At 66.8% G+C, this 57671-nt stretch carries 43 protein-coding genes (1 of these 43 running past the window's edge); 28 read left to right on the top strand and 15 right to left on the bottom strand.

Features of this window, described 5'->3' with window-relative positions; all coding sequences use genetic code 11:
- From dnaA to C1922_RS00085, 17 genes are all read left to right on the top strand, one after another.
- Complete coding sequence (gene dnaA, locus C1922_RS00005) at positions 1 to 1332, top strand: chromosomal replication initiator protein DnaA (protein WP_108747903.1); 1332 nt, start codon at positions 1 to 3, stop codon at positions 1330 to 1332.
- A 276-nt stretch (positions 1333 to 1608) separates the two neighbouring features.
- On the top strand, positions 1609 to 2709 hold the full coding sequence (dnaN, locus tag C1922_RS00010) for a DNA polymerase III subunit beta (RefSeq protein WP_005411731.1): 1101 nt from the start codon (positions 1609 to 1611) through the stop codon (positions 2707 to 2709).
- A gap of 876 nt (positions 2710 to 3585) precedes the next feature.
- On the top strand, positions 3586 to 4680 hold the full coding sequence (recF, locus tag C1922_RS00015; RefSeq protein WP_108747904.1) for a DNA replication/repair protein RecF: 1095 nt from the start codon (positions 3586 to 3588) through the stop codon (positions 4678 to 4680).
- A gap of 111 nt (positions 4681 to 4791) precedes the next feature.
- Positions 4792 to 7251: a DNA topoisomerase (ATP-hydrolyzing) subunit B gene (gyrB, locus tag C1922_RS00020; protein WP_108747905.1), complete on the top strand. Its 2460-nt coding sequence runs from the start codon at positions 4792 to 4794 to the stop codon at positions 7249 to 7251.
- Between the two features lie 67 nt (positions 7252 to 7318).
- Positions 7319 to 8164: a CPBP family intramembrane glutamic endopeptidase gene (locus tag C1922_RS00025; protein ID WP_108747906.1), complete on the top strand. Its 846-nt coding sequence runs from the start codon at positions 7319 to 7321 to the stop codon at positions 8162 to 8164.
- A gap of 69 nt (positions 8165 to 8233) precedes the next feature.
- On the top strand, positions 8234 to 9040 hold the full coding sequence (locus C1922_RS00030) for a M48 family metallopeptidase (protein WP_108747907.1): 807 nt from the start codon (positions 8234 to 8236) through the stop codon (positions 9038 to 9040).
- A gap of 131 nt (positions 9041 to 9171) precedes the next feature.
- Positions 9172 to 10359 carry a DUF4032 domain-containing protein gene (locus tag C1922_RS00035; protein ID WP_108747908.1) on the top strand — a complete coding sequence of 396 codons (1188 nt, stop codon included), beginning with the start codon at positions 9172 to 9174 and terminating at the stop codon, positions 10357 to 10359.
- A 255-nt stretch (positions 10360 to 10614) separates the two neighbouring features.
- Complete coding sequence (locus C1922_RS00040; RefSeq protein WP_199912020.1) at positions 10615 to 11172, top strand: energy transducer TonB; 558 nt, start codon at positions 10615 to 10617, stop codon at positions 11170 to 11172.
- A gap of 92 nt (positions 11173 to 11264) precedes the next feature.
- Complete coding sequence (exbB, locus tag C1922_RS00045; RefSeq protein ID WP_108747910.1) at positions 11265 to 12026, top strand: TonB-system energizer ExbB; 762 nt, start codon at positions 11265 to 11267, stop codon at positions 12024 to 12026.
- Positions 12027 to 12083: 57 nt separating this feature from the next.
- On the top strand, positions 12084 to 12509 hold the full coding sequence (locus C1922_RS00050; protein WP_025875550.1) for a biopolymer transporter ExbD: 426 nt from the start codon (positions 12084 to 12086) through the stop codon (positions 12507 to 12509).
- 3 nt (positions 12510 to 12512) lie between these two features.
- On the top strand, positions 12513 to 12926 hold the full coding sequence (locus C1922_RS00055; RefSeq protein ID WP_065200109.1) for a biopolymer transporter ExbD: 414 nt from the start codon (positions 12513 to 12515) through the stop codon (positions 12924 to 12926).
- 168 nt (positions 12927 to 13094) lie between these two features.
- Positions 13095 to 14555: a cardiolipin synthase gene (cls, locus tag C1922_RS00060; RefSeq protein WP_108747911.1), complete on the top strand. Its 1461-nt coding sequence runs from the start codon at positions 13095 to 13097 to the stop codon at positions 14553 to 14555.
- Between the two features lie 40 nt (positions 14556 to 14595).
- Positions 14596 to 14847 (top strand): hypothetical protein, encoded by a 252-nt coding sequence (locus C1922_RS00065; RefSeq protein ID WP_108747912.1) that lies wholly within the window; start codon positions 14596 to 14598, stop codon positions 14845 to 14847.
- A 9-nt stretch (positions 14848 to 14856) separates the two neighbouring features.
- Positions 14857 to 15600 carry a pyridoxine 5'-phosphate synthase gene (locus C1922_RS00070; protein WP_108747913.1) on the top strand — a complete coding sequence of 248 codons (744 nt, stop codon included), beginning with the start codon at positions 14857 to 14859 and terminating at the stop codon, positions 15598 to 15600.
- A 210-nt stretch (positions 15601 to 15810) separates the two neighbouring features.
- Complete coding sequence (locus C1922_RS00075) at positions 15811 to 16923, top strand: PA0069 family radical SAM protein (protein WP_108747914.1); 1113 nt, start codon at positions 15811 to 15813, stop codon at positions 16921 to 16923.
- Between the two features lie 154 nt (positions 16924 to 17077).
- Positions 17078 to 17446 carry a hypothetical protein gene (locus tag C1922_RS00080; protein WP_108747915.1) on the top strand — a complete coding sequence of 123 codons (369 nt, stop codon included), beginning with the start codon at positions 17078 to 17080 and terminating at the stop codon, positions 17444 to 17446.
- 173 nt (positions 17447 to 17619) lie between these two features.
- Positions 17620 to 18237, top strand: a complete 618-nt coding sequence (locus C1922_RS00085) for a hypothetical protein (protein WP_108747916.1) — start codon at positions 17620 to 17622, stop codon at positions 18235 to 18237.
- Between the two features lie 28 nt (positions 18238 to 18265).
- Here the strand turns inward: C1922_RS00085 and C1922_RS00090 are convergent, their stop codons facing one another.
- From C1922_RS00090 to C1922_RS00100, 3 genes are all read right to left on the bottom strand, one after another.
- Entirely contained in the window at positions 18266 to 18973 is a 708-nt protein-coding gene (locus C1922_RS00090) for a 2OG-Fe(II) oxygenase (protein ID WP_108747917.1), read from the bottom strand.
- Positions 18974 to 19081: 108 nt separating this feature from the next.
- The gene (locus C1922_RS00095) at positions 19082 to 20098 is read right to left on the bottom strand and encodes a class 1 fructose-bisphosphatase (RefSeq protein ID WP_108747918.1); all 1017 of its coding nucleotides are present in this window, start codon (positions 20096 to 20098) and stop codon (positions 19082 to 19084) included.
- A gap of 344 nt (positions 20099 to 20442) precedes the next feature.
- Positions 20443 to 21645, bottom strand: a complete 1203-nt coding sequence (locus C1922_RS00100) for an amino acid aminotransferase (RefSeq protein WP_108747919.1) — start codon at positions 21643 to 21645, stop codon at positions 20443 to 20445.
- 168 nt (positions 21646 to 21813) lie between these two features.
- Between C1922_RS00100 and C1922_RS00105 the strand changes: the two genes are divergently transcribed.
- The 4 genes from C1922_RS00105 (at position 21814) to C1922_RS00120 (ending at position 28530) form a co-directional block, all read left to right on the top strand.
- Positions 21814 to 23928: a TonB-dependent receptor gene (locus C1922_RS00105; protein WP_108747920.1), complete on the top strand. Its 2115-nt coding sequence runs from the start codon at positions 21814 to 21816 to the stop codon at positions 23926 to 23928.
- A gap of 120 nt (positions 23929 to 24048) precedes the next feature.
- A complete protein-coding gene (locus C1922_RS00110; protein ID WP_199912208.1) occupies positions 24049 to 26367 on the top strand; it encodes a TonB-dependent siderophore receptor in 2319 nt (772 codons plus the stop codon).
- Positions 26368 to 26426: 59 nt separating this feature from the next.
- A complete protein-coding gene (locus C1922_RS00115; RefSeq protein WP_108747921.1) occupies positions 26427 to 27143 on the top strand; it encodes a response regulator transcription factor in 717 nt (238 codons plus the stop codon).
- Positions 27136 to 28530 carry an ATP-binding protein gene (locus C1922_RS00120; RefSeq protein ID WP_108747922.1) on the top strand — a complete coding sequence of 465 codons (1395 nt, stop codon included), beginning with the start codon at positions 27136 to 27138 and terminating at the stop codon, positions 28528 to 28530. The genes C1922_RS00115 and C1922_RS00120 overlap by 8 nt, the downstream gene beginning before the upstream one ends.
- A 40-nt stretch (positions 28531 to 28570) precedes the next feature.
- Here the strand turns inward: C1922_RS00120 and C1922_RS00125 are convergent, their stop codons facing one another.
- Entirely contained in the window at positions 28571 to 28894 is a 324-nt protein-coding gene (locus tag C1922_RS00125) for a hypothetical protein (protein WP_108747923.1), read from the bottom strand.
- A 143-nt stretch (positions 28895 to 29037) separates the two neighbouring features.
- Between C1922_RS00125 and C1922_RS00130 the strand changes: the two genes are divergently transcribed.
- From C1922_RS00130 to ligD, 3 genes are all read left to right on the top strand, one after another.
- A complete protein-coding gene (locus C1922_RS00130) occupies positions 29038 to 29436 on the top strand; it encodes a hypothetical protein (protein WP_108747924.1) in 399 nt (132 codons plus the stop codon).
- A gap of 112 nt (positions 29437 to 29548) precedes the next feature.
- Positions 29549 to 30484: a Ku protein gene (locus tag C1922_RS00135; protein WP_108751430.1), complete on the top strand. Its 936-nt coding sequence runs from the start codon at positions 29549 to 29551 to the stop codon at positions 30482 to 30484.
- A gap of 3 nt (positions 30485 to 30487) precedes the next feature.
- Complete coding sequence (gene ligD, locus C1922_RS00140; RefSeq protein WP_108747925.1) at positions 30488 to 32950, top strand: DNA ligase D; 2463 nt, start codon at positions 30488 to 30490, stop codon at positions 32948 to 32950.
- 42 nt (positions 32951 to 32992) lie between these two features.
- Here the strand turns inward: ligD and C1922_RS00145 are convergent, their stop codons facing one another.
- The 5 genes from C1922_RS00145 to adh form a co-directional block, all read right to left on the bottom strand.
- Positions 32993 to 35797, bottom strand: a complete 2805-nt coding sequence (locus C1922_RS00145; protein ID WP_108747926.1) for a TonB-dependent receptor — start codon at positions 35795 to 35797, stop codon at positions 32993 to 32995.
- 118 nt (positions 35798 to 35915) lie between these two features.
- Positions 35916 to 36311: a hypothetical protein gene (locus C1922_RS00150; protein ID WP_108747927.1), complete on the bottom strand. Its 396-nt coding sequence runs from the start codon at positions 36309 to 36311 to the stop codon at positions 35916 to 35918.
- Positions 36312 to 36335: 24 nt separating this feature from the next.
- On the bottom strand, positions 36336 to 36713 hold the full coding sequence (locus C1922_RS00155) for a DUF779 domain-containing protein (protein ID WP_108747928.1): 378 nt from the start codon (positions 36711 to 36713) through the stop codon (positions 36336 to 36338).
- 114 nt (positions 36714 to 36827) lie between these two features.
- Positions 36828 to 37856, bottom strand: a complete 1029-nt coding sequence (adhP, locus tag C1922_RS00160) for an alcohol dehydrogenase AdhP (RefSeq protein ID WP_108747929.1) — start codon at positions 37854 to 37856, stop codon at positions 36828 to 36830.
- Positions 37857 to 37930: 74 nt separating this feature from the next.
- Positions 37931 to 39460, bottom strand: coding sequence for an aldehyde dehydrogenase (gene adh / locus C1922_RS00165; protein ID WP_108747930.1), 1530 nt, complete (start codon positions 39458 to 39460; stop codon positions 37931 to 37933).
- A 225-nt stretch (positions 39461 to 39685) separates the two neighbouring features.
- Between adh and C1922_RS00170 the strand changes: the two genes are divergently transcribed.
- Positions 39686 to 41560 carry a sigma-54-dependent Fis family transcriptional regulator gene (locus C1922_RS00170; protein ID WP_234413405.1) on the top strand — a complete coding sequence of 625 codons (1875 nt, stop codon included), beginning with the start codon at positions 39686 to 39688 and terminating at the stop codon, positions 41558 to 41560.
- Between the two features lie 74 nt (positions 41561 to 41634).
- On the opposite strand, the gene eda is transcribed toward C1922_RS00170, so the two are convergent.
- Entirely contained in the window at positions 41635 to 42273 is a 639-nt protein-coding gene (eda, locus tag C1922_RS00175; protein ID WP_108747932.1) for a bifunctional 4-hydroxy-2-oxoglutarate aldolase/2-dehydro-3-deoxy-phosphogluconate aldolase, read from the bottom strand.
- The gene (locus C1922_RS00180) at positions 42260 to 43279 is read right to left on the bottom strand and encodes a sugar kinase (RefSeq protein WP_108747933.1); all 1020 of its coding nucleotides are present in this window, start codon (positions 43277 to 43279) and stop codon (positions 42260 to 42262) included. Before C1922_RS00180 ends, eda begins: the two co-directional genes overlap by 14 nt.
- Before the next feature lie 285 nt (positions 43280 to 43564).
- Here C1922_RS00180 and C1922_RS00185 point away from each other — a divergent pair, with 285 nt between their 5' ends.
- The 3 genes from C1922_RS00185 to C1922_RS00195 all read left to right on the top strand — a co-directional run bounded on the left by C1922_RS00185 (position 43565) and on the right by C1922_RS00195 (position 53629).
- On the top strand, positions 43565 to 46345 hold the full coding sequence (locus C1922_RS00185) for a TonB-dependent receptor (protein ID WP_108747934.1): 2781 nt from the start codon (positions 43565 to 43567) through the stop codon (positions 46343 to 46345).
- Between the two features lie 224 nt (positions 46346 to 46569).
- Positions 46570 to 49752, top strand: coding sequence for a TonB-dependent receptor (locus C1922_RS00190; protein WP_108747935.1), 3183 nt, complete (start codon positions 46570 to 46572; stop codon positions 49750 to 49752).
- A 58-nt stretch (positions 49753 to 49810) separates the two neighbouring features.
- Positions 49811 to 53629 carry a LamG-like jellyroll fold domain-containing protein gene (locus C1922_RS00195; RefSeq protein ID WP_108747936.1) on the top strand — a complete coding sequence of 1273 codons (3819 nt, stop codon included), beginning with the start codon at positions 49811 to 49813 and terminating at the stop codon, positions 53627 to 53629.
- Positions 53630 to 53699: 70 nt separating this feature from the next.
- Here C1922_RS00195 and C1922_RS00200 read toward each other — a convergent pair whose 3' ends face one another.
- From C1922_RS00200 to C1922_RS00215, 4 genes are all read right to left on the bottom strand, one after another.
- Positions 53700 to 54287, bottom strand: a complete 588-nt coding sequence (locus tag C1922_RS00200) for a cysteine dioxygenase family protein (RefSeq protein ID WP_108747937.1) — start codon at positions 54285 to 54287, stop codon at positions 53700 to 53702.
- A 121-nt stretch (positions 54288 to 54408) separates the two neighbouring features.
- The gene (locus C1922_RS00205; RefSeq protein WP_234413528.1) at positions 54409 to 55209 is read right to left on the bottom strand and encodes a rhamnogalacturonan acetylesterase; all 801 of its coding nucleotides are present in this window, start codon (positions 55207 to 55209) and stop codon (positions 54409 to 54411) included.
- 58 nt (positions 55210 to 55267) lie between these two features.
- Entirely contained in the window at positions 55268 to 56893 is a 1626-nt protein-coding gene (locus tag C1922_RS00210) for a carboxylesterase family protein (protein WP_108747939.1), read from the bottom strand.
- A protein-coding gene (locus tag C1922_RS00215; RefSeq protein WP_108747940.1) for an alpha/beta hydrolase crosses the window boundary here: on the bottom strand, positions 56890 to 57671 show its 3' portion. 253 nt of this gene lie beyond the right edge of the window; only the last 782 of its 1035 coding nucleotides appear in the window; its start codon lies off the right edge, out of view; the stop codon is at positions 56890 to 56892. Before C1922_RS00215 ends, C1922_RS00210 begins: the two co-directional genes overlap by 4 nt.

The raw sequence follows: 57671 nt of genomic DNA on the forward strand, positions 1-57671 counted from the left end.
ATGGATGCCTGGACCCGAAGTCTCGAACGCCTCGAAGCGGAGTTTCCGCCGGAAGACGTTCACACCTGGTTGAAGCCACTGCAGGCCGATCTGCGCGTGGACAGCCTGGTGCTGTATGCACCGAACGCCTTCATCGTCGACCAGGTGCGCGAGCTGTACCTGCCGCGCATCCGCGAACTGCTGGCCCATTTCGCCGGTTTCAGCGACGTTTTTCTTGAAATCGGCTCGCGCCCGCGGCCCTCGGACACGCAGAACGCGCCGGTTTCAAGCCCGGCAGCGGCGGTGGCTGCAGAACCGCAGGTGCCGTTTGCCGGCAACCTGGACAACCACTACACGTTTGCCAACTTCGTGGAAGGCCGCAGCAACCAGCTGGGTCTGGCCGCGGCGTTCCAGGCGGCGCAGAAGCCGGGCGACCGCGCGCACAATCCGCTGCTGCTGTACGGGGGCACCGGCCTGGGCAAGACCCACCTGATGTTTGCCGCCGGCAATGCCATGCGCCAGGCCAATCCGGGTGCGAAGGTGCTCTACCTGCGTTCGGAACAGTTCTTCAGCGCGATGATCCGGGCCCTGCAGGAAAAGACCATGGATCAGTTCAAGCGCCAGTTCCAGCAGGTGGACGCGCTGCTGATCGATGACATCCAGTTCTTCGCCGGCAAGGACCGCACCCAGGAAGAGTTCTTCCACACCTTCAACGCGCTGTTCGACGGCAAGCAGCAGATCATCCTGACCTGCGACCGGTACCCGCGCGAAGTGGAAGGCCTGGAAGCGCGCCTGAAGTCGCGGCTTGCCTGGGGCCTGTCCGTCGCGATCGAACCGCCGGACTTCGAGACGCGCGCAGCGATCGTGCTGGCCAAGGCACGCGAGCGCGGCGCGGAGATTCCCGACGATGTTGCGTTCCTGATTGCCAAGAAGATGCGCTCCAACGTGCGCGACCTGGAAGGTGCGCTCAATACCCTGACCGCCCGCGCCAATTTCACCGGCCGCGCGATCACCACCGAATTCGCCCAGGAAACCCTGCGCGATCTGCTGCGCGCCCAGCAGCAGGCGATCAGCATTCCCAACATCCAGAAAACCGTGGCCGACTACTACGGGCTGCAGATCAAGGATCTGCTGTCCAAGCGCCGGACCCGTTCGCTGGCCCGCCCGCGTCAGGTCGCCATGGCCCTGACCAAGGAGCTGACCGAACACAGCCTGCCCGAGATCGGCGACGCCTTCGCCGGTCGCGATCACACCACGGTGCTGCACGCCTGCCGTCAGATCCGCACCCTGATGGAAACCGACGGCAAGCTCCGCGAGGACTGGGACAAGCTGATCCGGAAGCTGAGCGAATGATGCACCGACGCCGATAAGGCGTCATCGCACAAAACGGTGCAGAATCCGGTAGCAAGCGCGGGATGAGTTGTGGATAAAAAAGCGGTTTGAAATCGCTGCAGATTTATCCACAGCTTTCCCCACCCCTTGGGGGTCGGTAATGCAGAGGGTTTCGCGGTCTGAAAACTCTTTTATTACAAAGACTTAGGGTTGTTTTCCAGCAATTCTGTCTCTACCAGCACCACCAAGCTTTTGATTTATTCCACATTTTTTTAAAGCATAGGGGCACGGAACCACATGCGTTTCACACTGCAGCGCGAAGCCTTTCTCAAGCCGTTGGCACAGGTCGTCAACGTGGTCGAACGCCGCCAGACCCTTCCGGTTCTGGCCAATTTCCTGGTCCAGGTGCAGAACGGCCAGCTGTCGCTGACCGGTACCGACCTGGAAGTGGAGATGGTGTCGCGGATCGCGGTTGAAGATGCCCAGGACGGCGAAACCACCATTCCCGCCCGCAAGCTGTTCGAGATCATCCGCGCCCTGCCAGACGGCAGCCGGATCACCGTCTCGCAGACCGGTGACAAGATCACCGTGCAGGCCGGCCGCAGCCGCTTCACCCTGGCGACCCTGCCCTCCAATGACTTCCCGTCGGTGGACGAAGTGGAAGCCACCGAGCGCGTGGCCATTGGCGAAGCGACCCTGAAGGAACTGATCGAACGCACCGCGTTCGCGATGGCCCAGCAGGACGTGCGCTACTACCTCAACGGCCTGCTGTTCGATCTGCGCGGCGATGCCCTGCGGACCGTGGCCACCGACGGCCACCGCCTGGCCCTGTGTGAAACCGATCTGGCCAAGCCCAGCGGTTCCAAGCGCCAGATCATCGTGCCGCGCAAGGGCGTGACCGAACTGCAGCGCCTGCTGGAAAGCGGCGATCGCGAGATCGAGCTGGAAGTTGGCCGCAGCCACGTGCGCGTCAAGCGCGACGATGTCACCTTCACCTCGAAGCTGATCGACGGCCGCTTCCCGGATTACGAAGCGGTGATCCCGATTGGTGCCGATCGCGAAGTGAAGGTTGACCGTGAAGCGCTGCGTGCTTCGCTGCAGCGTGCCGCGATCCTGTCCAACGAGAAGTACCGCGGCATCCGCGTGGAAGTCTCGCCGGGCAACCTGAAGATCAGCGCGCACAACCCCGAGCAGGAAGAAGCCCAGGAAGAGATCGAAGCCGATACCACGGTCAGCGACCTGGCCATTGGCTTCAACGTTAACTACCTGCTGGATGCGCTGTCCGCCCTGCGCGACGAGGAAGTCATCATCCAGCTGCGCGATTCCAACTCCTCTGCGCTGGTGCGTGAATCCAGCAGCGAGAAGTCGCGCCACGTGGTGATGCCGCTGCGTCTCTGACCCAGGGCGTGTTCCACGTGAAACAAGAAGACGCCCGGGTATCCGGGCGTTTTTTTTGTTCCACGTGGAGCATTGCAGCTTGTGGACTCCTGAATTCCTGCACCGCACCGTTGGTGAGCTAGCGCACGCCCACGCGCTGTGCTTCGTTCCATCAACAGCTCGGTTGGGCCTACCCCGGGGATTTGTTCGGCGAGGGGTAACTGCATCTGCAGACGCTACTGTCCACAGGTGTTGATTCGTGCACGCGAGGGCGTCCCAAGCTTTTAAATCTGGGTATAAATCTAAAGCATGGTGGTGCTGGTAGAGCCAGATTTCGTGGAAAACAAGCTTATCTAGTTGTTTTTAAAAAGATTTATACACCTGAAACCCCCTGTATATCGGGCTCTGGGGCTGGGGGGGAAGCTGTGGATAGTTTTGCCAGCGGTCAAAAGCTGCTTTTTTATCCACAGATTGCCCATGCCTTGTGCATAAGTCATACAGACCGGCTGTGGACAGCGTGGAACGCAGCGCCTGAATTTTTTGAAATCTGTGGAACCCTCGGCTGCTCCGCCCAGCAGATTTCAAGCAATCAGGGCATTGGCCCGCCCGCTCCCCTGCACCGAACTGCGCGACGGGGCCTGGCGAGGGCGCAGATCTGTTGAATTCTGCTTACGCCGCCCCTGCCAAGACCCGCAGATTTCAAGAAATTGGCGCTGTTCCTGCGGCCAGCGCGGGCAGTAATCGGCACCGCGACACGTGGAACCCATTCGCTGTCCGGAGCGCGCGTTACCGTCGGCCGCCATCGCCCCCGGACTGCGATGGTGGCCTTGACCGATGCAGTAAGCTGATGGATTCCCTGCCCTGTTGCCGCCCCGAGCGGCTGGTCCCCCGCGTCCCATGCTGATCCGCCGACTCGCGTTGAACCAACTGCGCCGCTTCAGTGCGGTGGAGCTGTCGCCCCAGCCGGGCTTGAACCTGCTGACCGGCGATAACGGTGCGGGCAAGACCAGCGTGCTGGAAGCGCTGCACCTGATGGCCTATGGCCGCAGCTTCCGCGGCCGGGTGCGCGACGGATTGGTGCAGCAGGGCCAGGATGCGCTGGAGATCTTCGTCGAATGGGACGAACAGCGTTCCAGCCACCCGCCCCACCGTCGCAAGGCCGGCCTGCGCCACAGCGGGCAGGAATGGAAAGGCCGCCTGGATGGCGAAGATGTGGCCCAGCTCGGGAATCTCTGCGCGGCCCTTGCGGTCGTGACGTTCGAACCCGGCAGCCACGCCCTGGTCAGCGGCGGCGGTGAACCGCGTCGGCGCTTCCTGGATTGGGGCCTGTTCCACGTGGAACCAGACTTTCTTTCGCTGTGGCGCCGCTACTCCCGCGCACTGAAGCAGCGCAATGCGCTGCTGAAGCAAGGCGGACCCTCGCGGATGCTGGATACGTGGGACCACGAGCTGGCCGAAGCGGGCGAACCGCTGACCAGCCGACGCCAGCACTACCTGGAGCGGTTGCAGGAGCGAACGATCGCCTTGGCGACTGAGCTTGCGCCGCAGCTGGGCATCCAGGGCCTGAATCTCAGCCCCGGCTGGCGCCGGCACGAGCTGCCGCTGGCCGATGCGCTTCTGCTGGCCCGCGAACGTGACCGCCAGGCCGGTTACACCTCGGTGGGCCCACATCGCGCCGACTGGAGCGTGGAGTTCCACAGCATTCCCGGTCGCGATGCCTTGTCCCGTGGCCAGGCCAAGCTGACGGCGCTGGCCTGCCTGCTGGCACAGGCCGAGGACTATGCCGAGCAGCGTGGCGAATGGCCGGTGATCGCGCTGGATGATCTGGCCTCAGAGCTGGATCGCACTCATCAGGCCCGCGTGCTGCAGCGGCTGCTGGCCGGGCCGGCGCAGATCTTCGTCACCGCCACCGAGACGCCGGCGGCGCTGGTGGATCTGCACGACATCACCCGGTTCCACGTGGAACATGCACGGATCGTGGCTGTGCCATAGTGGCAACATCAGGGCCCGCAAGGCCCGGCTGGTATAATTCACGCTGTACCCCTACTTACCCGGCGCACCGCTCCACGTGGTGCCCGACCTGCGGAGCCTACGGCAAGCGCAATGACCGACGAACAGAACACCCCGGTAAACAACGGCAACTACGACGCCAACAGCATCACCGCCCTGGAAGGGCTCGAGGCTGTCCGCAAGCGTCCTGGCATGTACATCGGCGACGTCCATGACGGCACCGGTCTGCACCACATGGTGTTCGAGGTTGTCGACAACTCCATCGACGAAGCGCTGGCCGGCCATGCCGACCACGTCGCTGTGACGATCCACGCCGACGGCTCGGTGTCGGTGTCGGACAACGGTCGCGGCATCCCCACCGGCAAGCACGAGCAGATGAGCGCCAAGCTCGGCCGCGAAGTGTCGGCTGCCGAAGTGGTGATGACCGTGCTGCACGCCGGCGGCAAGTTCGACGACAACAGCTACAAGGTGTCCGGCGGCCTGCACGGCGTGGGCGTCAGCGTGGTCAATGCGTTGTCGCAGAAGCTGCTGGTGGACGTGTTCCAGAATGGCTTCCACTACCAGCAGGAATTCAGCGATGGCGCCGCGGTTACGCCTCTGAAGCAACTGGGCACCACCACCAAGCGTGGTACCACCGTGCGCTTCTGGCCGTCGGTGGTGGCGTTCCACAACAACGTGGAATTCCACTACGACATCCTGGCCCGCCGCCTGCGCGAACTGTCGTTCCTCAATTCCGGCGTCAAGATCGTGCTGGCCGACGAGCGCGGTGATGGCCGCCGCGATGATTTCCACTACGAAGGCGGCATCCGCAGCTTCGTGGAGCATCTGGCCCAGCTGAAAACCCCGCTGCACCCGAACGTGATCGCCGTTACCGGCGAGCACAACAACATCGTGGTGGACGTGGCGCTGCAGTGGACCGACTCCTACCAGGAGACGATGTACTGCTTCACCAACAACATCCCGCAGAAGGACGGCGGTACCCACCTGGCCGGTTTCCGCGGTGCGTTGACCCGCGTGCTCAACAACTACATCGAGCAGAACGGCATCGCCAAGCAGGCCAAGATCAACCTGACCGGCGACGACATGCGCGAAGGCATGATCGCCGTGCTGTCGGTGAAGGTGCCCGATCCCAGCTTCTCCAGCCAGACCAAGGAAAAGCTGGTCAGTTCCGACGTGCGTCCGGCGGTGGAAAACGCCTTCGGTGCGCGTCTGGAAGAGTTCCTGCAGGAAAACCCGAACGAAGCCAAGGCCATCGCCGGCAAGATCGTCGATGCCGCGCGTGCACGTGAAGCCGCACGCAAGGCGCGCGACCTGACCCGCCGCAAGGGCGCGCTGGATATCGCCGGCCTGCCGGGCAAGCTGGCCGATTGCCAGGAAAAAGATCCGGCGCTGTCCGAACTGTTCATCGTCGAGGGTGACTCGGCAGGTGGTTCGGCCAAGCAGGGCCGCAATCGCAAGAACCAAGCCGTGCTGCCGCTGCGCGGCAAGATCCTCAACGTGGAACGCGCACGCTTCGACCGCATGCTGTCCTCCGACCAGGTTGGTACGCTGATCACCGCGCTGGGCACTGGCATCGGCCGCGACGAGTACAACCCGGACAAGCTGCGCTACCACAAGATCATCATCATGACCGACGCCGACGTCGACGGCGCGCACATCCGTACCCTGCTGCTGACGTTCTTCTACCGTCAGATGCCGGAGCTGATCGAGCGCGGCTACGTCTACATCGGCCTGCCGCCGCTGTACAAGATCAAGCAGGGCAAGACCGAGTTGTACCTGAAGGACGACCCGGCGCTGGACAGCTATCTGGCCAGCAGCGCGGTTGAAAACGCCTCGCTGGTGCCGGCGTCCGGCGAACCCGGCATCGAAGGCGTGGCGCTGGAAAAACTGCTGCTGGCCTACGCCGGCGCGCAGGACGCGATCGCCCGCAACGCGCACCGCTACGATCGCCTGCTGCTGGAAGCGCTGGTCGATTTCGTGCCGATGGATCTGGAAAGCCTGCGCAATGCGCCGGCCGGCGAAGGTCTGGACGCACTGGTCAAGCAGCTCAACCAGGGCAGCCTGGGCAGCCCGCGCTTCACCCTGGAACTGCAGGACGCCACCGAAGAGCGCTCCGCCGCCGTGCTGGTCACCCGCCGCCACATGGGCGAGGAACATATCCAGGTGCTGCCGCTGTCGGCCTTTGAAAGCGGCGAACTGCGCGCCATCCATCAGGCCGCCAAGCTGCTGCACGGCCTGGTGCGCGACGGTGCCACCATTGCCCGCGGTGCCAAGTCCATTGAAGTGGACAGCTTCGCCAAGGCACAGAACTGGCTGCTGGACGAAGCCAAGCGCGGCCGCCAGATCCAGCGCTTCAAGGGTCTGGGTGAAATGAACCCGGAACAGCTCTGGGATACCACGGTGAACCCCGATACCCGCCGCCTGCTGCAGGTACGCATCGAGGACGCGGTCGCGGCTGACCAGATCTTCAGCACCCTGATGGGCGATGTGGTCGAACCGCGTCGTGACTTCATCGAAGACAACGCGTTGAAGGTCGCCAACCTGGATATCTGACACACTCGACTGCTGGCCGGTGCGCGGGGAGGCGCGCCGGCCGTCGTCCCTTGACCACAGGTAGCCGATGTCTGCTTCCGCTCCGGTTTCCGCACCGCCGCCGGTTCCTCCGGCATCCGCCGCGCCCCGCGCCTCCTCGCCGCTGGCCGGCTTCTTCATCGATCTGGGCATTGCCGTGGTAGCGCTGTTCGGGCTCAGCCTGATCAGCGGCATGGTCTGGGGCCTGACACGTACCGTGTCGATCAGCGTGGCCAATGCCAAAGCCGGTGGCGAAGCCGCCGATGCCGGTGCGCTGGCCGCCCAGCTCGGCCAACCCGGTGCCCTGGCACAGGTGGTGATGGCGCTGGTGGCCACCGGTGGCGCCGCGTTGCTGGTCTACTTCTGGCGCCGGCCGGCCAATGCCGCCGAACGCCAGCGCTCGCTGCAGGCACTGCGCCGCCCTGCGACCTGGGGCTGGACGCTGCTGGTGGCCACCCTGATCGTGATCGGCAGCAACGGCATCGCGTTCCTGGCCAAGCAGCTGGGCGTGGAACCGGTGCCCACCAACCTGCACCTGATGCAGAACGCCATTGCCCAGTTCCCGGTGTTCCTGGTGCTGTTTGCGGTGGTGCTGGCGCCGGCCTACGAAGAGCTGCTGTTCCGCCGCGTGCTGTTCGGGCGCCTGTGGCAGGCCGGCCGGCCCTGGCTGGGCATGCTGCTCAGCAGCCTGGCCTTCGCCCTGATCCATGAAATTCCCGGAACCAGCGCCAATGGTCCGGCCGAGATCGCCCAGCTGTGGCTGGTCTACGGCGGCATGGGCGCGGCGTTCTGCTGGCTGTACAAGCGCACCGGTACGCTATGGGCCGCCATTGCCGCGCACGGCCTGAACAACGCTGTGGCGCTGGCGGCGCTGGTGTTCTTCGGCGCCACGTAAGGCCACGCGCGCTTGACGAAAGATTAAGCAGGCGCGGTACACACTGCCTGCATGAACACGGGGGATTCCATGAAATCACTGCTGCTCGCCCTGCTCATTACGTCGCTGGTGGCCGCGTGCGCGACCACCACCTCGCCCACCGGCCGCCGGCAGATGGTGGGCGGCGTGTCGCAGGCCCAGCTGGACCAGCTGGGCGCACAGGCGTTCGCCGAAACCAAGCAGAAGGAAAAGATCAGCACCGACGGCCGCCAGAACGGCTACGTGCAGTGCGTGGTCAATGCGCTGGTGGCGCAGCTTCCCGATCAATACCGTGGCGTACGGTGGGAAACAGCCGTGTTCGTGGACAAGGAACCCAACGCCTTTGCCCTGCCCGGCGGCAAGGTGGGGGTGAACAGCGGCATCTTCACCGTGGCCAAGAACCAGGACCAGCTGGCGGCGGTCATCGGCCACGAGATCGGCCATGTGATCGCCCGCCACCACGAAGAGCGCATCACCCGGCAGATGGGCGCGCAGACCGGCCTGGCGGTGCTGGGAGCGCTGGCCGGTGCCTACGGCGGCGATGGCGCGGCCAGCACGGTCAATCAGCTGGGCGGCATGGGCGCGCAGGCGGCCTTCCTGCTGCCGGGCTCACGTACCCAGGAAAGCGAGGCCGATGTGATCGGCCAGCGGCTGATGGCCCAGGCCGGTTTCAACCCCGCCCAGGCAGTGGATCTGTGGCAGAACATGATGGCCGCCAGTGGCGGACGCAGCCCGCAATGGCTGTCCACCCACCCCGATCCGGCCAACCGTATCCGCGAACTGCAGCGTGACGCCCCTGCCTTGGCGCCGGTTTACCAGCAAGCACAGGCGGCCGGTCGCCGGCCAAAGTGTGGGTGAGTGCGCAGATTCATGCTGTACTGCAGCACATAAAACGATTTCTCATGCCATCCGTTTCTGATACGTTTGGCGGCTCAGATTTTTCTGACAGTCCGACTTTGCCGCTCCGGGCGGTTCGATCGAGGTGAACGATGATTTTCCGTAACCACAAAGCTGTGCTTTCCGTCCTGATCGCCACTGCCCTGACCGGCGCCGTGGTCACCGATGCGTTCGCGCAGTCCTCGCGTTCGTCCGAGCGTGGCAACCGCGGCGGCAAGCAGGCCAAGGCCGAAGTCCTGTACCCGAACGCCACCCGTGAGGAGCCGAAGGAAAAGGCGTCCTCGAAGATGGGCAGCAAGCTGCAGAAGCTGATTGACAACTACAACGATCAGAAGTTCCCGGAGACCCTGCAGGTTGCCGGCGAGATCCTGGGCAACAGCGCGTCGAACAACTACGACAAGTCGCTGGCTGCGCAGCTCGCTTCGCAGGCCGCCTACCAGACCGACGACACCGCCGGCGCGATCACCTACCTCAAGCAGGCCCTGCAGCTGAACGGCCTGGACAACAACGGCCACTTCCAGGCCATGCTCATGCTGGGCCAGCTGCAGCTGCAGGAAGACCAGACCGCCGAAGGCCTGGCCACGCTGGACAAGTACTTCGCCGAGAGCAAGTCGAACAAGCCGGAAGAGCTGATCGCCAAGGGCCAGGCGCTGTACCAGCTGGAGCGCTACCAGGAAGCCATCCCGGTGCTGCAGCAGGCCATTGCCGGCGCAACCGAGCCGAAGGACAACTGGAACCAGCTGCTGATGGCGGCCCTGTCCGAAGCCGGCCAGACCGGTGAAGCGGTGAAGACCGCCGAGGCGCTGGCAGCGAAGAACCCGAACGACAAGAAGGCGCAGCTGAACCTGGCCAACATGTACATGCAGGCCGACCAGATGCCCAAGGCCGCCGCGGTGATGGACAAGCTGCGCAGCAGCGGCCAGCTCACCGAAGAGCGCGAGTACAAGCAGCTGTACTCGATCTATGCCAACACCGAGAACAAGGAAAAGGACGTCATCGCGGTCATCAACGAAGGGTTGCAGAAGGGCATCCTGAAGCCGGATTACCAGGTTTACCTGGCCCTGGCCCAGTCCTACTACTACTCCGACCAGGTGCCGCAGGCGATCGAGGCGTGGCAGAAGGCTGCCCCGCTGTCCAAGGACGGTGAGACCTACCTGAACCTGGCACGCGTCCTGCATGCCGAAGGTCGCGTTCCGGAGGCCAAGCAGGCCGCCCAGCAGGCGCTGGCGAAGGGCGTGAAGAACCAGGCTGATGCCAAGAAAATCATCAACCTGAAGTAAGTAGGAATAACGCCTGAACGCCTGCGAGATTGATGCGCAGGCGCTCAGGATTGGTATAAGCTTGGAGGTTCCTGCGGTGTCATGCACCGCTGATCAGGGATCCCGCCCCCCGGGACTCCGGCCCCACTATTGAGCTCTTGGCGCATGACGGAACAACTAGTCGTTCACCGGTACGAACAACCCGATGACAAGGGGCTGAGCTGGCCTCGCATCGTCGGCATCGCGTTTGTAATCGCCCTGCATCTGGCCGCCTTCATGATGCTCCTGATCCCCGCTGTGGCCCCCAAGGCCGTGGCTGAGAAGGAGCGCAACGTCATGGTGACCATCGTCGACGCGCCGCCGCCACCGCCGCCGCCGCCGCCGCCGCCGCCGCCGCAGGATACTCCGCCGCCGCCGGTGAAGAATCTGTCGCCGCCGAAGCCGTCGCCCGTCCCGCCGCCGCCGCAGGCGCCGGTCGTCGACGTGCCGGAACCGCGCCCGAACGATATCGTCACCCCGCCGTCGCCTCCGGCGCCGCCGGCACCGCCGGCGTCGATCGAGGCCAGCGTCGACATCTCGTCGAAGGCCATGAATCCGCCGCGCTACCCGCCGGCCGCTTTCCGCGCTGGTATCCAGGGCGAAGTGATCCTGATCATTGATGTCGACGCCCAGGGCAACGTCACCAATGTCACGGTGGAAAAGTCCAGCCGTAACCGCGACCTGGACCGTGCTGCGATGGAAGCCGCGCGCAAGTGGCGTTTCAACGCCGCTGAATCTGGCGGTAAGAAGGCTGCTGGTCGCGTCCGCGTCCCGGTCAACTTTGCGCTGAACTGATGCGAGCGGGTGGCCGCCGGCCACCCCTCCTCCGGTTCGATTGTCTAGCTTAGCTACACCCTTTATCACCACACACAACAAAGGTAAGCGTCATGCTGCAGGAAATTTTCATCGCCGCTGCTGCCGGGGGCAATCCGTCCAACGCCCTGTCGCAGATGGGCTTCGAGCACCTGATCCACGAAATGACCACCAAGCCGGGTGATTTCGCCGTTTCCTGGGTCGTGCTGCTGACCCTGGTCGTCATGTCGGCCATGTCCTGGTACTGGACCGTCATCAACATCTTCCGCGCTACCCGCCTGAAGAGCGCTGCTGACCGCGTCGTCAGCCTGTTCTGGGATACCCCGAACGCACAGGACGCCATCCGTGCGATGGAAGAACAGCCGGCTTCGGAGCCGTTCTCGAAGATCGCTCTGGATGCTGCGCAGGCTGCTGCCCACCACCAGCGCGCTGAAGGCGGCGCCACCGGTGGCCTGGGTGAAAACCTGAGCCGTTCGGAGTTCGTCGACCGCGCCCTGCGCCAGGCCGTCACCCGCGAAAGCAACAAGCTGCAGTCGGGCATGACCCTGCTGGCCACCGTCGGTGCAACCGCTCCGTTCGTCGGTCTGCTGGGTACCGTGTGGGGCATCTACGGCGCGCTGATCAAGATCGGTGCCACCGGCTCCGCTTCGATCGACGCCGTTGCCGGCCCGGTGGGTGAAGCGCTGATCATGACCGCCATCGGTCTGTTCGTCGCGATCCCGGCCGTGTTCGCCTTCAACTTCTTCAGCAAGATCAACAGCGCGACCATCAGCAAGTTCGATACCTTCGCGCACGACCTGCACGACTTCTTCGCCACCGGTTCGCGCGTCCGCTAATTGCGACGCGCTGTACCCAGCGAGAACGTAGTCAACACGATCTAGACGGAGCCCGTTATGGCTTTCAGTAGTGGTAACAGCGGCGGCCCCATGGCCGACATCAACGTTACGCCCCTCGTGGACGTGATGCTGGTGCTGCTGATCATCTTCATCATCACGGCGCCCCTGATGTCCCACAAGGTCAAGGTGGATCTGCCGGAGGCCAATCTGGTCCAGAAGCCGGACGACACCAACGACCGCAAGGGCCCCATCACCCTGGCAGTCAAGGAAGACGGTTCGATCTACTGGAACGACGAGGAAATCGACAAGCAGACTCTCGAGTCGCGCCTGGCGACCGCCGCCCAGCAGACCCCGCAGCCGCCGCTGAACCTGCGTGGTGACCGCACCACCAAGATGCGCGTCATCAACGAGATGACCAAGGTCGCTCAGGAACAGGGCATGCTGGACGTCGGCTTCGTCGCGACCAAAGAAAAGGGGCAATAAGCCATGGCATTCAGTAGTGGTGGTGGCAAAGGCCCCATGGCTGACATCAACGTGACGCCCCTGGTGGACGTGATGTTGGTTCTGCTGATCATCTTCATCGTGACCGCGCCGATCATGACGTACCCGATCGCCGTGGACCTGCCGCAGCGCGTGCTCAACCCACCGCCGCAGCTGGTCGAACCGCCGCCGCCGATCGAACTGAAGATCGACGCCAGCAACCAGGTCTCGTGGAACAACAGCCCGATCAGCACGCACGAACTGCAGCAGCGGATGGAACAGGAGGTCCAGCGTGACCCGACCAACCAGCCGGAACTGCGGATCGATGCAAGCCCGGATTCCGAGTACGACGTGATGGCCAAGGTTCTGGCCGCCGCGAAGAATGCTCAGATGAAGAAGATCGGCTTCGTGCAGCAGTAATACGCAATACCGCAGCACAACAGTCATGACGCGACTGCAGACGCCCCTGGAGACAGGGGCGTCTTTTTTTGTGCCCGGGGGTGGGGTCAGAGCCCTTCCCTGCAGGAAGGGATCCGACCCCGGGTGCTCTGACCCCATCACCACGCACCCGCCCGCTATCATCGGCGCATGCTCGCCCTCTTCGATTCCCTGCGCGTCTGGCTTGATGGCATCGCTCATCTGGGCACGATCCTGGCCGTGGCCTACCTGCTCTACCTGCTGGCGCTGGCGGGCTGGATCATGCTGCAGAAACGCGAACCGGTCGCCACGCTCAGCTGGATCCTGTCGCTGGCCCTGCTGCCGTATCTGGGCCTCTTCATCTACTACCTGCTGGGCCCGCAGAAAGTGAAGCGGCAGCGCCTGCGCCGTGGCCGCGCGCGCTCGGGCATGGAGCACTACAGCGATGTCTGCCCGCCCGATGCCGGCTGCACCGAACTGGCCAAGGTGGCCCAGGCCACCACAGGCCTGGCGCCCAGCACCGCCACCGAAGTGACCTGGCTGGTGGATGGCGCGGCCACCTATGCGGCCCTGCTGCAGGCCATTGCCGAGGCGCGCGACCACGTGCACCTGGAGTACTACATCTTCAGCCCCGACCATGCAGGTACGGCGCTGCGCGATGCTCTGGTGGAACGTGCGCGGGCCGGGGTGCAGGTGCGCCTGCTGCTCGATGCGGTCGGCTCCTCATCATTGCCGCGGCGCTTCCTGCAGCCGCTGCTGGATGCCGGCGGCGAGGCCATCTGGTTCCACCCACGGCAGCTGCTGAAGCCCTTCAAACGGCCGTGGTTGAACCTGCGTACCCACCGCAAGCTGGTGCTTGTCGATGGGCGCCTGGCCTTCACCGGTGGCATCAACATCACCGACGAAGAAGACGAAAGCCGCAACCCCAACGCCTACCGCGACCTGCACATGCGCGTCGCCGGGCACGTGGTGCGCAGCCTGCAGCTGGTGTTCGTGGAAGACTGGCTGTACGCCAGCGGCCAGGAACCTTCGCGCTTCGATATCGCGCGGCTGTGGCCGGCCGACATGCCGCTGCGTGGCGATGGCAGCATCGATGCGCAGGTGCTGGTATCCGGCCCCGATTCGGGCTGGGAAACCATCCACCGTCTGCATGTAGCGGCCATCCAGGAAGCGCGGGAGCGGGTCTGGCTGGTCACCCCCTACTTCGTGCCCGGCGAGGCAGCGCGGATGGCATTGACCTCGGCCGCACTGGGTGGGCTGGACGTGCGCCTGCTGGTGCCGAAGATGAGCGATTCCTGGTTCGTCACCCAGGCCGCGCGCTCGTACTTCGACGAACTGCTGCATGCCGGGGTGAAGATCTACGAATACGGCCCGCGCATGCTGCACACCAAGGCCTTCATTGCCGACGATGATGTCTGCATCGTCGGCAGCGCCAACTTCGACCACCGCAGCTTCCGTCTGAACTTCGAGCTGTCGATGATGATCAGCGACCGCAGCCGGGTGGCTGCGCTGGCCGAGCTGCTGCAGGCCGAGTTCGACCGCTCGTGCCGTGTGCAGGACCAGGCGGCCCGTTCGCTGTGGCTGCACCGCCTGCCCGAGGCGTTCGCGCGGCTGGCCTCGCCGCTGCTGTAACGCAGCGCTACACTGCCGCCTGACCTGCGGGAGATCGCACATGTACTGGCTGTACCTGCTGCTGGCGCTGGGCTGCTTCGCCTTCGCCCTGAAGACCCCGCACATGGGGCTGATGTCGCTGGCGCTGCTGGCGGCGCTGGCCTTCCTGCTGGCCTGGGTACGTGGCCGCTACGTGGCCCGCTTCGGCGATCTGCAGCGTGACCCGTCCACCCTGGTCGACGCCGAACAGGTGCGCCGGCTGCGCGAGCAGGCTCCGCGTGACCCACACGATCCCCCTTCCCCGACCCCGTAGTTCCGTTCCATGACCCAGCTCAGCGTCAACGTCAACAAGATCGCCGTCCTGCGCAACTCGCGCGGCGGTGCCGAACCGGACGTGGTGCGCGCCGCCCAGGCCTGCCTGGATGCCGGTGCGCATGGCATTACCGTGCACCCGCGCCCGGACCGCCGCCACATCACCGCAGAGGACGTGCTGGCGCTGTCCACGCTGACCCGTGCCCGTGGCGTGGAATTCAACATCGAAGGCAACCCCTTCGCCCCGCCGCGGGAAGGCTACCCCGGCCTGCTGCCGCTGTGCGCGCAGACCCGGCCGGCGCAGGCCACCCTGGTGCCCGATGGCGATGGCCAGATCACCTCCGACCATGGCTTCGACTTCGAACGTGACGGCGAGCGCCTGCGTCCGCTGGTGGCAGAACTGAAAGCCATGGGCTGCCGGGTCAGCCTGTTCGTGGATGCCGGCAACCCGTTGCTCGAACAGGCCGCCGCCGTGGGGGCCGATCGCATCGAGCTTTACACCGGCCCGTATGCCGAGACCCACGCCGCTGGTGACGCCCGCGCCATGCTGGACCTGTTCGCTACCGCCGCACGCCGCGCCCAGGCGGTCGGCCTGGGGGTGAACGCCGGCCATGACCTGTCGCAGGACAACCTGCCCGACTTCCTCGCCGCCGTGCCGCAGGTGCTGGAAGTGTCCATTGGCCACGCGCTGATCGGCGAGGCGCTGTACGACGGCTTGGACGCCACCGTGAAGGGCTATCTGGCCTTGTTGTAAGGCGCCGTCGCAGCTGTTGAGACCGCCGTGGCCCAGGCTTCTGGATTGCCACGGTGCTCGGCTGCGCCTGCCCCGTGGAACCTGTGGATAACCCTGGGGTCAACCTGCACCCGGATTCGCCTGTACGCCTACAGCTACGTGAATTCCCGCCGCTTGCGCCGCCTGTGGTTAGCAATAATACTAACGGCCCAGCAACGGCCGGAGGGCGACATGCAGCACCTGCCTCTCAAGGCCCACGCCGCCATCAAGGGCCGTGGTTCCACCTCGCACCTGGCCGGCCGCTTCGAAAGCACGGTCAGCGAGGCCATCGATGACGGCTGGGCGCCAGATGAAAGCGACGAGTTCAGCGCCCCCCGCCTGCGCACCGAAGTGCGTGCGGAGACCGCGCGCAGCATCATCAGCCGCAACAATTCCCCCGATGTGGGATTCAGCCAGTCGGTGAACCCCTACCGCGGCTGCGAGCATGGTTGCTCGTACTGTTTCGCGCGGCCCTCGCACGCCTATCTGAACCTGTCGCCAGGCCTGGACTTCGAAACCAAGCTGTTCGCCAAGACCAACGCGCCGCAGCTGCTGCGCAAGGAGCTGGCGAAACCGGGCTACGTGCCGCAGCCGATCGCGCTGGGCATCAACACCGATGCCTACCAGCCGATCGAACGCAAGTTGAAACTCACCCGCCAGCTGATCGAAGTAATGCTGGAGACGAAGCATCCGTTTTCGCTGATCACCAAGAACGCGCTGGTGGAGCGCGACATCGATCTGCTGGCACCGCTGGCGGCGGAGAACCTGGTCAGCGTGCATTTCTCGGTCACCTCGCTGGACCCGCACCTGTCAGCCAAGCTGGAACCGCGCGCTTCGGCTCCGCATGCGCGACTGCGTGCGATGAAGCGGCTGCACGAGGCCGGCATTCCAGTGGGCGTGATGGTGGCGCCGGTGATCCCGTGGATCAACGACAGCGAGCTGGAGGCCGTCCTGGAGGCCGCCCGTGACGCCGGCGCCAGCACCGCCGGTTACGTGCTGCTGCGCCTGCCGCTGGAAGTGGCGCCGCTGTTCCGCGACTGGCTGGAAACCCACCACCCCGACCGCGCCGCACACGTGATGAGCACTATCCAGCAGCTGCGTGGCGGCAGGGATTACGACAGCCAGTTCGGCACGCGCATGCGTGGCCAGGGCGTGTATGCGGACCTGTTGAACAACCGGTTCAAGCTGGCGCGGAAGCGGCTGGGTTTCAATGCGCAGAACAGCCACTGGCCGAAGCTGGAATGCAGCCGGTTCGTGAAGCCGTTGCCGCCGCAGAAGGAATCGCCGCAGGGATCGTTGTTCTAGTAGAGTCGAGCTTGCTCGACGGATGTTGAACGCAGTCGAGCAAGCTCGACTCTACGAAGCGGAGGCAATCAAGCGCGACCGACGCGACGGGGTGGACGTGGCGCCTTGCTTCGGCCAAGAATCGGGGCGAGGCCCATGAAGGGCCGGACAGGAGATGTCCGTGAACGATGGTGTACTTGCCGCGGCGATCGCCGCTTCCGCTGCCAACACTCATCCCTGGATGCAGGCGCAGCATCGCCAGGTGCTGGAGTACTTCGAGCAGCGGCAGGCCTTTTCGCCGGCGACCTCGATTCCGTTGGCCGCATTCGATGTGGAGCTGGAAGAGGTGCTGTACGACATGATCGACGAAGGCTTGGTCGAGGTCGTGGCGACCGACCGCTGCTACCTGGACCGGCAGACGCTGCTGCAGCGCGTGCAGGACGACGATCGATCGGCCGAGCGCCTCAACCGCGTGCTGCTGCGCTACGTAGTACCCGTTCTGGTTATCGTGCTGATCGCCGTGTGCGTCGCGCTGGCCCTGTAGCGTCGAGCTTGCTCGACTGAGCGCGCAGCAAAGAGCCGTCGAGCAAGCTCGACGCTACCTATCCTCTGAGACAACGATCAAGATAATTCTCTGGGCACCTATCGTGCTGTTTGCACTGTTTTCCTTGCGGGCAATCGGCTTCGTCGTCTATCAAGGATTGAAAGGAGGCGGCTGTGATCGTACTCAGTAGATTGCACGCGCGATCCATCACGTTGGCGATGCTGGCTTGGCTTCCGACGGCCGCCGCCGCAGCGGATCGATCTGCGTTCTTCGTCAGCCATGCGTCATCGATTGAAGACACGTGCCTTGACGTTGATACGAGAAGCTTGCCCTTTTCGTGCCACAGAATTTTCGATGGCGCGCAGACCGTGGTCGCTGTGCGGGAATTCAAGCGTGCCTGGAATGCCGACAGGTCGAGTTTCTCGAAGCTGACGGTTGTACTTCCTGGAGTGCTGCGCGCTGGGCAGATCCTGGCTGTTGGCGATGCAGGAGTACGTGTGTTCTTCAGCAAGGGGGCGAGTGCTTTTGCAGGCAAGAGTGGCTGCTACAGCACGGCTGCTTCCGGCCAGGTCATCATCGATGCAGTCGAGCGCAACCGGATCGAGGTTTCGTTGCAGGCGACGTTCACGCTCGCAAGCCCTCTGGATTGGCCGGAAGACTGTGACGCTCCTGTCAGCATCCATCGTGAGATCAAGGCCGACAGCGCGGACATCGCCGAACTGCGCGCGTGGGAGGGAAGACCGGGGAGCGATGATTCTCCCTTTGACGAGGCGAATCCCCCGAAAAGCTAATCGGATGCGACGCCCGTGGGGACAGGATTCACCCCCCAAACAACTTCTGCGCACTCTGGAACAGGATCCAACTCGTCGCGATGAACTTGTCGCCACCCTGCGGCCGATTGCCACGATGGGTATGGGTGAACGCTGTCGGCGCGATCAGCAGGCTGCCGGTGCGCGGTGCGATCTTGCGGCCCTGGAACAGGAATTCGGTTTCGCCTTCCTCGAACGCATCGTTGAGGTACAGCGTCCACAGCAGGTGCCTGTGCAGGGTTTCGGCCTGCGGGTCCTTCGGGTACAGCTCGCAGTGCCAATACGGGTAACCGCCCTCGCCCGCCGCATACCACTGCAGGTTGATGGCGCCCGGGCGCAGGCAGGTGCGGGCCAGGTCGGCCAGCTGCTCCTGCGCCATGTCGGGGAAATCCTCGGCCGACAGTCGGCGCGGCTGGCCGTTGCTGTCCTGGATCTGCAACATCAGCGGTGCGATCAACGCCTGTGGATAACGGCGTAGATAAGTCAACAGTCCGGCGAAAACCGCCTGCTGCAGCGCGCTGTCCACATCCTTCCAGCCGTCCGCGCCACTGATGCGCAGATCCTTGCTGCGCTTGAGTTCCGGGAACACACCACTGCCCACCGCGCCCGGTGTCAGGTGCTGGCTGGCGCGCATGCGGGCGACGATGGCGGCGCAGACGTCGCTGGGGACGGCGTTGTGGATGACTTCGATGAAATCGACCGGACCCGGCTCGTGCATGCGTACATTCCTTCGGCGGCAAGGGCCTGATGGTGCCGTTTGCCGCCGCTGCTGTCACCCTGCGGTCATGTCATCGTTGTGCCATGACCGCCGTAGGGATGGCCGCCGTCAGACGCTCTTCGCGTCATGCTCCTGGTGATAGCGCACCGCTTCGGCCACTTCCTCGCGCGAGCCCAGGAACACCGGCACGCGCTGGTGCAGATGCTCGGGCTGGATGTCGACGATGCGTTCGCGGCCGGTCCACGCGGCGCCGCCGGCCTGTTCCACCAGCAGGCCCATCGGGTTGGCTTCGTACATCAGGCGCAGCTTGCCGGCCTTGCCCGGTTCCTTCTTGTCCCACGGGTAGATGAAGATGCCGCCGCGGGTCAGGATGCGATGCACGTCGGCCACCATGCTGGCGATCCAGCGCATGTTGAAGTTCTTGCCGCGCGCGCCCTCCTTGCCGGCCAGCAGATCGCCCACGTAGGCCTGCATGGGGGCTTCCCAGTGGCGCTGGTTGGACATGTTGATGGCAAATTCCTGGGTGGCGGCGGGAATCTGCATGTTGGCGGTGGTCAACACGAACTCACCGGTTTCGCGGTCCAGGGTGAAGGCGTGGGTGCCATGGCCGACGGTCAGCACCAGCTGGGTGCTGGGCCCGTAGATGCAGTAGCCGGCGGCAATCTGCTTGCTGCCCGGCTGCAGGAAGGCATCATCACCCGGCAGTTCGACATGGGTGGGGCAGCGCAGCACCGAGAAGATGGTGCCGACCGAGACGTTGACGTCGATGTTCGAACTGCCGTCGAGGGGATCGAACAGCAGCAGGAAATCGCCGCGCGGGTAGATGTCCGGTACCGGCTGGCTGTGGTCCATCTCTTCCGATGCGCAGGCGGCCAGGTGGCCGCCCCAGGCATTGGCTTCCAGCAGGATCTCATTGCTGATCACGTCCAGCTTCTTCTGCGCTTCGCCCTGCACGTTGCCGGTGCCGGCATCGCCCAGTACGCCGCCAAGGGCGCCCTTGCTGACGGCGATGGAGATGCTGGTGCAGGCGCGGGCGACCACGGCGATCAGCTGGCGCAGGTCGGCGTTGATGCGGCCGGCGTGCTGTTCTTGAATCAGGTACCGGGTCAGCGAAGTACGGGACATGGCGGGCGGGCCTTGGCAGCGGGGAAACGGCTATTGTCGCTGCTGCGCGCGGCGCGTGCGTGATGGGTTTGAGGGGAAATCGATTACAGGAGCGTTGCGCTGTGCGGCGCCTTCCTGTTTTCGAGGCGCGTGGGCGGGGGAGACGATGCAGGACACGCTGCAAGTACATCCCTGTAAGCTCGTAGGCGCCATCCATGGCGCCTGCGGTCCTGCATCGCCTCCCCCTCCCGCGCGATCCAGGCATTGCCGCGAGCGCGGAGGGGGCGGCAAAAGCAGGAGCAAAGGCAGAGCAAAAACAAAGGCGCCTTTCGGCGCCTCTGTTTTCAAGCATGTGCAGCGGTGCTTCAGCCCTTGGCGACGGTGGCCACGGCCTTGGCGACGTATTCCAGATTGTTCTGGCTGAGTGCGGCCACGCAGATGCGGCCGGTGCCGACGGCGTAGATGCCGAACTCGTCACGCAGACGCTCGACCTGCACGCGGCTGAGGCCGGAGTAGGAGAACATGCCGGCCTGCTGGTTGATGAAACCGAACTGCGGCGCGCCGGCGGCAGCCAGCTTTTCCACCAGACCGCCACGCAGGGCGTGGATGCGTTCGCGCATCTCGGTCAGTTCCTGTTCCCACAGCGCGCGCAGTTCCGGGCTGTTGAGCACACCGGCCACCAGCGCGGCGCCGTGGGTGGACGGGCTGGAGTAGATGGTGCGGATGATGCGCTTGATCTGCGACTGCACGGCCTTGGCGTCGTTGGCGGTCGGGGCGACCACCGACAGCGCGCCCACGCGTTCGCCGTACAGCGAGAACGACTTGGAGTACGAGTTGGCGACGATGAAGCTGTCGATGCCGGCCTCGGCGATGATGCGCACGGCCGCGCCGTCCTGCTCGATGCCCTTGTCGAAGCCCTGGTAGGCCATGTCGATGAAGGGGAACAGCTGGCGGTCCTTCAGCAGCTGTGCCACCTGCTTCCACTGGCTGACAGTGAGGTCGGCGCCGGTGGGGTTGTGGCAGCAGGCGTGCAGCAGCACCACGGTGCCCGGCTGCAGCGTCTGCAGATCGGCCAGCATGCCGTCGAAGTTCACGCCGTGGGTGGCGGCGTCGAAGTAGGTGTATTCCACCACGTCGAACCCGGCCGCGCCGAACACTGCACGGTGGTTTTCCCAGCTGGGGTTGCTGATGGCGATGGTGGCGTGCGGCAGCAGCTTCTTCAGCAGGTCGGCGCCGACACGCAGCGCACCGCTGCCGCCCACGGTCTGGGTGGTGGCCACGCGGCCGGCGTCCAGCAGCGGCGAGTCCTTGCCGAACACCAGCTCACGGGTGGCCTGGGTGTATGCCGGCAGGCCATCGATCGGCAGGTAGCCGCGCGGTTTTGCTTCGGTGGCGAGCTGCTGCTCGATCTGCTTGACGGCACGCAGCAGCGGAATGCGGCCGCTTTCGTCGTAGTAGATGCCTACACCCAGGTTGACCTTGGTCGGGCGGCTGTCGGCGTTGTACGCCTCGGTCAGGCCCAGGATCGGGTCGCCCGGGACCAGTTCCACGTTTGCAAAGAAGGACACGGCGGTACTCGTTCGATATGAGGGGGAGAAGAAGCGCGGGTCGCGTGGTTGCAGCCCTGGGCCGCAACCGTCCCATCGTAACAAAGCGTGCCACCGGCGCGGCGCTCATCGTCACGCTGCAGCCCGTACCATGCCGTGTCGTTTTCCCCCCGTGGTTGAAGCTGAACAATGAACGAGCCCGTGGCGCGCCGCCGCCTGCCCCTGCTGATCGCCCTGCTGCCCGCCGCCGTGGCGCAGGCCCAGACCAGCACCACCGCGCTGCCCACGGTGGAGGTGCAGGCCGTACGGGTACAGGGCATCGACCCGTTCGCGCTGCCGGCCAGCCAGGACACGGTCTGGGTGGATGATGACCGCAGCGGCGCCAATGCCCAGCTTTCCGAGGCGCTGGCCGGCGTACCGGGCCTGCTGGCACGTGACCGGCAGAACTTCGCCCAGGACACCCAGCTGTCGATCCGCGGCTTCGGCGCCCGTTCCACCTTCGGCGTGCGCGGCGTGCGCGTGGTGGTGGATGGCGTGCCGGCCACCATGCCCGACGGCCAGGGCCAGCTGTCGCATGCCAGCCTGCTGGGTGCCGAGCGCATCGAGGTGCTGCGGGGGCCGTTCTCGGCGCTGTACGGCAATTCATCCGGTGGCGTGCTGCAGGTCTGGAGCGCGCAGGGCCAGGCCGGCGATTCCTGGCGGCTGCGGGTCAATGCCGGGGCCGACAACACCCTGAGCGTGGGTGCGCAGCTGCGTGGCGCCAGTGCCGGCATCGACTACAACATCGCCGCCAACCACTTCCGTACCGATGGCTGGCGCGATCACAGCCGGGCCCGGCGCGAATCGTTGAACGCGCGCATCGGCGGCGAGCTGGCCGGTGGCCGCCTGGAGCTTCTGCTGAACGCGCTGGACGCGCCCGATGCGCAGGACCCGCTGGGCCTGACCCGCGCCCAGGTGGCCGCCAATCCGCACCAGGCCACCGCCGTGGCCACGCAGTACAACACCCGTAAATCGGTCAGCCAGCAGCAGGCCGGGCTGCGCTGGACCCGTGAAACCGGCGCCCAGCGCTGGCAGCTGATGGGCTACGGCGGGCAGCGCGAGGTGACCCAGTACCTGGCCATTCCGCCGGGCCCGCAGGCCAACCCGCTGCACGCCGGCGGCGTGATCGATCTGGACGGCACCTACGGCGGCGTGGACGCGCGCTGGGGCTGGCGCGGCGATCTGGCCGGTCGCCCGCTGGACGTGGTGGTGGGCGCCAATGCCGACCGCCAGCGCCAGCACCGCACCGGCTACGAGAACTTCATCGGCAGCACGCTGGGCGTGCGCGGTGCGCTGCGCCGCGACCAGCGCGACACCGTGCAGAACGTGGACCAGTTCGCCCAGGCCTGGTGGCAGTGGAGCCCGCGCTGGTCGTTGCTGGCCGGGGTGCGCCACAGCACGGTGCGCTTCGAGTCGGACGACCATTACATCGTTGGCCGCAATCCCGACGACAGCGGCCGCCGCCGCTACCAGGCCACCACCCCGGTGGCCGGGGTCAGCTTCGAGGCTACGCCACAGTGGCGCCTGCATGCGGCGGTGGGTCGTGGTTTCGAGACCCCCACCTTCAACGAACTGGGCTACCGCGCCGATGGCCAGGCCGGGTTGGCGCTGGACCTGGCCGCCGCGCGCAGCCGCAACCTGGAAGTGGGCAGCAAGTGGCATGCGCAGAACGGCACCCAGTTCGACGTGAGCGTGTTCCGCGCCGACACCGATGATGAACTGGCTGTGGCCAGCAACACCAACGGCCGCAGCACCTACCGCAATATCGGCCGCACCCGCCGCCAGGGCGTGGAACTGCAGTACCGGCAGCCGCTGGCTGAACAGCTGGAACTGCAGCTGGCTTGGACCTGGCTGCAGGCGCAGGTGCGGTCGGGTTACCTGGCTTGTGCCGGCAGCGGCTGCAGCGTGCCCGATACCGAAGTGCGTGCCGGCAGCCGTCTGCCCGGCGTGCCCCGCCAGCAGGCCTATGCCCGCCTGCAGTGGTCGCCCGGTGCATGGCAGTGGGCGCTGGAAGGCACCGCCAGCAGCGACGTGGTGGTGAACGATCTGGCCACCGAACGCGCGCCCGGCTACGCCGTGCTGAACCTGGAAGGTGGCCACCGCTGGTCGCTGGCCAGTGGCGATCTGCGCGCGTTCGCCCGCCTGGACAACGTGCTGGACCAGCGCTACATCGGCTCGGTGATCGTCAACGATGGCAACGGCCGCTTCTTCGAACCCGGCCCGGACCGCCGTGCCAGCGTCGGCCTGCAGTGGTCGTGGCGCTGAGCGCGCAGCGCGGCCCGTTACACACGCTTACATTCCCACACGCAGGAACACAGGACGGCGTCGCTATCATGACGCAAATGGGAATCGATCCCATTTGAATCTCCGATAAGGACTCCCCCTGTGACTGCCGATGCCCTCACCCGCGCGGGCCTGCCGCGCGCTGTTCTGCCGTGCCCGCATGCGCCTGGCCTGCGCCGCGCCCTTGCCCTGGCCGTCGCGCTGGCGCTGCCGCTGGCCGCCCATGCCGAAGCCCCGGCCGATGCCAACCCCACCACCCTGGACGGGTTGGAAGTGACCGCGCGCCGCCAGTCGCAGGCCGACAGCTACACCCTGCCGGTCAGCCGCGCCGCCATCGGCCTGGACCTGAGCGTGCGCCAGACCCCGCAGTCGGTCACCAGCGTCACCCGCCAGCAGATGGACGATCTGCAGATCGAATCCATCGATGACGTGCTGACCAGCACCACCGGCATCACCACCTATTCGCTGGACAACGCCGGCCGCACCACCTTCCGCGCGCGCGGCTTCGACATCGGCAACTTCAAGGTGGACGGCATGCTGGTGAACGGTGCCAGCAGCTTCAGTGGCGGCGGCGCGGCGCTGAACATGGATCTGTACGACCACGTGCAGGTGGTGCGCGGTGCCAACGGCCTGCTGGGCGGCACCGGCGATCCCTCGGCCACGGTCTACCTGGAACGCAAGCGGCCGACCGCCGACTTCGGTGGCGCCGCCGCGCTCACCCTCGGCAGCCATGACAAGCGCCGCCTGATGGGCGACGTGAACATGCCGCTGACCGCCGATGGTCGCGTGCGCAGCCGCTTCGTGGTCAGTGCCGAAGATTCGGACACCTTCCGCCAGCGCGAAGACATCCAGCGCCTGGCCGGACTGGCCAGCTTCGAGGCCGACCTGGGCAGCGCCACCGTGTTGAACCTGGGCGTGCAGTACGAAAAAACCCGCAACGGCGGCGCGTCGTGGGGCAGCAACGCACCGATCTGGTGGGCCGACGGCAGCCGTGCGCAGTTGTCGCGCAGCACCAACCCTGCCGCCGACTGGAGCCTGGCCAAGCGGGACAACACCACCGTGTTCGGCAGCGTGGAACAGGGGCTGGGCGCGGACTGGACGCTGCGCGTGGCGTTCGCCCACGACAGCGGTGAAAGCTTCACCAACTACGGCGTGGCCAAGGTCAACAACGCCGCGCGCAACCAGGGCTTCGCCGGCTTCTGGAACCCCGATGGCAGCGGCGCCTTCCTCAACGCCATCCACAGCGAATCGGAAACCCGCCGCGACAACCTGGACATCAGCGCCAGCGGCCCGCTGCAGCTGTTCGGTCGCGAGCACCAGCTGATGGTGGGCTTCAACGGCTACCGCAGCGAGATCACCGACTACAGCTTCAGCGCCGCGCTGGGCAACTGCAGCATCGCCGGCGTGGCGCCGTGGAGCGGCTGCCAGTACCGCGCCGTGGGCCTGCCGATCGCCGACTGGCGCAGCTGGGATGGCAGCTACGCGGGCTTTGAAACCTTCCGCACGCCTGCACGCAGCAAGACCATCACCGAGAACCCGGGCGGCTACCTGGCCGGCCGTTTCAGTCTGGCCGACCCGCTGTCGCTGGTGTTGGGTACGCGGCTGAGCAACTACAAGACCTACACCCAGACTTACACCCAGGCCGACGTGCGCACCCGCGGTGCGGCCAGTGGCGAACAGCAGGTGGTCACCCCGTACGCCGGCCTGGTCTGGGACTTCGCGGCGAACTATTCGGCGTATGTGAGCTACACCGATGTGTTCAGCCCGCAGGGCAACGTGCGCGATGCCGACGACACCCTGCTCGACCCGGTGACCGGCAAGAGCTACGAGGCCGGCATCAAGGGCGAATGGGCCGACGGCGCCCTGAACGCAGCGCTGGCCCTGTTCCGCAACGAGCAGAACAACGTGGCCGAAAGCACCGGCGAGGTGCACCCGGACACCGGCCTGACCATCTACCGCGCGGTGGACGGGGTGAAGTCCAAGGGCGCCGACCTGGAAATCAGCGGCCGCTTGGCCCAGGGCTGGAACGTCTATGCCGGCTACACCTGGCTGCAGGTCGATGGCCTGTCCTACCAGCAGGACCCGCGCCACCTGCTGCGCTTGAACACCACCTGGACCCTGCCCGGTGCGTTGTCGAAGCTGACCGTTGGCGGTGGCCTGTCGGTGCAGAGCGGCACGGTGATGTCGACCAACCCCGGCCGCCCGCTGGGCGGTGGGCGCTACGACGCCAGCAACCTGCCGATGGGCGGCTACACCCTGGTGAACCTGATGGCGCGCTATGCCCTGACCGATACCGTGCAGCTGGCGGTGAACGTGAACAACCTGACCGACAAGACCTACTACACCCAGTACGGCTTCTACGACGGGTTGATCTTCGGCGAGCCGCGCAGCACCACCTTCAGCGTGCGTGCGCGCTTCTGATCCCACCGACGGCGGCGCCTGCAACTGCGGGGCGCCGCCGCTTCTGGGAAGATGCAGCCATGACTGACAACGCCGCTGCCACTGCGCGCATCCTGATCGTCGATGACGATCCGGAAATCGGCGCGCTGCTGGCCGAATACCTGGGCCGGCACGGCCTGCACACCGATACCGCCGCCGAAGGGATGGCCATGTGGGCAGCCCTGGATCGCCAGCGCTTCGACGCGGTGGTGCTGGACCTGATGCTGCCCGGCGAGGACGGCTTGGCCCTGTGCCAGCAGTTGCGTGCGCGCACGGCGCTGCCGGTGATCATGCTGACCGCACGCGGGCGCGCCGCCGACCGCATCCTGGGGCTGGAACACGGCGCCGATGACTATGTGGCCAAGCCGTTCGACCCGCGCGAGCTGCTGCTGCGGCTGCAGGCCGTGCTGCGCCGGGCGCAACCGGCGGCGCTGGCCACGCGGCTGCGCTTTGCCGGCTGGACGCTGGACACGCGCACCCACCAGCTGCAGGCCGACGATGGCCGCCGCCACCTGCTGGGCGAAACGGATTTCATTGCGTTGCAGCTGTTCCTGCGCCACCCCGATGAAGTGCTGGAACGCGATTACCTGGTGGAACAGGTCTATGGGCGCGACCGCCTGCCCAGTGATCGCAGCATCGACATGTGCATCAGCCGGCTGCGGCAGATGCTGGAACACGACAGCCGCGCGCCGCTGCTGATCCGTACCGTGCGCCACCGCGGCTACTGCCTGGCCGGGCCGGTGCTGGCCGATGGCTGAGCCGCGCCAGGGCTGGCCGCGCACCCTGTACGGCCGCCTGGTGCTGGTGCTGGTAGCTGGCATGCTGCTGGCCCAGCTGCTGACCGGCACGATCTGGCATGACGCTCGCTACGAGCGCGTGGCCGAGATTCCCGCGCGCCTGGCTGCCGCCCACGTTGCGCAGAGCCTGCGCCTGCTGGAAGCCCCACGATCACCGCTGGCCGGCGCCGACCCTGCCTTGCTATCCACGGCCGACCTGACCGTGCACGCGGTCGACGACGGTGGCCCGGTGCCGCTGCGCGCGCGTGACCGCGCCGTTGAACACCTGCTGCAGGCCGCACTGGCCAGCGAACTGGGCGCGCCGCGCGAATTGCACCTGCAGCACCTGCGCCTGTACGACGGGCAGGGACGCGAGGATGACAAAGCGCTGTCGGCCCGCCACGTGGCCGGGCAGTTCCAGTTGCGGGTGCGCAGCAGCATCGGCCGCTGGCTGCAGTTCGACGTGCGCGAAGGCCAGGCCGGCCTGCAGCTGGAGCCGGGCCACGCCCTGAGCGACTACCTGCTGCGCATCTATGGGCTGCGCACCTTGCTGATCGTGCTGCTGGCCCTGCTGGTGGTGCGCTGGCTGACCCGCCCGCTCACCCGCCTGGGTGCCGCCGCGCAGGCGCTGGGCCACAACCTGCACGCCCCGCCCCTGCCGCTGGAGGGGCCGCGCGAAGTGCGCCAGGCCGCGCAGGCCTTCAACCAGATGCAGCAGCAGCTGCAGCAGGCTGCGCAGGCGCGCGAGGAACTGCTGGCCGCGGTATCGCACGACCTGCGCTCGCCGTTGACCCGGCTGCGCCTGCGCACCGAACTGCTGGCCGATGAAAGCGCGCGCACGCGCTGGCGTGCCGATCTGGACGACATGCAGGAGCTGGTGGATTCGATCCTGGACTACAGCAGCGCCACCCAGCTGCGCGGCGAACGTGAGCCGCTGGATATCGACGCACTGCTGCGCACGGTGGTGGACGATGCACGCGAGGCTGGGCATACCGTGCAGCTGCAGGGACAGGTGGGCGCGGCCTACCGCGGCTTCCCGCGCAGCCTGAAGCGGGCGCTGGCCAACCTGCTGGACAACGCCGGACGCTACGGCGGCGGCGCTTGGGTGAAGGCCTGGAGCGACGCACGGGCCGTCCACATCCGCATTGTCGATGAAGGGCCAGGCATTCCTGCCGAGCAACGCGCACGCATGCTGCAGCCGTTCCAGCGCCTGGAAGCCTCGCGCAGCGCGCGGCACGGCGGTACGGGACTGGGCCTGAGCATCGCCGTGGCGGTGGTGCAGGCCCACGGCGGCCAGCTGTTGCTGGAAGACGGCGAGGATGGGCGCGGGCTGTGCGTGCGCATCACCCTGCCGCACGCCGGCAGGTAGCGCCGGGCCACGCCCAGCGCAGCCCGGCAGGGTCAGCCGGTCAATCCGGGGCCTTGGCCGGCACGAAGGGCGAGGTCGGGTCGCTGGCGGGGAAGGTCTCTTCCAGCGCCTGGTCCTGGTTGTCGCTGGCGTGCTGCTTGCGCTCGCGGCGCTTGAGCGGGCTCTCCTGCCCGCCCCGGTGGCGGTCGCCACAGTCCTTGCGGTCCTGCGCCGCCTGTTCAGGGTGGTGGACCACGGGCAGGGCGTCCACGTGCTCGGCAGGCATGCCGGCGCCGCGGTCCTCGGCGTCGGCCAGATCATGCTTGGCACGTTGTTCGCCCGGAACCGGGGTGTGGGTCTGGCGCAGGGGATCTCGGCTGGACATGGGCGTGCTCCGCAGACGGGGTGTCCACTACAGCGCCACGCGGGTAAAGGAACCGCGAACCCGGCGTCATGAACATATCTGTCACGGCTGGATAACGGCACCGCCGGTATTCCTGCCCACCCGCCCTGCTGCAGGAGCCGGCCATGCCCCGTCTTGAACGCCCCGCCCCGTCCGTGTTCAACGCCCTGCTGGACCCGGCCGCGCCGCGCCCGGCGCAGCGCCGCAGCCGTCGCCATGAAGATCCGCAGGCGGTGGCGCAGGACTACCTGCAGTACATGCTGAACGACTACGAGACCCGCCGTGCGCACGGCCATCGCAACTGGCGTGACCTGTGCCCGGTGTACGCCTTTGCGCTGACCACCCACGCCGCCGATTGGCCGCGCGGCGATGCCGCCGACACCTGCGAGGAACTTGCCGAGCACTGGGAGCAGATGCGCGGGCAGTCGCGCATGGGCTGGGCGCAGGCGCGCCCGGTGGTGGAAGACGCCTGGCGCGCGCTGGACCACATTCCGGCGGCAGCGGTGCGGCCGTTGCTGCAGTGATGCAGCGCCACGCCCGCGCGCGCCTGCACCACCCGCCCTGCACGGCCCCGACACGGCTGTTTCACAGCGGCCGACGGAAGCTGTGCGCCCCGCCGCTATGCAGGTGCGTGCCATGGCCCGCCCGATCTGGACCGGAACCCTTTCCTTCGGCCTGCTGAACGTGCCGGTATCGCTGATGTCCGGTGAACGCAAGGTCGACCTGCAGTTCCGCATGCTGGATTCACGGGATCGAAAGCCGATCCGTTTCGAGCGGGTCAACGCCGATACCGGCGAAGAAGTGCCGTGGAAGGACATCGTCAAAGCCTACGAGTACGACAAAGGCAGCTATGTCGTGCTGGAAGAAGGCGATATCCGCTCGGCGGCACCGGAAAGCCACGAAACCGTGGAAGTGGAAACCTTCGTCGATGCCAACGCCATCGATCCACGCTACTACGAGAAGCCTTACCTGCTGCTGCCTGGCAAGAAAGCCGAGAAGGGCTATGTGCTGCTGCGTGAAACCCTGCGCGACACCGGCAAGGCCGGCATTGCGCGGGTCGTGGTGCGTACCCGCGAGTACCTGTGTGCGGTGATGCCGCAGGGCCATGCGCTGGTGCTGATGATCCTGCGCTATCCGCAGGAACTGGTCGATCCGGAAGACTACAAGCTGCCCACCGGCAGCCTGGCCGACTACCGCATCACCGCCAAGGAAACGGCGATGGCCGGCCAGCTGATCGAATCGATGGCCGCCGACTGGGACCCTTCGCAGTACCACGATGAATTCCGCGAGCGCCTGCAGCAGGTATTGAACAAGCGCATCAAGTCCAAGGGCGGCACCACCCGCGTGGACGAAGAGCCGGAACCGCGCGAGGACGCCACCACCAACGTGGTGGATTTCATGGCGCTGCTGCAGAAGAGCCTGGATGCCAATACGCGCACGCCGGCGAAGAAAACCGCCGCACGCAAGGCGCCGGCGAAGAAGGGCAGCAAGGTGAAGAAAGCGAGCAAAAGCACCGCTGCCAAGGCGGCGAAGGCGACCAGGAAGGCTGCGCCGCGGCGCAAGGCGGGCTGAGCCGTGTCCCTGCATCAGTACCGCCGCAAGCGCCGCCTGGGCGGGGGCAGCGGGCAGACACCCGAGCCCGACGATGCCCCGGCAGCCGGCAACCCGAAGCAGCGCCCGCAGTTCGTCATCCAGCTGCACCACGCCAGCTCGCGCCACTACGACTTCCGTCTGGAGATGGATGGCGTGCTGAAGAGCTGGGCGGTGCCCAAGGGCCCGTCGCTGCGCGTGGGCGAGAAGCGCCTGGCGGTGGAGGTGGAAGATCATCCGCTTTCCTATGCCGGTTTCGAGGGCGACATTCCCGAAGGCCACTATGGCGCGGGCCATGTGCAGGTATTCGACCACGGCAGTTGGGCCTGCGAAGGCGACCCGCTGCAGGCCCTGGCCGACGGCAAGATCGACTTCGTGCTGCACGGGCAGCGCTTGGCTGGCGGCTGGAAGCTGGTGCGCACGGCCATGAAGGGCCGCCAGGTGCAGTGGCTGCTGATCAAGCGCGATGATGCGCAGGCACGCGATGCGGAGGCCGATGACCTGCTGGAGGATGCCGTGCCAGCGCGTGCGGCGAGGGGCACGCGTGGAAAGAAACCTCGCGCTGCGCCCCGCAAGGCCGATGCACGTTGGCACGCGCGCGCGCTGAAGCTGCCCGGTGCACGCGATCATGCGTACCCGCGCAGCTTCAAGCCACAGCTCACCGACCACCGCGACAGCGCACCCGACGGCGAGGGCTGGCTGCATGAGATCAAGTGGGATGGCTATCGCCTGCTGGCCGACCTGCACGAGGGTGAGGTGAAACTGCGCTCGCGCAATGGCCTGGACTGGACCGCCGACTTCCCCGAAGTCACCCAGGCCGTGCGCGCGCTGCCGGTGCGCGATGCGCGCCTGGATGGCGAGCTGGTGGTGCTCGATGCACAGGGACGCAGCGACTTCGCCGCCCTGCAGCGGGTGATCGATGGCAGTTCGAAGCAGCCGCTGCGCTACATCGTGTTCGACCTGCCCGGCGTGGCCGGCGTGGACATCAGCCGTGCGCCACTGGTCGAACGCAAGGCCTTGTTGAAGCAGCTGATCGGGCCGGAACCGGGCACGCTGGCCTTCAGCGATCACGTGCTCGACCACGGGCCGGCGGTGTTCGCCGCCAGTGGCGACGCCGGCTTCGAGGGTATCGTCAGCAAGCAGGTGGACGCGCCCTACGTGAACACCCGCGCGCGCAGCTGGGTGAAGGTGAAACATGAAGACAGCGACGAGTTCGTCATCGTCGGACACACCGCCCCCAAGGGCAGCCGGGTCGGCTTCGGTTCGCTGCTGCTGGCCACGCCCGATGGTGGTGGCCTGCGCTATGTGGGGCGGGTCGGCACCGGTTTCGACGATGCAAGCCTGAAGAGGCTGGGCAGCGTGCTGGCGCCCTTGGCGGTGAAGACGCCGGTGCTGGAACTGCCGGCCCATGTCCCGTTGCGAGCGTCCAGCGTGCGCTGGGTGAAGCCGCAGGTGGTGGCCGAGGTCGCCTTCCGTGGCTGGGGCAAGGAAGGGCTGCTGCGCCAGGCCAGCTTCAAGCGCCTGCGCAGTGACAAGGGAAAGCAGGACCTGCGCGTGGCACAGCCTGCCGCGGCGCGCGATGACACTGCCGTGGCCATCAGCCATCCCGAACGGGTGGTGTACCCGCGGCAGAAGCTCAGCAAGGGGGATGTGGCCGACTACTACCGGCAGATGGCGCGCTGGATCCTGCCGGAGATTGCCGCTCGCCCGCTGTCACTGCTGCGTTGCCCGGACGGCGTCGGCAAGGCCTGCTTCTTCCAGAAGCACCACGGACCGGGTCTGGGCGATGCCGTGCATGCCGTGCCGCTGCAGCAGAAGAGCGGGCGCGAGGACTACGTTTACATCGACGATGCGCGTGGCCTGCTGCAGCTGGTGCAGATGAACACTTTGGAGCTGCATCCGTGGGGCGCGACGGTGGACGATCCCGAGCATCCGGATCGGCTGGTGTTCGACCTGGACCCTGGCGAAGGCGTGTCCTGGGCGCAGGTGAAGGCCGGTGCCCGCGATGTACGTGACCGCTTGCTGCAGATCGGCCTGCAGAGCTTTGTGCGACTGTCCGGCGGCAAGGGCGTGCACGTGGTGGTGCCATTGCAGCCGACAGCCGATTGGGAACAGGCCAAGGCGTTCTGCGAAGCCTTCGCGCAGGCGATGGCGCTGCAGCAGCCCGATCGCTACGTGGCGACGATGAGCAAGGCCAAGCGCCGCGGCGTTATCTTCATCGACTGGCTGCGCAACACGCGCGGTGCGACCAGTGTGTGTTCGTGGTCGCTGCGTGCGCGCGAGAGCGCGGGCGTCGCCGTGCCGCTGCGCTGGGAGGAACTGGCGCGGGTGGCCGCGGCCGATGCCTTCCCGATGGCCAAGGCATTGGCACGGGCGAAACGGCTGAAGGCCGACCCCTGGCAGGGCATCGAGGGAGTGCAGCAGGTGTTGCCGCGCGGCAATCGATAGCGCCGGGCCACGCCCGGCGCTACCAGATCAATGCAGCGTGGATCAGAAGTCCGCGCGGATGCCGAAGGTGACGCGGCGGCCTGAGAACTCGTACTGGGTGGGGAAGGCCTTGTTGATCGTATAGCCGCTGGTCTTCTCATCCAGCAGGTTGATCGCTTCCAGGTTCACCTTCCAGGTGTCGTTCAGGCGCAGGCCGATGGACGCATCCAGCTGGCCATAGGCATCGCGGTAGACCGGGTACATGTTCAGGTGGATGTACTCGACGTACTTGTCCTTGTAGTTGTACGAGGCGCGCGCGCTGAAGCGATCGTTCTCGTAGTACAGGGTGAAGTTGTACGCCTTCTCGGCCAGCCCTTCCGGCGGCGTGGGAATGTCCAGGTCCGACGCGCCGGTCAATGAGTTGTCCAGCTGGGTGTAGTTGGCATTGATGCCCCAGCCTTCCAGCGCGGGGTGCAGCATCGACAACGGCAGCTGCGCCACCAGCTCCACGCCGGTCACCTTGTAGGAACCGTCCGCATTGACCGGCTGGTAGACCTCGAAGTCGTAGTAGCCGTCCAGCGAGCCGTTGGCATTGAGCTTCTCCACGCCGGGCACGATGCCGGTCAGCGACTGCCGCACCACGCCATCGATCTTCTTGGAGAAGTACGACGCGGCCAGCAGCCCGCCGTTCTGCAGGTACTTCTCAAGGCCCACTTCCCACTGCCGGGCGGTGGTCGGCTTCAGTGCCGGGTTGCCGTCCATGAAGCGGAAGCTGCTCCAGCTGACCGTGCGGCGGTAGGCGATGTCGGTCAGCGACGGGCGCATCAGCGTTTCCGATGCGGCACCGCGCAGCACCAGGCCGTCGGCGATCTCGGCGGTCATGTTGAAGCTGGGCAGCACATCGCTGTAATCGCCACTGCTGGAAATCGGCGTGGGCGTGTAACCGTTGCTGCCATCGGCGTTCTGCACCGGGTGGAAGCCGGCCGAATCCACATCGGTGTCGATCGAGCGCACACCCAGGTTGGCATACAGCGGCACCCGGCCGATATCGAAGTAGAAATCCGCCATGGCGTACAGCGCCAGGGTCTTTTCCTTCACTTCGTAGTACTGGCCCGGATCAATCGGCGTGCTGTAGCCGGGGTAGCGGAACGTCGCGCGTGCGTAGGCGTTGGACACCTGCTGCCAGTCCAGATCGCTGGGGCGATAGCCGCCGCCAGGTGCCAGCTGGCTGATCCAGGTCGGGTTGCTGTCGGCCAGGGTGCGGGTGTTCACCCAGGCCACGCTGCCGGCGCTGGGGCCCTGGATCTTGCCGCTGCCGAACGCGCGTTCCTTGGTCTTGTCGGTATAGCGCGCGCCGAACTGCACGGCGTTGAGCGCGGGGAAGAACGCAAGCTCCAGCTGCCGGCGCAGGTCGAGCTGCGCGGCGTACTTGTCATCCTTCACGTTCTCCAGTTCGGTTTCGTAGGCCTCGAACAGGTATTTCTCCGGCGAGGCATACATGTTGAAACCGTTGGAGGCTGCACTGGGCACGGTTTCGCCGCCGTCGGCGGTCCAGCGCGTGCGCGAGGGGGCATAGGCCACATGCTTCAGGTTGGCGTAGTCCGAATCCTTGCGCGCACCGGAATAGCCGACCAGCGCGTCGATATCCCAGCCGCCCACCTTCCAGTCCAGCTTGGTGCTGAACTGACGGTAGTCGGTGTTGGCGCTGCGCTCCTTGCTGAGGATCTCGTGCTGGGTGGCGGTGTAGGACACATCCTTCAGCACGGTGATGCCATAGGCCGACAGGGTGTCGCTGTCGTAGTCGTGGATGGTGTCGAGCGTGCTGCGGCTGGAGGCCGAATAGGCGGCCGCATCGTACTCGTCCTCATGCGTGTCGTAGCCACCGAACATGGCATCGAAGCTGAGCGAGAACGTATCGCTGGGCTTGAACTGCAGCGATGCGGTGGCGCCCCACTGGTTCTGCTCGTTCAGATAGACGCGGTCGCCGACCTTGTCCTGGAAGATGATGCGACTGGTTTCATCCTTGTCCATGCGGTCCTGCACGATGATGCCCGCATCGCGCGCCAGCACCGCGGCGGCCTGCGCGCCGCGCGTGCCGGACGCCTCCAGGAAGCGCCCCATCGGCCGGAAGTTGATGCCCGAGTTGGAGTCGGTACGGTTCGTGCGCTTAGCCTTGGAGAACGACACCAGGCCACCCCAGTCGCCCCAGGTGTCGCTGGACAGGAACGAGATCTTCGGATCGATCTTGCCGTTGATCGAGTTGTGCGAAGCTTCGGCCGAGGCGCTGAACTTGGGCTCGGCATAGTCGAAGGGCTTGGCGGTTTCGATGTAGACCGAACCGGCGATGCCCCCTTCCTCGTCGGCCGCGGTCGGTGACTTCTGCACCGTCACCGTCTGCACCACGTCGGCGGCGAAGATGTCGAACTGCACATCGCGCCCACCACTGCCCGAGGCCGTGGCCAGGTTGTTGATCGAGACCAGGGTGAACTCGCTGGGCAGGCCGCGCACGCTGACCTTGCTGCCCAGGCCCTTGTTGCGCTCGATGGTGACACCGGGCATGCGCTGCAGCGCTTCGGCCAGGTTCTGTTCGGGGAAATCGGCCACGTCGGTGGCCACGATCGAATCGGAGAAACCGATGTTGGCGCGCTTGAGGTCGACGGCCTTCTCAAGGCTTTTGGCGTAGCTGCCGGTCACGGTCACCGTGTCCAACTGCTGCAGCTGCTGGCGGATATCGCCATCGGCGGCCTCTTCGGCCATCGCGTCGATGGGCAGCACGGCCAGGCCGCCGATCAGCACCGCATGCACGGCGCGGGACAAAAGCTTCGCATGGGGAGCCGCAGCGGCGGCTTCCCGGATCTGGTGACGCATCGGATGATTTCCCGGTTCCCTGTGGTGTCTTACGCCGCGCCTGCCCCTTTATCCGTAGGTGCAGGCCCCTGCGCCGCGTTGCCGACGTTCGGCGGGCACCGAGCCTAGGGGGGAATTGTTAAGCCTGTGTTGCGCTGCGCGAGGGACGGCGCCCGAACCACCAGCCCAGCAGCAGTTGCACCGGCAGTGACAGCAGCAGGGAAACCGCGAACCAGCGCGGGAAATCGCCGCCCATCAGCCACAGACCGTAACCGGAACCGAGTACCAGCAGCAGCCACACCGTCGTGCCGTGTGCGCGCGGCCAGCGCGGCGCGTAGTAGGTAGCGAAGGCAATGGCGGCGATGCCGCCCAGCACGCTGAAGGCCAGGTCCCAGCCCAGCTGTGCTTCACTGCCGGGGTGCAGGCCGAACAACGACGGCAGCCAGCCGCCGGCGCTGCTGACCAGGGTAAGGGCAAGCAGCGCACCGATCAGGGCGACGATGGACAGGAGGATGGTTTTGAGCAGGGCAGGCATGCACGCATTGTACGGCGTGCCGGCTCATGCCTTGCCGGCGGCCTGCAAGGCGGCGAACTCTGCATCGCTGAACAAGCGCGAGCGCACCAGGAAGCGCACGCCTTCGCCGTTTTCCAGCGAAAACATGCCGCCCCGCCCGGGCACCACGTCGATGATCAGCTGTGTGTGCTTCCAGTATTCGAACTGCGACGGGCTGATATGGAAAGGCGCACCGCCGATCTCACCCAGGCAGACGTCACGGTCGCCCACGATGAAATCGCCCTGCGCGAAGCACATCGGCGAAGAGCCATCGCAGCAGCCACCGGATTGATGGAACAGCAGCGGGCCGTGGCGCGCATGCAGCCGCTCGATCAGCTGCAGTGCGGCCAGGGTGGCGGTGACCTGTGGCGGAAGGTCGTTCATGGGGGCCTCGTTGCGGGTCAGAGCCCTCTGCCCTTGGCAGAGGGACCTGACCCCTTGCACGGTCGCCGCGCCCGTGGGAGAGGGGGACGGGCGCGGCAGCCGTGCGCGGGAGGGTCAGGCGGCGAAGTCCAGCACCACGCGGCCTTCAATGGTGCCCGCGTGCATGCGCGCGAACACGTCGTTGACGTTCTCCAGGCGGTCGGTGCTGACCGTCGCCGCCACCTTGCCCTCGGCAGCGAACAACAGCGATTCCTGCAGGTCCAGGCGGGTGCCGACGATGGAACCGCGCACGGTCACCCCGTTGAGCACCATGCCGAAGATATCCAGCGGGAAGTTGCCCGGCGGCAGCCCGTTCAACGACACCGTGCCGCCGCGGCGGACCATGCCCAGTGCCTGCTCGAACGCCTTGGGCGACACCGCGGTGACCAGTGCACCGTGCGCGCCGCCGATCTCCTTCTTCAGGAATGCAGCCGGATCGGTGGTGCGCGCATTCACTGTCACCTGCGCGCCAAGGCGCTCGGCAAGCTTCAGCTTGGCATCGTCCACGTCCACCGCCGCCACGTTCAGGCCCATGGCGCGGGCGTACTGCACGGCCATGTGGCCCAAGCCGCCGACGCCGGAAATCACCACCCAGTCGCCGGGCTTGGTGTCGGTCACTTTCAGGCCCTTGTAGACGGTCACCCCGGCGCACAGCACCGGTGCGATCTCCACGAAGCCCACTCCCTTGGGAAGCAGGCCCACATAGCTGGCATCGGCCAGTGCGTACTCGGCGAAACCGCCGTTGACCGAATAGCCGGTGTTGCGCTGTGTTTCGCACAGCGTTTCCCAGCCGCCCAGGCAGTGTTCGCAATGGCCACACGCCGAGTACAACCAGGGGATGCCGACCCGGTCACCTTCCTTGATGTGGCCGACCCCGCCGCCCACGGCCACGACGTGCCCCACGCCCTCGTGGCCGGGGATGAACGGCGGGTTCGGTTTCACCGGCCAGTCGCCCTCGGCGGCGTGCAGGTCGGTATGGCAGACGCCACAGGCCTCGATCTTGACCAGTACCTCGCCCGCCCCCGGGCGCGGTACCACCACTTCTTCGATGACCAGCGGCTTGCCGAACTCACGGACAACGGCGGCCTTCATGGTTCTGTTCATGCATGGATCTCCGTAGTGCGCTTGCGGACAGAATGGCGCCGGCGGCGAACCGGCGCCTTGATCACGATCAAACTTCAGAAGAAACCCAGCTTCTTCGGCGCGTAGCTCACCAGCAGGTTCTTGGTCTGCTGGTAATGGTCGAGCATCATCTTGTGGTTCTCCCGGCCGATGCCGGACTGCTTGTAGCCGCCGAAGGCCGCGTGCGCGGGATAGGCGTGGTAGCAGTTGGTCCACACCCGCCCGGCCTGGATCGCGCGCCCGACCCGGTACAGGCGCGCCGCATCGCGGCTCCACACGCCCGCACCCAGGCCGTACAGCGTGTCGTTGGCGATCTGCAGGGCCTCTTCTTCGGTCTTGAAGGTGGTCACCGCCACCACCGGCCCGAAGATTTCTTCCTGGAAGATGCGCATGCGGTTGTGGCCCTTGAACACGGTGGGCTTCACGTAGAAGCCGCCGGCCAGGTCACCCTGCAGCGTGTTGCGCTCGCCGCCGATCAGCACTTCGGCGCCCTCCTGGCGGCCGATATCGATGTAGGACAGGATCTTTTCCAGCTGCTCGCTCGATGCCTGCGCGCCGATCATCGTGTTCGGGTCCAGCGGGTCACCCTGCACGATCGCCGCCACGCGCACCAGCACGCGCTCGATGAACGTCTCGTAGATCGACTCCTGCACCAGTGCACGCGAGGGGCAGGTACAGACCTCGCCCTGGTTCAGCGCGAACATCACGAAGCCTTCCACCGCCTTGTCGAGGAAATCATCGTCTTCGGCCATCACATCGGCGAAGAAAATGTTGGGCGACTTGCCGCCCAGCTCCAGGGTGACGGGAATCAGGTTCTGGCTGGCGTACTGCATGATCAGGCGGCCGGTGGTGGTTTCACCGGTGAAGGCGATCTTGGCGATGCGCGGGTTGCTGGCCAGCGGCTTGCCCGCTTCCAGGCCAAAGCCGTTGACCACGTTCAGCACGCCCGGCGGCAACAGATCGCCGATCACTTCCATCAGCACCAGGATCGAGGCCGGGGTCTGCTCGGCGGGCTTGAGCACCACGCAGTTGCCGGCGGCCAGGGCCGGTGCCAGCTTCCACGCCGCCATCAGCAGCGGGAAGTTCCACGGGATGATCTGCCCGACCACGCCGAGCGGTTCGTGGAAGTGGTAGGCCACGGTGTCCGCATCGATCTCGGACAGGCTGCCTTCCTGCGCACGCAGGGCACCGGCGAAGTAGCGGAAGTGGTCGACCATCAACGGCAGGTCGGCGTTGAGCGTTTCGCGGATCGGCTTGCCGTTGTCCCAGGTTTCGGCATGGGCCAGCAGGTCCAGGCTCTGCTCGATGCGGTCGGCAATGCGGTTCAGCACCAGCGCGCGCTGGGCGACCGGGGTGCGGCCCCAACCCTCCCTGGCGGCGTGGGCCGCGTCCAGCGCCGCCTCGACATCCTCGGCATTGGAGCGGGCCACTTCGGTGAACACCTGCCCGTTCACCGGCGAGGTGTTGTCGAAGTACTGGCCGCTGCGCGGCGCGACCCAGTCGCCGCCGATGTAGTTGCCGTAGCGCGGCTTGAAGATCGAACGCGGATCGGTGGCATGCGGGCGGGTGGACGGTACGGCGTTCATGCGGGGCTCCCAGCGGGTTGGCGTAGTGCCCGTGCTGGCGCAAGGACGGTGCCAACTGTTGCGTGCTGCGGCGCGTCACGTGGTCCTCCGCTGCCCCGCCTGCGCACCGGGCGCGCGGCTGCGGCGCCGCAGCAGTCGCCTTTCTTGCGGGCCGGCGCCCGATGTGCTGTTAATCGGAACAGGTCCTGAAACAACTGTCGCAGAATGCGACACAGGAGGCTGTCGGTGTCCCCGCTTGCTCCCGACCCGCGCCTGGGCAGTGCCCGGCGCAGTTTCTTCGAACGCGGTGCGGCGCCGGTGGGCGCGGTGCCCGATGCCATCCTGCACTCGTGGCAGCGCTGCCAGCGCCATGGCCTGCTGGTGGACGCGCAACCCAATGCCGAACCGCTGACCGATGTCCGCCTGCGCGAGCTGCGGCAGCGCCGCGAACGGTTGTGGCGGCAGGCCCGGCCCGAGCTGGAAGGCTTGGCGGCGGAGATGACCCACAGCGGCAGCATCGTGCTGCTGACCGACGAGGATGGCTGGATCCTGGATGCCGAAGGCAGCACCGGCTTCCTGGACAAGGCCGGCCGTGTCGCGCTGATGCCCGGCGTGCGCTGGGACGAAACCAGTGTGGGCACCAATGCGATCGGCACCGCGCTGGTGGAAGGCCGCGCGCTGCAGGTCCGCGGTGGCGAACACTACTTCGCACCACACGGCATCCTGACCTGCTCGGCGGTGCCGATCCTGGACCCGCACGGCCAATGCCTGGGGGTGCTGGACGTATCCGGTGACGCGCGGCTGCCCCACCTGCACGCACTGGCCCTGGTGCGGCAGGCAGTGGCCCAGATCGAGCACCGTGGCTTTGCCGACGGGCTGCCCGACTGCGAACTGTTGCGCCTGCACCACCAGCCGGTGCTGCTGGGCAGCGCGCGGGAGGGCGTGCTGGGCTTCCGCGCTGGGCGCCTGGTCGCGGCCAATCGTGCTGGGCTGGCCCTGTTCGGGCTGGAGCGCCACGACATCGGGCGTACGCCGTACGAAGCCTTGTTCGAGCAACCGCTGTCACGGCTGGCCGACGATGGCGTGCTGCTGGACCGCCAGGGCCGCCGCCTCTACGGGCTGCGCCAGCCGCGCAGCACGCGGCGCGCGCAGGGTGCCCCCGCGCAGCGCCTGCCGCAGGCGCCGCCGTTGGTCGCAGCGGTTCCGCGCGGGCCGTTGTTCGATGCCGCCCAGCAGGCGCAGCTCGACGCGGCCGGGCGTGTCCTGCAGGCGGGCCTGCCGGTGCTGCTGCAGGGTGAAACCGGAACCGGCAAGGAAGTGTTCGCACGTGAACTGCATGCGCGCAGCGCACGCGCGGGCCGGCCGTTCGTTGCGGTGAACTGCGCCGCATTGCCCGAGGGCCTGATCGAATCAGAGCTGTTCGGTTACGAAGAAGGCGCGTTCACCGGCGCACGCCGCCACGGCAGCACCGGGCTGCTGCGCCAGGCCGAAGGTGGCGTGCTGTTCCTGGATGAGATCGGTGACATGCCGCTGGCGCTGCAACCCCGGTTGCTGCGCGTGCTGCAGGAACGCGAGCTGTCGCCGCTGGGCGGTGGCAAGCCGGTGAAGCTGGATTTCGCCCTGGTCTGCGCCAGCCATTGTGACCTGCCGCAGGCGGTGGCCGCCGGGCGCTTCCGCGCGGATCTGTACTACCGCATCGCCGACCACGTGGTGACCCTGGCACCGCTGCGCCAGCATCCCGATCGTGGCGCCGTGGTCGATGCGCTGTGGCAGCAGCTGGGCCACGACCAGGCGTTGCCCGCTGCCACCCGTGCCGCGCTGGTGGCCTGTGCGTGGCCGGGCAACCTGCGCCAGCTCAGTGCCTGCCTGCGCACCCTGGTGGCGTTGGCCGGGCCGGGCCAGCCGGCGGGCCCGGAGCTGCTGCCTGATGTCGTGCGCAATGGTGCGGCGGACACCGTGCCACCTGTACTGGCGTCCACCGCAGTGCTGGGGGAGATGGCCGAAGCGGCGATGCGCCAGGCGCTGGCCGCATGCGAGGGCAACGTGAGTGCGGCGGCCAAGCGGCTGGGGATCAGCCGCAGCACGCTGTACCGGCGGCTGGGCGCACCGCGCGGGGGGTGAGCGCGCGGCAATGCCGCGCTTGCTCGACCCACCCGTAGAGTCGAGCAAGCTCGACTTTACCGGCGTTGCATCCTTCAGCTGGCCAGTACCGAGGCCTGGCGTGCCAGGTCTTCGATGCCCTGCCAGTCGCGCGCCTGCACCAGCGCGGCGGTGGTCAGCCACGAACCGCCCACGCACAGCACGTTGGGCAGGTGCAGGAACTGCGGTGCGGTCTGCACGCTGATGCCGCCGGTCGGGCAGAAGCGCACATCGGCGAACGGGCCGTGCCAGGCCGACAGCAACGCGGCGCCACCGGCCTGCACCGCCGGGAAGAACTTGAAGGTATCCAGCCCGTGCTCAAGACCCACGATCAGCTCCGAGCCCGTGGCCACGCCCGGCAGGTACGGCAGGTCGGCATCGCGGGCGGCAGCATACAGGGTGGGCGTTGCGCCGGGTGACACCGCGAAGTGCGCACCGGCCGCCTTGGCGGCCTGCATCTGCGCCGGCGTCATCACCGTGCCAGCGCCGACCACGGCGTCGGGCACGGCCTCGACCATCGCCTTGATCGCCTCCAGCGCGCGCGGCGTGCGCAGGGTCACTTCGATCACCGGCAGGCCGCCCCGGAACAGGGCCTGTGCCACCTGCACCGCATCGTCCACGTCATCGGGGGTGAACACCGGGATCACCGGGGCCAGTTTCAGTACCGCACGTACGCGCGGATCAGCGCCGGACATCGAATCGCTCCTCGCCCACCAGGGCCAGCACGTCAGCTTCGCTGACAGGGTTGAAATCGCCGGGGATCGAATGCTTCAGTCCGCCGGCGGCCAGGCCGAAGCGCACGGTGGCCTCGGCATCCAGACCGGACAGGATGCCATGCAGGATGCCGGCGGCGAAGGCGTCGCCACCGCCGATGCGGTCGACGATGCCCTGCAGCTGGCGCACCGGCGCCTGTGCGCGGGTGCCATCGCGGCCCAGCAGCAGCGCGCCCAGTGCGTGGTGGTCCACGCTGATCGCCTGGCGCTGGGTGCAGGCCATCCACTGCAGGTGCGGGAAGGCGGCAAACGCGGCCGCCGCTGCGGCGTCCACCTTGGCCACCACATCGGCCTGCTCGAACCGCTGGCCGAGGATCACCTCGATGTCGCGGTAGTCGGCGAACACGATGTCGGCCTGCGCGAAGAGCTGGTGCAGGATCGCCTGCGCATCGCCGCCCCAGCGCTGCCACAGCTTCGGCCGGAAGTTGCCGTCGAAGGACACGCGCACGCCCCGTGCGCGCGCTGCACGCGCTGCTTCCAGCGTGGCCTGCGCCACGTCCGGGCCCAGCGCCGGGCTGACCCCGGACAGGTGCAGCCACTGTGCGCCCTGCAGCAGCACCGGCCAGTCGTAGTCGGCGGCGGTGCTGCGCGCGAAGGCCGAGTCGGCGCGGTCATAGACCACTTCGCTGGCGCGCTGCACCGCACCGGTGGTCAGGAAGTACAGGCCCATGCGCCCATCCGGGTCCTGGCGTACGCCGCGCGTGTCCACGCCATGGCGGCGCAGTTCGCCCAGCACGTGCGCGCCCAGCGCATTGCCGGCCACGGTGCTGACCATGGCCACCTCATGTCCGAAACAGGACAACGAGACACCCACGTTCGCTTCCGCACCGCCCACATGCACCTGCAACTGCGGCGACTGCAGCAGCAGCTCGCGCCCTGGCGCTCCCATCCGCAGCAGCAGTTCCCCGAAACACACGACACGACCCATTTCCGCTCCCTTACGCTGGCCGCCAGCACGTACGGCTGTACGGCGTGGAATCGCACCACGCACCCGCGTGGCGATTGGCTATCGGTGTCATTGTAGATCCGACCCGCCGTCCGCACAGCCTAGCAAACTGTCGGAAGCATTGTCCCGCAAGCGTCTTGGAGACATTGCAGATCTGTTGCGGTGCAAGATGCCGGAACCCGGAGGTGCTGTTACCGTCCGCCTTGACCAGCGGTGTCATTCCGCTGAAACACTCGCGAGACCAGACCTTTGGGAGAGGGGAAAGGCATGCATTCTCGGAACCACGCAAAAAAGACACCGGTTACCTTGCTGGCCATGGCCGTCGGCCTGGCACTGTCGGCAGGCGCAGCGGCACAGCAGCAGGGTGAAGCGCCCACCGCCACCAACCTGGACACGGTGAACGTCACCGGCTACCGCGCCAGCGTGGAAAAGGCGCTGGACATCAAGCGCAGCGAATCCGGCGTGGTCGACGCCATCGTGGCCGAGGATGTGGGCAAGTTCCCCGACCTGAACCTGGCCGAATCGCTGCAGCGGATTCCCGGCGTGGTCATCACCCGCGAAGCGGGCGAAGGCCGCAACATTTCGGTGCGCGGCCTGGGCCCGGATTTCACCCGCGTGCGCTTGAACGGCATGGAAGCGCTGACCACCGTGGGCGCCGGCGACCAGAGCGGCGGCACCAACCGCGGCCGTGGCTTCGACTTCAACGTGTTCGCCTCGGACCTGTTCTCGCAGATGATCGTGCGCAAGACCGCCTCGGCCGATGTCGAGGAAGGGTCGCTGGGCGCCACGGTGGACCTGCGCACTGCGCGTCCGTTCGACTACGACGGCTTCACATTCGCCGCCAGCGGCCAGGCCGGCTTCAACGCCATGGCTGAAAAGGCCGACCCGCGCATGGCCGCGCTGATCGCCAACACCTTCGCCGACGGCACCTTCGGCGCATTGCTGTCGGTGGCCTATTCCGAACGCCAGGCGCTGGAAGAAGGCTCCAACACCGGGCGCTGGGCCAACGGCACCAGCAACGGCGGGTTCGCCGCCAGCCCGCTGTTCCCGGCCGCGCGTAGTGCCGATGTGTACCACCCGCGCTTCCCGCGCTACGTGCAGATGGAACACGAACAGAAGCGCCTGGGCGTGACCGGTTCGCTGCAGTGGAAGCCGACCGATCGCACTGAAATCTCGCTGGATACGCTGTACTCGAAGATCGACGCCACGCGCGACGAACACTACATCGAAGCGATCTCGTTCAGCCGCAACCGCGATGCCGCCACCGGTGCCAACCGCCGCCCCGACCGCGACGGCAAGCCGGTGATGGTGGTGCGCAATGGCGAGATCCGCAACAACGCCCTGGTCTACGGCGAATTCGACAACGTCGACATCCGCAGCGAGAACCGTCACGACGAATGGAGCACCGAGTTCAAGCAGGCCAGCCTGAACTTCGATCATCGCTTCAACGACGCGTTCTCGTTGAACGGCAAGCTGGGCGTCTCGCGCTCCAAGCACGAAAACCCGGTGCAGACCACCATCATCATGGACAAGTACGATGTGGATGGTTACAGCTACGACTACCGTGGCAACAGCCGTGCGCCGGTACTGAACTACGGCATCGACCCGACCAACCCCAATGGCTGGGAGCTGGCCGAGATCCGCCTGCGCCCGCAGTACGTGGACAACGACTTCGACACCGCCGAAGTCAACTTCAACTGGAACATCAGTCCCGGCTTCCGCCTGAAGGGCGGCGTGCTGGCCAAGAACTACACCTTCGACACGCTGGAACTGCGCCGCACCAGCGAAGGCGCGGTACCGACGTTCGCCAACGGTTCGCGCATCGTGCCGGTGGACCTGACCAGCCAGGCCGGCCTGAAGGGCATCTCCGGTTCGCCGTCGAGCTGGGTGGTGCCGAACCTGGATGCCGTGGCCGACGCGCTGGACATCTACAGCAACACCGGCACGTTCGCGCTGGCACCGCGTGCCAACAACAGCCGCAGCGTGGAAGAGAAGGACCGTGGCGTCTGGCTGATGGGTGAGTTCTCCACCGATCTGGGCAGCATTCCGCTGTCGGGCAACTTCGGCGTGCGCTACGTGCAGACCGAACAGACCTCCAGTGGCGCGGCCACCGTGGGCGGCGTGCTGGTGCCGGCCACCACCAACCGCAAGTACAACGACACCCTGCCCTCGTTCAACCTGGTGGCCGAGATCACCCCGGACTTCCTGATCCGCCTGGGCGCGGCCAAGGTGATGAGCCGACCGGGCCTGGGCAACCTGACCCCGGGCGTGACCGTGGCCGTGGCCGGCGGCGCGCGCACCGTGGCCGGCGGCAACCCGAACCTGGATCCGTTCCGCGCCACCAACGTGGACATGAGCTTCGAGTGGTACTTCAACGAAGGCGCGATGGCCGGCATCGGCCTGTTCTACAAGGACATCGAATCGTTCGTGCAGACCACGCGCGAAGTGCGCCCGTATTCCACCAGCGGCCTGCCGGCCAGCCTGCTGGAAGGCACCGGTGCATCGGTCAACGATGACTTCACCTTCAGCATTCCGCTCAACACTCCGGGCGGCGAGCTGTACGGCGTGGAAGCCAACTACACTCAGCCCTTCACCTTCCTGCCCGGTAAGTGGTCGAACCTGGGCGTGCAGCTGAACTACACCTGGGTCGACACCAGCATCCAGTACGTGAACGGCAACGGCGTGGCGGTGATGAAGAACCAGCTGACCGGTACGTCGAAGAACGCCTGGAACGCCACGCTGTTCTACGAAGGCGAAGTCTGGTCCGGGCGCGTGTCGGCCACCAACCGCAGCGACTACCTGACCCAGGCGCCGGGCCAGGAAACCGGCTTCAACCTCGATGGCTACCACGGCATGACCGGCACCACCGTGCTGGACGCTTCGATCCGCTACCGCATCAGCGACCAGCTGGAACTGAGCCTGGAAGGCATCAACCTGACCAACGAAGCGTCCGACGAGTGGGTGTACTCGCCCACGACAGGCCAGCTGCCGCTGCAGTACACCGAAACCGGCCGCCAGTATCTTCTGGGCGTGCGCTACAAGTTCTGATCCAGCCGCGGCGGTGTGTGCGCACGCCGCCGCATTCCCGTGCAACGACATACGGCTGCGGCGTACTGCTGCGGCGCAAGATGCCGCGTCCCACGTGCTTTGTTACGTTCACGCATGACCCGCGGTGTCAGCACGTCGTTGCACCCGCGTCGTGCCGGAGGAGGCCGGCACGAACGCAGCAACGCACCTGCAACGCTTGAGGACACCCTGGGAGGGGATTTCAGATGGATTCGTCGCTCGCGCTTCATCGCGGCCGCGCGCCGCGCGCCGTGCTTGCCCTGTCGATCGGCCTGGTGCTGTGCCAGGCCGCCCATGCCCAGCAGACCCCGGAAGCGGCCGCGTCCGCACCCGATGCGGTCGACCTGGACAAGGTGGAAGTAAAGGCCACCTACCGCGAAAGCCTGCAGCAGTCGTTGGATGAGAAGCGCTACAGCGTCGAGCAGGTCGATGCGATCTACGCCGAGGACATCGGCAAGTTCCCCGATCTGAACCTGGCCGAATCGATGCAGCGCATTGCCGGCGTGTCGATCGACCGCGAAGGCGGCGAAGGCCAGCAGATTTCCGTGCGCGGCCTGGGGTCGGATTTCACCCGCGTGCGCATCAATGGCCTGGAAGCCCTGTCCACCGCCGGCAGCGGCACCACCGGGGTGAACCGCAGCCGCGGCTTCGACTTCAATACCTTCGCCTCGGAACTGTTCAGCCGGGTCAAGGTGAACAAGACCCAGTCGGCGCAGATGGATGAAGGCTCGCTGGGTGCTACCGTCGATCTGCGCGCCTCGCGACCGTTCGACTTCGAAGGCTTCCAGGCCTCGCTCAACGGCCAGTACGGCTTCAACGAACTGTCGCGCAGCAAGGACCCGCGCGTATCGGCGCTGCTGAGCAACACCTGGGCCGACGGCCGCTTCGGTGCGCTGATGTCGGTGGCGTGGAGCAAGCGCACCATCTTCGAGGAAGGCTACAACCCGGTCCGTTGGGAACACGGCAACTACCGCAACTCCAACCAGTCCACCGCCGCCAACAACGGCACCTACGGTTTCTGCAGCCCGGTGGGCTACGACCCGCAGACGCCGCGCAACCCGGCCAGCAATGAAACCGCGCAGGGCGTGGGCAGCGCCGCCAACCAGGCGCGCAACAACGGCTGGGGCAGCTACGGCATCGATGCCACCCACTGCGGCACCGGCATCGACCGGCCGGCGGCCACGGCCGAAAACATCGCCGCCTACGAGACCGCGACCAATGCGTGGATTCCCCGCTACCCGCGCTACGTACGCACCGAACACGAGATCGAACGGCTGGGCGTGACCGGCGCGCTGCAGTTCCGCTTCAGCCCCGACAGCCTGCTGAACCTGGACCTGATGTACTCCCGCCTGGACAAGGACCAGCGCGAGGATTCGCTGGGCGCCAACCTGCATCGCACCGCGCAGTACGGCGGCAAGACCCAGATCGCCGTGCGCGAGGCGCAGGTGGATGCGCAGAACCGCCTGGTCTACGGCGTCTTCGACAACGTGGATTTCCGCACCGAATCAACCTCGATCGAAGAGACCACCGAGTTCAAGCAGGCCAGCCTGAACTTCGAACACCGCTTCAACGACGCAGTGCGCCTGGATGCGCTGGTCGGCCATTCCTCGTCCAGCTTCGAACGCCCCGTGTTCTCCATGGTCAGCTTCGACAACAGCAACCTGGATGGCTTCGTGCTGGACATGCGCAACGGCGCCAGCATGCCCTCGATGACCTTCCCGTTCGCGCTGGGCGATGCCGCATCGTGGCAGTGGCTGGGCTATGGCACCGCGCCGGTGAATGCCAACGGCACCGCGCGCGGCGGCAACATCAGCGAAGTGCGGCTGAACCCGCAGTACGTCGACAACAGCTTCGACACCGCCAAGGTCGACCTGACCTTCAACATCTCGCCCACTTTCACCCTGCGCGGCGGCCTGGCCTACAAGGACTACGGCATGAGCACGCAGGAATACCGCAACATCAGTTACGGGCGCATGTCGCAGGCGCTGCCCAGCGGCGTAGGCGTGGGCGATCTGTCCACCACCCTGGACGGCTTCGGCAAGGGCCTGGACGGCAACACGCCGAACGGGTGGTTGATTCCCGATTTCAGCCGCATCGCCGAACTGCTGGATATCTACTGCAACTGCAACACCGGCACCCTGGGCGGCGACTACCGGCTGGCCGGCGTGGGCCACTACGGCGCATCGAACAACAACTTCGACGTGACCGAGAAGAGCTACGCCAGCTACCTGCAGCTCGATTTCAACACCGAACTGTGGGACCGGCCGTTCCGCGGCAACCTGGGCCTGCGCTACGTGCGCACGCAGATCGATGCCAGCGGCTATGCGCCCTGCCAGGCCGCCAACAGCAACGACCTGTCGTCGCAATGCGAGCCGTTCCTGGGCGTGGCCAGCGCCACCGCCGATGCCGGCGAGCGCCTGCTGGTCGGCACCACCGTCGGCCACCGCTACGATGACTGGCTGCCGTCGCTGAACCTGGCGTGGGACCTGACCGATACCTTCGTGCTGCGCTTCGGCGCGGCCAAGACCATGGCCCGGCCCACCCTGTCCAACCTGTCGCCCAGCGTCAGCGGTGGCCCGACCGCGTTCGTCGATGAAGACCGCTACTACTCGATCAACCTGGGCAACCCCAAGCTCGATCCGTTCCGCTCCACCAACTACGACCTGAGTGCGGAGTGGTACTTCCAGGAAGGCGCGCTGCTGTCGGCGGCGGTGTTCTACAAGGATATCGAGACCTACGTGCAGCGCACCCGCCTGCTGACCACCTGGCAGGACATGGGCTATTCGCTGGACCTGCTGCCGGCCGGTTTCAGTCCAAATTCGCTGTTCAACGTGCAGAGCTACTTCAACACGCCGGGCGGCCCGTTGAAGGGCTACGAGCTGACCTACCAGCAGCCCTTCAGCTTCCTGCAGGGCTTCTGGAAGAACTTCGGCATCCAGCTGAACTACACCCACGTGGATTCGAAGATCAAGTATCTCTTCAGCTCCGGCAGCGGCGACACCATCGTCACCACCTATACCGAGAACGACCTGCTGAACCTGTCGCCGAACTCGTACAACGCCACCCTGTACTACGACGACGGGCGCTTCAGTGCACGTGTTTCCACCAGCTACCGCGACGCCTACATCAACCAGATCCTGACCCAGGAAAACGTCTGGGACCTGGACGGCAACCAGTACGCCACGGCCGACGTGACCGGCAAGTACAGCGTGGAGAACGTGGATTTCAACATGTCTTGGAAGTTCAACAAGCAGCTGACCGTCAGCTTCGAGGCGATCAACCTGCTGGACAGCGCCGATGAGCGTTACGTGGACTCGGCCCTGTCCCTGCCCGACCGCTACACCCATACCGGTCGCCAGTACTACCTGGGGCTGCGCTACAAGTTCTGAGCCCCTGCCTGCCCTGCCGTACCGCTGCACCGTCGAATGCTGCTGAAAGGAAGGTTCCATGCACCGCACCGCTTCTGCTTCGTCCCGTCCGCGCCGCCGCCTGCTGGTGGCCGCGCTGCTGCTGGCCAGCGCCCTGCCTGCGGGCGCCGCCGCACCGCCCACGCTGCTGTTCCACGTGGACGCCAACCAGGGGCTGACCGCGGTGACGGCGCAGGGCGAGGCGGTGCCGAACTTCCGCGACAAGGCTGCGGTGGTGGACGACGGCGCACGCGGCAAGGCGATCCAGTGGGAAGACGATGGCGTGCTGGCCTGGGATGCACCCGGCAACATCCAGGCCCAGCGCGGCACCCTGGCCTTCGACTGGCGCCCGCGTTATGCGGTGGGCGAAGCACCGTTCGTGATCTTCCGCGTGGGCTATGCCGACCACAGCAGCTGGGACATGGCCTGGCTGCGCATCGACTGGAACGGCCACGGTTTCGATGCGTTCGTGACCGATGCCAACCTGGCACGCAGCCGCGTGTCGTTCCGCATGGACACACCGCCGCGGCCGGACCAGTGGCTGCACCTGGCCTTCGCCTGGGACGAGGACCAGGGCGTGCGCCTGTTCGTGAATGGGCGCGAGGTGGCACGCATGCAGGCCACCGGTGATTTCGATGCCGCGCTGGACCAGCTGGGTCTGGCCGGGCGGGTGATGGCGCCCTACCAGGTGCAGAGCCGCTACAACTTCCTGCGCGGCAGCGATTTCCAGCACATCCGCGTGTACGACCGCATGCTGGATGGGCCCGCCGTGGCCGCACTGGCACGCGGCCAGGCGCCGGCCAGCGCGGTGGCGACGGCGACCGACGAACGCGCGTGGCGCCATCGCTTCGGTTGGGAAGGCGCCGCCCCGCCTGCACTGTCGGCGGCGGGCACGCGCATCCGCAAGATCGAGTTCGCCGACACCCGCGACCTCAAAGCGTGGATGTGGAAAGCCACCGATGGCATCGCCGAGACCACCTGGCCCGGTGTCTACAACCGTTCGCGCCTGCCCGGCCGCAACGACTACTTCCAGTTGCCGGACTGGAACACCTACGTCGAAAGTGGCCAGCACCTGGACCTGACCCTGCCGGTGGGCGAAACGGTGAACCGGGTGGAGATCCGCGGCGCGGCCTTCGGCACCCTGGCCCACGGCGCCGATGCCGAACATGCCACGCAGGTGCTGGCCACGCGCACACAGGGCGTGGTGCGCAGCGTGCAGGACATTCCCGCGCAGTCCGGCGGCGTGCTGCGCTTCAGCAACGTGGAACAAGAAACGCCGATCCAGGAAATCTGGGCCTACCACGTGAGCGAGGGCGCCGAGCCCGAAGGCACGGTGAAGCAGACCTACATCATCGACAGCCAGGCCCTGCCCGACTACACCAACCTGGACGCGCTGCGCCGCTACATCGACGGTCGCTACCCGGCCGCCGAGCGCAGCACGGTCATGGCCCTGCCCAAGGGCGCTGGTTCACGCCGCCGCGGCGCCGACACGCTGCCGGCGCAGCCGCGCCCGATCGTGCACGTGCTCATTCCCTCCGGCGTGGGCGATGCGCCGGCCAACCAGCCGTTGATCCGCAGCTGGGCCTACAGCTGGGAAAACATGCACGACGGCCTGGATGGCGTGGCCATCGACCTGCCCGCGCTGGATCTGCCGGCCACGCAGGACGGCCTGATTCCGCTGAACATCCGCATCAAGGATCCGATCTGGCCGGCACGCGACATGATCGATGTCTCGGTGTCGGTGCAGCGCGGGCAGAAGCGCACGCTATGGCTGGACCTGCGCGACCGCATCCTGACCCCCGACAGCCTGTGGCTGAGCATCGCCTCGGCCGCGCCGGGCTTCGATGCCGCCGCGCTGGACGGCGCGCAGATCCGCCTGGTGTTCAAGCCGCGCGCCGAAGCGCTGAAGGAACACGTGGCCGACCGCTTCAACCAGGTGCGTGACAACTGGGGCTTCCTGGTGGAAGAACACACCACGTCCAAGCGCCAGCGCCTGTACGCGCGTGTGTACGCCGACCTGAGCGATCTGCTGCGGGTCGACCCCGACCACGAACTGGGCCGGCTGTACTGGAACTACATCAGCTACAACAGCCAGGGTCGTCCGCCCTTCGATGCACCGCAGGTGCCCAAGGGCGTGCCCGCCTGGGCGTTCCACCAGCTGCAGGACCTGGCCCACGTGCGCCGCTTCGTGGACTGGTGGATCGACGAACGCCAGGTGGCCTACGGCGATTTCGGCGGCGGCATCTCCGACGATTCCGACCTGACCCAGCAGTGGCCGGGCCTGGCCCTGATGGGCGTGCAGCCGGACCGCCTGAACGCTTCGCTCACCGCCTTGTCCGATGCGGTGTACCGCAATGGCATGTTCAGCAACGGCCTGAGCACCATCGAAACCGACGAACTGCATTCCTACGAGGAAGGCATCAATACCAACAGCGCCATGCTCTACCTCAACTGGGGCGACCCGCTGACGGTGGAGCGGCTGATGGAAACAGTGAAGGCGTTCGACGAACGCATCATCCTGCGCAATCCGCAGGGCCACCTGCTGTTTTCCAGCAACTGGTTCGGCGGCAACAAGGTCTACCGCGAACCGAACTGGCAGTGGCAGAAGCCGTATTCGTTCCCGGTGCTGCACCCGGCGTTCCTGCTCGGCCAGTACAACGCCGATCCGACCGGTCGCAAGCTGGTGATCGGCCTGGCCGACGGCTACCTGGCCCACGCCGGCCGCGACGACAAGGGCCGCTTCACCCTGCCCAACGAAATCAACTGGGCCACCGGCGCCACCCGCGGCGGCGAACTGAACAACGGTTCCGGCAGCGGCGACATCATGCATACGTTCTGGGCCGCCTGGCGCTGGACCGGCGATGCGAAGTACCTGCAGGCGCTGGACTACCGCGTGGCGCGCGGCGGGCCGGGTGCGCTGGCCAACCTGGGCGAGAACTACGTGGAAGTGCTGGGCCGCCAGCAGGACTGGTACCCGCAGCTGACCGCCGATGCCAAGGCCGGCAAGACCGGCTTCGCCAGCCTGATGGCCTGGCAGGCCACCGGCGACCTGCAGTACATCGACGCACTGCATGCCGACGGTGTACAGGCCAAGGCGCAGCGCGAATACATGAACACCGAAGGCCATTGGTGGTCCGACCGGGTGGAAGCGCCCAGCGAGTTCCTGCAGCGTGCGCGCCTGGGCGGCATCGCGCTGAAGCGCAACCAGAGCTGGCCCGGACACACCGTGAGCTGGCGCTTCGACCGCGACGACGCCGCCGAGCAGGTCGCCCTGCTGGTGCATGCGCCATCGCGCGAGCGCTTCACGGTGACCAGCTACACCCTGGGCAGCCGCACCATCGCTGCGGACATGACCGGCTGGAACGTGGCCAGCGGCACTTGGCGCGTGCGCAGTGGGGTGGACGCCGATGGCGATGGACGCATCGACGGCAGCCCGCGCGAGCGCACCGTGCAGTTGGAAACCAGCGCTGCGGTGCCGATGCAGTTCCGCCCCGGCCGCACCGAGATCTTCGAGTTCGAGCGGGTGAGCGCGGGTACGCCGGTGGAAACCCGCCCGGACCTGGGCATCGGCCGCGGCGATCTGCGCGTGGACGGGCGCCAGGTACACGTGACCGTGCACAGCCTTGGCCATGTGGGCAGCGGCGTGGGCGTGGCGGTGCTGGAAGATGCGCGTGGCCGCGAGATCGCGCGCAGCGAGGTGCCGGCCATGGCTGCCCCGGCCGAGCTGCAGCCGAAGACGGTGGTGGTGTCGTTGCCGCTGCCGGCCGGCGACCGCAGCGGCCTGCGCGTGCGCGTGGCCCTGGCCGATGGTGGCGAGGAAGTGACCCGGTTGAACAACGTGGCCGACGTGCCGCGTTGAGGGGGCACGGACGCGGCAACGCCTTGGCGTTGAACAACGTGGCCGACGTGCCTTGCCCGCCGGCACGCGGTCAGGCCGCGTCGGTCTCCATCATCTTCACCCGGCGCTGGTACCAGCCGTCGCCCAGCGGATCAAACACGGCGCTGCGTTCCATCACGCCTTGGTACACGTGTACCGACACGGCCACGTCGTCATCGCTGGCGTTGCACAGCGTGTGGTACTCGTGCGGTGGAATCAGGCTGCCGGCGCTGCCGCGACAGCCGTACAGCGCTTCCTGCGCGGCGAAGCGGTGGCGTTCGCCCTGGCGTTCCAGCAGCGCATACGGGGTAACAATCAATTCGCCCTGCCAGACCCCTTCCACGCACCACATGGCATCGTGGTCGTGCAGCGGCGTGCCCTGCCCCGGCCCCCAGCACATGGCGATGACGCTGTAGCCCAGGGTCGGGCTGCGGTGCAGTTCGCGACGGGCGTAGTGGCCGTCCACCGGGCGGCGTACACACGGCGGCAACTGGATCTGTGGATCGGCGATGGCCTCGCGCAGCACGCGCTGCAGGGCGCCGGTGATCGCGCGCGGATCGGCCAGGCAGACGGCGCCGTCGATGGCCGCAAGCAGGCGCTCCCGGCCCGCAAACGGCAGTGGTGTGAATCGCTCTCCCATGTCGGCCAGTCTAGGCGAGCGGGGTTAACAGAATGTTGTCATCCTGCTGCGGTCACTGTGATGGAGCCGATTGCGACAGTTATCGCCGAACATCAACGAAAATGGCGGGCCAATTACGACATCATGGCAACAGCAACGGACGCAGCGCCGGCACCTCGCGGGCCAGTTCGGTCGCCACCAGGCTGGCGAACACCGCTGCGCCGTCCGCGCCCAGGTGGGTGTAATCGAAGGCCCGCTTGGCCTGCCCCATCGGTTCCAGCGCGGCGTTCTGCGCCGCCGCAGTTGCACCGGCCGCAGCGGGGGTGGCGCCGACCGTGGTGCCGCCCAGCGCGCTGGCCACCTGCACCTGGCTGGCCGGTGCCTGCGCCAACTGCATGGCCGGCACTGGCCCCAGCGCCTGCACCAGGGAGCGGCTGCGCGCATGCAGGTCCACCAGTGGCACCTGCAGTTCGCGCGCAACCGCGCGCACGCTGTCGGCCCATGGCGCCAGGTCATCCACCAGCGCCCCATCAACGAACTGGCGGCGGGTGAGCGGGGTCAGCAGTACCGGCTGGGCACCGGCGGCGCGTACCTGCAGCACGTAGCGCCGCAGGTTGTCGGGGAACTCATGCTGCAGATCGGTGGACCGCCCCGGCTTGCCCGGCTGGTCGTTGTGGCCGAACTGGATCAGCACCCAGGTGGCGGCGTAGCCCGGCGTGCGCATTTCCGCCTCGACCAGCGCCCACGAACCTTCGGCACGATAGTTGTACGTACTGCGGCCGCCACGCGCCAGGTTCAGGCAGGCCGCGAACGAGGTCACATGGTCGGCGCAGAAGCGCGGTCCCCAGCCCCCCTGCACCGCCGTGGTGGAATCGCCGACCAGCACGATCTTGCTGGCGCGGATCGGCGTGGGCGGTGGGCGGTCACTGATCGAAGGATCCATCGCGGCCTGCGCGGTGCCGGCCGCCATCAGCGCCAGCAGGACAGTCAGAAAGCGCATCTCAGGCAGTTCCTCGTTGCAGGAAAGGCACGCGCTGGTAGAGCTCGCGCTCGCCACCACGCGGGTCATCGGCGCCGCGGCTGTGCACGTCGAACAGCATGGTGCGCCGCTGCGGCAGGGTGTACGGCGCCCATGCCGGCAGACCGGCATGGTTGGGATCACCGTGGCGGGCAAAGGCGATCAGCGCATCGCTCATGCGCGCCGCCAGTGCGCGCGCCTCGCCGCTGCCGCCGGTGCGCGCGCTGGGCAGGCCGGCGTTGTCGAACACCAGCGGGATATCCAGGGTGTGGAAGGCGCGCAGGCGACCGTCTTCCACCGGCGAGGGCCAGTCCAGCTGGTAGGCCCAGGTGGGCGCCGCAGCGGCCGGCTGCCGTGCACGCGCCTCCAGTTCTTCCACCGCGCCGCGCCACGAGCGGCCAGCGGTGGTCGCGGCGAAGAACACCTCCGACGCCGTGTAGTGCGGATAGAGGCGGCGGTAGTGCTCGATCACCACCGACGGCAGCAGATCGACGAACTGCTGTCTTTCCAGCTGCGCTGGCAGGGTGTTCCAGTCCAGTGCGAAGTTGGCCGGGTCATTGCCCAGGAACGCGCGGGTCTCGTCGCGGGTGTTGCCGATCACCATCGGGATGGCCGCCGACTGTGCCGGCGCCTGCGGCCAGAACGGATGCACCGGCAGTACCACCTCGTCCAGCACCGGGCCGAAGTACAGCGCGGTGTCTTCCACCCGCGACGGATCGCGGGCCCGGGTGGCTGCAAGCAGGTCGGCCGTCGGCAGGCGCAGCAGCGCCGTCATGTCCGCCGCGCCTACGCTCTGCATGGCCAGCGCCGCGCGCTGCGCCGCTGCGCGCGGGCCGGCTGCGGTCACCTGTTGTCCGCTCATGGTCCAGGCGCGCTGGAACAGGCCGCGCGCGGCGGGCATGGCCATCAGCGTGGCGATCTTGGCGCCGCCCCCGGACTGGCCGAACACCGTGATGTTGTCGGCGTCGCCGCCAAATACGGCCGCATGCGCACGCACCCAGTGCAGGGCCTGCACCAGATCCAGCTGGCCCACGTTGCCGGACATCGCGTAGCGCGGATCGCCCAGCGCGCCCAGGTACAGATAGCCGAAGGTATTCAATCGGTGGTTCAGGGTGACCACCACCACATCGCCGCGCCGGCACAACGCACTGCCGTCGTACAGCGGGTCGCTGCCCGAGCCGTTGTTGAAACCGCCGCCGTGTATGTAGACCAGCACCGGACGGCGCGCGCCGTCGTTCAGCGCCGGGGTCCATACGTTGAGGAACAGGCAGTCCTCGCTGCCCGGGCCTTCACCGCCGCCCTGCGGTGCTGCCGCACCGTATTCCAGTGCATCGGCAATGCCGCGCCACGGCGCCTCGGGGCGCGGCGGCTGGAAGCGGTAGGCGCGGGTGTCGGCGCCGTAGCGCAGGCCACGGAACACATGCACGCCGTGTTCGCGCTGGCCGCGCACGCGGCCGCCACGCACCCGCGCCACGACCTGCGTATCTGCGCGTGGGCCGGCTGCCGCCAGCGCGGCAGGCAGCGCTGCCACCGTTGCCGTGGCCAGCGCCCAGCGCGCACTGTCGCGCAGGAAACGGCGGCGCTGCAGATCGTTCGGCGCGGTGTTCATCGGCTACCCCGGGGTCGGATCCCCTTTCCACCGGAGAGGGGCTCTGAGCCCACCCCCGTCTCACCCGCCGCCAGCCACGCCTGCGCCAGCGCCGGCCACAGCGCCAGCGTGGAACCGGGCGCAACCCGCATGCCGAAACCATGCCCACCGTGCGCGAACAGATGCAGTTCGTGCTCCACCCCGGCCGCCGCCAGTGCCTGCGCCATCAGCGCGCTGTTGTGCACGCTCACCACGGCATCGTCGCTGGCATGCACCAGCAGGGTGGGCGGCATGTCCGCGCGCACCTGCTGCTGCATCGAATACTGCGCTGCCAGTGCCGGATCCGGATGTCCGCCCAGCAGGCGCTTGCGCGAACCGCTGTGTGCGTGCGCGCCCATGTCGATGACCGGATACACCAGCACCGCCCGTTCCGGGCGCGCGCTCAGCTGGTCGATGGCATCGCGCGCCGGATAGGCCGGAACATCGAAGCCGGTGGCCAGCCGTGCCGCCACGTGGCCGCCGGCGGAAAAGCCCATCACCGAGACGCTCTGCGCATCCATCCCGCGCCGGGCCGCCTGTGCCCGCACCACGCGCATCGCACGTTGTGCATCGGCCAGCGCGGCCTGGCGGTCGCGGCCGGGCTGCGGCAGGCGGTAACGCAGCACGAACAGCGTGTAGCCCGCGCGGTCCACCCACTCCGGCAGCAAGGCACTGTCTTCCTTGTCGATCACCACGCGCTGGTAGCCGCCGCCGGGAATCACCAGCAGGGCACGGCCGTTGCTGCGTGCGGGGGTGTGCA

The sequence above is a fragment of the Stenotrophomonas sp. ZAC14D2_NAIMI4_7 genome, from assembly GCF_003086675.1.
GTDB lineage: Bacteria > Pseudomonadota > Gammaproteobacteria > Xanthomonadales > Xanthomonadaceae > Stenotrophomonas.

Bases quoted from the DNA above. Each gene is read 5' to 3' on its own strand.
- dnaA (WP_108747903.1), top strand. From the start codon at position 1: ATGGATGCCTGGACCCGAAGTCTCGAACGCCTCGAAGCGGAGTTTCCG.
- dnaN (WP_005411731.1), top strand. From the start codon at position 1,609: ATGCGTTTCACACTGCAGCGCGAAGCCTTTCTCAAGCCGTTGGCACAG.
- recF (WP_108747904.1), top strand. From the start codon at position 3,586: ATGCTGATCCGCCGACTCGCGTTGAACCAACTGCGCCGCTTCAGTGCG.
- gyrB (WP_108747905.1), top strand. From the start codon at position 4,792: ATGACCGACGAACAGAACACCCCGGTAAACAACGGCAACTACGACGCC.
- C1922_RS00025 (WP_108747906.1), top strand. From the start codon at position 7,319: ATGTCTGCTTCCGCTCCGGTTTCCGCACCGCCGCCGGTTCCTCCGGCA.
- C1922_RS00030 (WP_108747907.1), top strand. From the start codon at position 8,234: ATGAAATCACTGCTGCTCGCCCTGCTCATTACGTCGCTGGTGGCCGCG.
- C1922_RS00035 (WP_108747908.1), top strand. From the start codon at position 9,172: ATGATTTTCCGTAACCACAAAGCTGTGCTTTCCGTCCTGATCGCCACT.
- C1922_RS00040 (WP_199912020.1), top strand. From the start codon at position 10,615: ATGATGCTCCTGATCCCCGCTGTGGCCCCCAAGGCCGTGGCTGAGAAG.
- exbB (WP_108747910.1), top strand. From the start codon at position 11,265: ATGCTGCAGGAAATTTTCATCGCCGCTGCTGCCGGGGGCAATCCGTCC.
- C1922_RS00050 (WP_025875550.1), top strand. From the start codon at position 12,084: ATGGCTTTCAGTAGTGGTAACAGCGGCGGCCCCATGGCCGACATCAAC.
- C1922_RS00055 (WP_065200109.1), top strand. From the start codon at position 12,513: ATGGCATTCAGTAGTGGTGGTGGCAAAGGCCCCATGGCTGACATCAAC.
- cls (WP_108747911.1), top strand. From the start codon at position 13,095: ATGCTCGCCCTCTTCGATTCCCTGCGCGTCTGGCTTGATGGCATCGCT.
- C1922_RS00065 (WP_108747912.1), top strand. From the start codon at position 14,596: ATGTACTGGCTGTACCTGCTGCTGGCGCTGGGCTGCTTCGCCTTCGCC.
- C1922_RS00070 (WP_108747913.1), top strand. From the start codon at position 14,857: ATGACCCAGCTCAGCGTCAACGTCAACAAGATCGCCGTCCTGCGCAAC.
- C1922_RS00075 (WP_108747914.1), top strand. From the start codon at position 15,811: ATGCAGCACCTGCCTCTCAAGGCCCACGCCGCCATCAAGGGCCGTGGT.
- C1922_RS00080 (WP_108747915.1), top strand. From the start codon at position 17,078: ATGTCCGTGAACGATGGTGTACTTGCCGCGGCGATCGCCGCTTCCGCT.
- C1922_RS00090 (WP_108747917.1), bottom strand. From the start codon at position 18,973: ATGCACGAGCCGGGTCCGGTCGATTTCATCGAAGTCATCCACAACGCC.
- C1922_RS00095 (WP_108747918.1), bottom strand. From the start codon at position 20,098: ATGTCCCGTACTTCGCTGACCCGGTACCTGATTCAAGAACAGCACGCC.
- C1922_RS00105 (WP_108747920.1), top strand. From the start codon at position 21,814: ATGAACGAGCCCGTGGCGCGCCGCCGCCTGCCCCTGCTGATCGCCCTG.
- C1922_RS00115 (WP_108747921.1), top strand. From the start codon at position 26,427: ATGACTGACAACGCCGCTGCCACTGCGCGCATCCTGATCGTCGATGAC.
- C1922_RS00120 (WP_108747922.1), top strand. From the start codon at position 27,136: ATGGCTGAGCCGCGCCAGGGCTGGCCGCGCACCCTGTACGGCCGCCTG.
- C1922_RS00125 (WP_108747923.1), bottom strand. From the start codon at position 28,894: ATGTCCAGCCGAGATCCCCTGCGCCAGACCCACACCCCGGTTCCGGGC.
- C1922_RS00130 (WP_108747924.1), top strand. From the start codon at position 29,038: ATGCCCCGTCTTGAACGCCCCGCCCCGTCCGTGTTCAACGCCCTGCTG.
- C1922_RS00135 (WP_108751430.1), top strand. From the start codon at position 29,549: ATGGCCCGCCCGATCTGGACCGGAACCCTTTCCTTCGGCCTGCTGAAC.
- C1922_RS00145 (WP_108747926.1), bottom strand. From the start codon at position 35,797: ATGCGTCACCAGATCCGGGAAGCCGCCGCTGCGGCTCCCCATGCGAAG.
- C1922_RS00150 (WP_108747927.1), bottom strand. From the start codon at position 36,311: ATGCCTGCCCTGCTCAAAACCATCCTCCTGTCCATCGTCGCCCTGATC.
- C1922_RS00155 (WP_108747928.1), bottom strand. From the start codon at position 36,713: ATGAACGACCTTCCGCCACAGGTCACCGCCACCCTGGCCGCACTGCAG.
- adhP (WP_108747929.1), bottom strand. From the start codon at position 37,856: ATGAACAGAACCATGAAGGCCGCCGTTGTCCGTGAGTTCGGCAAGCCG.
- adh (WP_108747930.1), bottom strand. From the start codon at position 39,460: ATGAACGCCGTACCGTCCACCCGCCCGCATGCCACCGATCCGCGTTCG.
- eda (WP_108747932.1), bottom strand. From the start codon at position 42,273: ATGTCCGGCGCTGATCCGCGCGTACGTGCGGTACTGAAACTGGCCCCG.
- C1922_RS00180 (WP_108747933.1), bottom strand. From the start codon at position 43,279: ATGGGTCGTGTCGTGTGTTTCGGGGAACTGCTGCTGCGGATGGGAGCG.
- C1922_RS00185 (WP_108747934.1), top strand. From the start codon at position 43,565: ATGCATTCTCGGAACCACGCAAAAAAGACACCGGTTACCTTGCTGGCC.
- C1922_RS00190 (WP_108747935.1), top strand. From the start codon at position 46,570: ATGGATTCGTCGCTCGCGCTTCATCGCGGCCGCGCGCCGCGCGCCGTG.
- C1922_RS00195 (WP_108747936.1), top strand. From the start codon at position 49,811: ATGCACCGCACCGCTTCTGCTTCGTCCCGTCCGCGCCGCCGCCTGCTG.
- C1922_RS00200 (WP_108747937.1), bottom strand. From the start codon at position 54,287: ATGGGAGAGCGATTCACACCACTGCCGTTTGCGGGCCGGGAGCGCCTG.
- C1922_RS00205 (WP_234413528.1), bottom strand. From the start codon at position 55,209: ATGGATCCTTCGATCAGTGACCGCCCACCGCCCACGCCGATCCGCGCC.
- C1922_RS00210 (WP_108747939.1), bottom strand. From the start codon at position 56,893: ATGAACACCGCGCCGAACGATCTGCAGCGCCGCCGTTTCCTGCGCGAC.